Source organism: Mucilaginibacter sp. RCC_168, from assembly GCF_041355315.1.
GTDB lineage: Bacteria > Bacteroidota > Bacteroidia > Sphingobacteriales > Sphingobacteriaceae > Mucilaginibacter.
Genome location: NZ_JBFUPN010000017.1, coordinates 1 through 57671 on the forward strand (window position 1 = coordinate 1; position 57671 = coordinate 57671).

The 57671-nt window shown below is 44.6% G+C and carries 38 protein-coding genes (1 of these 38 running past the window's edge); 15 read left to right on the forward strand and 23 right to left on the reverse strand.

Going from position 1 to position 57671, the window contains the following annotated elements:
- From AB6735_RS16825 to AB6735_RS16835, 3 genes are all read left to right on the forward strand, one after another.
- Window positions 1-1051: hypothetical protein (locus tag AB6735_RS16825; RefSeq protein ID WP_370997012.1), on the forward strand; the 1051-nt coding region annotated here is incomplete at its 5' end.
- Window positions 1052-1190: 139 nt separating this feature from the next.
- A complete protein-coding gene (locus AB6735_RS16830) occupies window positions 1191-3578 on the forward strand; it encodes an AAA family ATPase (RefSeq protein ID WP_090463580.1) in 2388 nt (795 codons plus the stop codon).
- A gap of 242 nt (window positions 3579-3820) precedes the next feature.
- Window positions 3821-4633 (forward strand): hypothetical protein, encoded by an 813-nt coding sequence (locus tag AB6735_RS16835; protein WP_090463577.1) that lies wholly within the window; start codon window positions 3821-3823, stop codon window positions 4631-4633.
- Window positions 4634-4952: 319 nt separating this feature from the next.
- Here the strand turns inward: AB6735_RS16835 and AB6735_RS16840 are convergent, their stop codons facing one another.
- Window positions 4953-9260 carry an NACHT domain-containing NTPase gene (locus tag AB6735_RS16840; RefSeq protein ID WP_090463574.1) on the reverse strand — a complete coding sequence of 1436 codons (4308 nt, stop codon included), beginning with the start codon at window positions 9258-9260 and terminating at the stop codon, window positions 4953-4955.
- A 427-nt stretch (window positions 9261-9687) separates the two neighbouring features.
- On the opposite strand from AB6735_RS16840, the gene AB6735_RS16845 reads away from it, so the two are divergent.
- Window positions 9688-9948: a hypothetical protein gene (locus AB6735_RS16845; protein WP_090463570.1), complete on the forward strand. Its 261-nt coding sequence runs from the start codon at window positions 9688-9690 to the stop codon at window positions 9946-9948.
- Between the two features lie 99 nt (window positions 9949-10047).
- Here AB6735_RS16845 and AB6735_RS16850 read toward each other — a convergent pair whose 3' ends face one another.
- Window positions 10048-10281: a helix-turn-helix domain-containing protein gene (locus tag AB6735_RS16850; protein WP_090463567.1), complete on the reverse strand. Its 234-nt coding sequence runs from the start codon at window positions 10279-10281 to the stop codon at window positions 10048-10050.
- Window positions 10282-10620: 339 nt separating this feature from the next.
- Here AB6735_RS16850 and AB6735_RS16855 point away from each other — a divergent pair, with 339 nt between their 5' ends.
- The 4 genes from AB6735_RS16855 to AB6735_RS16870 all read left to right on the forward strand — a co-directional run bounded on the left by AB6735_RS16855 (window position 10621) and on the right by AB6735_RS16870 (window position 16700).
- The gene (locus AB6735_RS16855) at window positions 10621-10881 is read left to right on the forward strand and encodes a hypothetical protein (RefSeq protein ID WP_090463564.1); all 261 of its coding nucleotides are present in this window, start codon (window positions 10621-10623) and stop codon (window positions 10879-10881) included.
- Window positions 10882-11053: 172 nt separating this feature from the next.
- Entirely contained in the window at window positions 11054-14005 is a 2952-nt protein-coding gene (locus AB6735_RS16860; protein WP_090463562.1) for a SusC/RagA family TonB-linked outer membrane protein, read from the forward strand.
- Window positions 14002-15351 carry a RagB/SusD family nutrient uptake outer membrane protein gene (locus AB6735_RS16865; RefSeq protein ID WP_090463559.1) on the forward strand — a complete coding sequence of 450 codons (1350 nt, stop codon included), beginning with the start codon at window positions 14002-14004 and terminating at the stop codon, window positions 15349-15351. Before AB6735_RS16860 ends, AB6735_RS16865 begins: the two co-directional genes overlap by 4 nt.
- Window positions 15351-16700 carry a TlpA disulfide reductase family protein gene (locus AB6735_RS16870; protein WP_090463556.1) on the forward strand — a complete coding sequence of 450 codons (1350 nt, stop codon included), beginning with the start codon at window positions 15351-15353 and terminating at the stop codon, window positions 16698-16700. The genes AB6735_RS16865 and AB6735_RS16870 overlap by 1 nt, the downstream gene beginning before the upstream one ends.
- 42 nt (window positions 16701-16742) lie before the next feature.
- Here AB6735_RS16870 and AB6735_RS16875 read toward each other — a convergent pair whose 3' ends face one another.
- The 19 genes from AB6735_RS16875 to AB6735_RS16965 form a co-directional block, all read right to left on the reverse strand.
- Window positions 16743-17039 (reverse strand): hypothetical protein, encoded by a 297-nt coding sequence (locus tag AB6735_RS16875; protein WP_090463554.1) that lies wholly within the window; start codon window positions 17037-17039, stop codon window positions 16743-16745.
- A gap of 75 nt (window positions 17040-17114) precedes the next feature.
- The gene (locus AB6735_RS16880) at window positions 17115-17564 is read right to left on the reverse strand and encodes a MauE/DoxX family redox-associated membrane protein (protein ID WP_143013802.1); all 450 of its coding nucleotides are present in this window, start codon (window positions 17562-17564) and stop codon (window positions 17115-17117) included.
- Window positions 17565-17784: 220 nt separating this feature from the next.
- Window positions 17785-19713, reverse strand: a complete 1929-nt coding sequence (mobC, locus tag AB6735_RS16885) for a conjugal transfer protein MobC (RefSeq protein WP_090463548.1) — start codon at window positions 19711-19713, stop codon at window positions 17785-17787.
- Between the two features lie 10 nt (window positions 19714-19723).
- Window positions 19724-20974: a relaxase/mobilization nuclease domain-containing protein gene (locus AB6735_RS16890; RefSeq protein ID WP_090463545.1), complete on the reverse strand. Its 1251-nt coding sequence runs from the start codon at window positions 20972-20974 to the stop codon at window positions 19724-19726.
- Window positions 20941-21351 carry a hypothetical protein gene (locus AB6735_RS16895; RefSeq protein ID WP_090463542.1) on the reverse strand — a complete coding sequence of 137 codons (411 nt, stop codon included), beginning with the start codon at window positions 21349-21351 and terminating at the stop codon, window positions 20941-20943. Before AB6735_RS16895 ends, AB6735_RS16890 begins: the two co-directional genes overlap by 34 nt.
- Before the next feature lie 169 nt (window positions 21352-21520).
- A complete protein-coding gene (locus AB6735_RS16900) occupies window positions 21521-21781 on the reverse strand; it encodes a hypothetical protein (protein WP_143013801.1) in 261 nt (86 codons plus the stop codon).
- Between the two features lie 166 nt (window positions 21782-21947).
- Window positions 21948-22553 (reverse strand): ParA family protein, encoded by a 606-nt coding sequence (locus tag AB6735_RS16905; protein WP_090463536.1) that lies wholly within the window; start codon window positions 22551-22553, stop codon window positions 21948-21950.
- Window positions 22554-22984: 431 nt separating this feature from the next.
- Window positions 22985-25036, reverse strand: coding sequence for a RagB/SusD family nutrient uptake outer membrane protein (locus AB6735_RS16910; RefSeq protein ID WP_090463533.1), 2052 nt, complete (start codon window positions 25034-25036; stop codon window positions 22985-22987).
- Window positions 25037-25053: 17 nt separating this feature from the next.
- On the reverse strand, window positions 25054-28437 hold the full coding sequence (locus tag AB6735_RS16915) for a SusC/RagA family TonB-linked outer membrane protein (RefSeq protein WP_370997013.1): 3384 nt from the start codon (window positions 28435-28437) through the stop codon (window positions 25054-25056).
- A 532-nt stretch (window positions 28438-28969) separates the two neighbouring features.
- A complete protein-coding gene (locus AB6735_RS16920) occupies window positions 28970-33268 on the reverse strand; it encodes a two-component regulator propeller domain-containing protein (protein ID WP_370997014.1) in 4299 nt (1432 codons plus the stop codon).
- Window positions 33269-33476: 208 nt separating this feature from the next.
- A complete protein-coding gene (locus tag AB6735_RS16925; protein WP_370997015.1) occupies window positions 33477-35123 on the reverse strand; it encodes a glycoside hydrolase 43 family protein in 1647 nt (548 codons plus the stop codon).
- 2 nt (window positions 35124-35125) lie between these two features.
- Window positions 35126-36133 (reverse strand): pectinesterase family protein, encoded by a 1008-nt coding sequence (locus AB6735_RS16930; RefSeq protein WP_090463524.1) that lies wholly within the window; start codon window positions 36131-36133, stop codon window positions 35126-35128.
- A gap of 6 nt (window positions 36134-36139) precedes the next feature.
- Complete coding sequence (locus AB6735_RS16935; protein ID WP_090463521.1) at window positions 36140-37321, reverse strand: glycoside hydrolase family 105 protein; 1182 nt, start codon at window positions 37319-37321, stop codon at window positions 36140-36142.
- A 5-nt stretch (window positions 37322-37326) separates the two neighbouring features.
- On the reverse strand, window positions 37327-38313 hold the full coding sequence (locus AB6735_RS16940; protein ID WP_370997016.1) for an alpha/beta hydrolase fold domain-containing protein: 987 nt from the start codon (window positions 38311-38313) through the stop codon (window positions 37327-37329).
- A 4-nt stretch (window positions 38314-38317) separates the two neighbouring features.
- Window positions 38318-39103 (reverse strand): rhamnogalacturonan acetylesterase, encoded by a 786-nt coding sequence (locus AB6735_RS16945; protein ID WP_218128195.1) that lies wholly within the window; start codon window positions 39101-39103, stop codon window positions 38318-38320.
- Between the two features lie 13 nt (window positions 39104-39116).
- Entirely contained in the window at window positions 39117-40058 is a 942-nt protein-coding gene (locus AB6735_RS16950) for an alpha/beta hydrolase (protein WP_370997017.1), read from the reverse strand.
- Window positions 40059-40071: 13 nt separating this feature from the next.
- On the reverse strand, window positions 40072-41733 hold the full coding sequence (locus AB6735_RS16955) for a glycoside hydrolase family 28 protein (protein ID WP_090463512.1): 1662 nt from the start codon (window positions 41731-41733) through the stop codon (window positions 40072-40074).
- Window positions 41734-42012: 279 nt separating this feature from the next.
- Complete coding sequence (locus AB6735_RS16960; RefSeq protein WP_370997018.1) at window positions 42013-42207, reverse strand: hypothetical protein; 195 nt, start codon at window positions 42205-42207, stop codon at window positions 42013-42015.
- 80 nt (window positions 42208-42287) lie between these two features.
- A complete protein-coding gene (locus tag AB6735_RS16965) occupies window positions 42288-42428 on the reverse strand; it encodes a hypothetical protein (protein ID WP_176851916.1) in 141 nt (46 codons plus the stop codon).
- A gap of 417 nt (window positions 42429-42845) precedes the next feature.
- Here AB6735_RS16965 and AB6735_RS16970 point away from each other — a divergent pair, with 417 nt between their 5' ends.
- The 7 genes from AB6735_RS16970 to AB6735_RS17000 are packed head-to-tail and all read left to right on the forward strand — an operon-like array spanning window position 42846 to window position 52472.
- Entirely contained in the window at window positions 42846-44012 is a 1167-nt protein-coding gene (locus AB6735_RS16970; protein WP_370997019.1) for an iron-containing alcohol dehydrogenase, read from the forward strand.
- A gap of 9 nt (window positions 44013-44021) precedes the next feature.
- Window positions 44022-44954, forward strand: a complete 933-nt coding sequence (locus tag AB6735_RS16975; protein WP_090463505.1) for a dihydrodipicolinate synthase family protein — start codon at window positions 44022-44024, stop codon at window positions 44952-44954.
- Window positions 44951-45991, forward strand: a complete 1041-nt coding sequence (pdxA, locus tag AB6735_RS16980; protein WP_090463502.1) for a 4-hydroxythreonine-4-phosphate dehydrogenase PdxA — start codon at window positions 44951-44953, stop codon at window positions 45989-45991. The genes AB6735_RS16975 and pdxA overlap by 4 nt, the downstream gene beginning before the upstream one ends.
- A 4-nt stretch (window positions 45992-45995) precedes the next feature.
- Window positions 45996-47162, forward strand: a complete 1167-nt coding sequence (locus AB6735_RS16985; RefSeq protein WP_090463499.1) for a four-carbon acid sugar kinase family protein — start codon at window positions 45996-45998, stop codon at window positions 47160-47162.
- A complete protein-coding gene (locus AB6735_RS16990; protein ID WP_090463496.1) occupies window positions 47159-48724 on the forward strand; it encodes a sodium:solute symporter in 1566 nt (521 codons plus the stop codon). Before AB6735_RS16985 ends, AB6735_RS16990 begins: the two co-directional genes overlap by 4 nt.
- Window positions 48725-48733: 9 nt before the next feature.
- A complete protein-coding gene (locus tag AB6735_RS16995; RefSeq protein WP_090463493.1) occupies window positions 48734-50155 on the forward strand; it encodes a sialate O-acetylesterase in 1422 nt (473 codons plus the stop codon).
- Between the two features lies 1 nt (window position 50156).
- Window positions 50157-52472: a DUF5703 domain-containing protein gene (locus AB6735_RS17000; RefSeq protein WP_090463490.1), complete on the forward strand. Its 2316-nt coding sequence runs from the start codon at window positions 50157-50159 to the stop codon at window positions 52470-52472.
- Between the two features lie 165 nt (window positions 52473-52637).
- Here AB6735_RS17000 and AB6735_RS17005 read toward each other — a convergent pair whose 3' ends face one another.
- On the reverse strand, window positions 52638-54680 hold the full coding sequence (locus tag AB6735_RS17005) for a glycoside hydrolase family 127 protein (protein WP_090463487.1): 2043 nt from the start codon (window positions 54678-54680) through the stop codon (window positions 52638-52640).
- A gap of 91 nt (window positions 54681-54771) precedes the next feature.
- Window positions 54772-57671, reverse strand: the 3' portion of a protein-coding gene (locus AB6735_RS17010; RefSeq protein WP_090463484.1) for a glycosyl hydrolase. Its footprint extends 457 nt past the window's final position; only the last 2900 of its 3357 coding nucleotides appear in the window; the start codon falls outside the window, past its right edge; the stop codon is at window positions 54772-54774.

Here is a 57671-nt window from a genome sequence, read left to right on the forward strand (position 1 = left end):
ACGCCCTGGTCAAATATCGGCGGAACACATTGCAACATTGCCCCGGAATACATGGTCAATTTCAGCGGTATACCCACGCTTTCAGGCGTTACGGGAATTGTCGTATTTTTATAAAGCAGCGCCAGAATTGTACTGGTTTGTTATTGCTGAGCGAATGCGAAATGAGACAGACGGCGACTGTCTCCATGAAGTTATTCATGCGATGTATTACAAGGATGTCATTACTCAAAATACCGAAAAAGTAGTTGATTCGCTTTGGACGGTTAGTCCCAGAATCCATAACATCAAGGTAAAGAACGAACTTGAAAAAATGTACGTTTATTTATTGCTGGAAGTTATTTTGAACCATGAGAATTCATCAGCACTAGAATTAGTCAGGCACAATTCGGTCAATGAAGATTTTTGCAGGGAATTCATATGGCGCACCTTTGAAATCCTTGATTCTAAAAACAAAGAAAAGGAAGCACTATTAGGCAAAACAAGCGAGCGGGAGCTATATTCTCTGATCGAAGAATTTATACTTGGTCAGTTTGATTTGGTTAAGGGACTCGAACTCAATGATCCTGCCATAACCGCTCCGCTCCATACGATAGACTTATGTATTGATCAACTATTCTTTAAAGTTGATAAAGACGTGAAAAGTAAGTCGAAGCTAGCGATTTTGAAAGACAAAAAGGATTATCTTAAACAAGTAAAGCCATTGCTATCACTAATCCTGACCCAATCAAAAAATATAAAACAAGGTTTTATGGTCGCACATTCAGGTTATTACCTCATGCAGCTATTAAACTTTTTATTTCCTGCCGATCCTGTTTACATTCTTGAGTTAGCTTCGGATACTGTTGCCTGCGCTTCAGCGAATAGTTTTACCTACGACCAGACGACTATGCAGGAAACCATGAAACTGACGGAGAGAATACTTGCAGACCATAAAGGTATATTGAAAGATCAGGCAAACTTTAATCATTTACTTTCCATCCTGAACCACTTTGCAAACTCCGGATGGTTGGAGGCACTGGAGTTAATTTGGAAATTGAGGGAAATTTTTTAGCAACGAAATATTTAAACAGTTAAGGCATATCTGATATTTTGCATCGAGTTATTAGTAATCCGTTAGTATTTAAAATAAGATAATTAATACCTAAGTTTGATTGGTAACCTTTCAAACGACCTTTCACAAACCTCAGCAAATGATTACTAAAATTGATATAGGTCATTTTGGACTATTCAACAGTTATTCCTGGCAAACAGCAATAGGCCGTGATGATATATTCCAAAGATTAAATATTATTTACGGAAGGAACTACTCCGGTAAAACGACATTGGCTCGAATGTTTAAATGCATTGAAGACAACCTCATGCATAAGAACTACCTTGAGTGTAAGTTCCAAATTACGTTGGATAATGGCAAGGTTATATCCCAGGCAAATCTCCATGAGTTCGCTGCTCATCATAAGATCCGCGTTTATAATACCGATTTTGTAAGGGAAAACTTGGGGTGGTTGTACAATGATGACGGTACCATAGAACCATTTACCATACTCGGATCGAAAAATATAGAACTTGATAAAGAAATTACAGCAATTGATGAGGCTCTTGGAAAAGTTGATGATGGCAAAGGTCTTTTATTTGAAATAGACAAATTGCAAAAAGAGCTTGACCGGCTGGCGAAATTAAATGAGGACAGGACCAACACTCTGGATGAAAAATTGAAGAGGCGGGCCAGTGACAAAATCAAGATCGACAGTAATCTCTTCCTGGCCACTAATGCAAAAAAGGCTTATTCAATAACTGACATTAAGGCGGATATCACACTATTGGGAACAGATCTCAATAAACACTTCTTAAGCCCAGAGCAAACACAGGAAAAGGTCAAATTATTAAAGGAAGGTGCATTGGAAGATATTAACCCCTTGTCTGAATCCAAACCAAAATTCGCGGATTATTACAAAGACTGCAAGGAAATTCTTTTAAAGAAGATCAAGCCCAGTACACCAATAGCCGACTTGATCAGCGATAACCTTTTACAGGAATGGGTAAGGCAAGGGATAGATAAACACAAAGGCAAGCGTAAAACCTGCGGTTTCTGCGGCAATATCATCGACGATAAACTCTGGAGCAAATTGGATGAACACTTCAGCAAAGAGTCTGAGGATTTAAGAGCGTCAATAAAGAGCAAAATAGACCTTTTGGAGCAAGCAAAAAAAGGATTAAATGAGTTTTTAACCTTAAAAAAAGAAAGTTTTTACGTGACCCTACAACCCCAATTTGATGGTGCGCTAAAAACATGGAAATCCGCAAGCAAAACTTACAGCGAAAGTATAGATCAACTGATCACTGAGCTTCGGGCACGAGAAAAAGATATCTTTCGCGAGCGTGAACTCCCAGAGATTACTGATGTTTCAGAAAGCATTCTGAATGTATTCAGGCAATTTAATAATATCCTAACTGACCATAATAAAAAAACGAGTTCACTAGCTCTTGACCAATTACGGGCAAGGAAAGATTTACGATTTGCACACATCGCTGCCTATCTCATAGATATCGACTATCTGAAAGAATTGGAAACCATTGATACCAAAGATGCCGAACTACTTAAATTACACACCGACCTTACGCCTAAAAAAGCAGAAATCAAAAGGTTAGCTGAAGAAAAAAGAACTTTAGAAGCGCAGGCTAAAGATGAAAGCAAAGGTGCAGAACTTGTCAATCAGCACCTGACCCATTTTTTTGGGCATAACGAATTAAAGCTGGTCGCGGAAGGAGAATCGCCCAATATGAAATTTATTATCCAACGGGAAGGCATAAATGCTAACAATTTAAGTGAAGGAGAATGCAGCCTTATCTCCTTTTGTTATTTCATAGCAAAAATGGAGGATGAACTCAAAGATCAAGTCAATGGCCACAAACTGGTTATTTATATTGATGACCCAATATCGAGCCTGGATAGTAACCATATTTTTTTTATGTTCAGTCTGATCGAAAGTGTGATAGCTGGCCCAAAAAAATATGGACAACTGTTTATTTCGACCCACAACCTCGACTTCTTAAAATACCTAAAAAAACTAACAACGCCTTATTTTAAACCGCAGCCCGGCAGCAAAAACAAGGCAGATATCAAGCATTTTATCATTGAACGGAAAACAAAAGGTAACACTATCTTGAAACTGGCACCGGACTATCTCAAAAACTATATTACCGAATTTAATTATCTGTTCGATCAAATCTACCAGTGCTCTGTAGGTGACCGTGAAATCATCAACCATAATTATCAATATAGTTTTGGCAATAACATGCGCAAATTTCTGGAAGCTTACCTATTCTACAAGTACCCAAGTCATAAAATGACACCAGACGAGAAGCTGCGCAAATATTTTGCCGGGGATAGCATCACCATTAACCTCATCAATCGGGTTATAAATGAGTATTCTCATATCGGAGAGCATTTCGAAAGAGGCATGGAGCCTATAGATATGGACGAAATCCACCGGGTATCAAACGCAGTTATTAACCGGATAAAAACTACTGACGCAGATCAATATGAGGCACTCATGGACAGCATAAATCAATTGGCTTAGAGAAAAAGGAAAATGAGTAATGAGTACTTTCATTTTTTAGCACAGTTCTTCTAAAAATGGCTACCGAAGAGCGCTTAAATGGTTCACATAATTCTATGTTTTACGCATATTATCTGTTTGGATCAGACCAAATTGATTGCACTGTGTAGTTCGTATCGACTTACTGTATCCCAAATAACGATTGATCAAAGCATGTTGACTAAGAAGCAAAAAATAAATATTACCTTAACAAAAAATATTAAATGACACTTGTAGTTTCTTGGATCGGTATGGATTCCAGAAAAATTTCATCATTAAACATTGCAAGTGATAGCCGAATATCATGGGGAATAACCGCAACTTATGACTTTGGACGGAAAGTTTTTGGCTGTAAAAATCACCCTGTAATAATTGGTTATTGTGGAGACGTATTATTTCCGTCTATCGTAATTAACCAGTTGATTGATCTTTCTGATCAAGGCTTTTTATTCCCTGCTATTTCCACGAACGATGAAAAATTTGATGCCTTTTACCAAAAATTAAAAGAATTGTTCGCGGATTACCCATCACAGACAATCGGTATTGTCGACGACACTATTCAAATATTATTTGCTTGTAGGAGTGGAGAGATAGATTTCCTTTGTAAGAAAATAACCTGGAGGAAAGCTGGCGATTCATGGTCCGTTGGGAACCAAACATTTTCTGAACATTCGGATAAGCTATTTATTATTGGTTCCGGCAGAATTGAGTTTGAAGAACGGTTTAAGGAATTTCAAAAAAGCAATGAGGCCAAAACCAGCCGTGCCGTTTTCCAGTGCTTTTGCGAAACACTTGAGAATATTACCAATAACTATGTTGGAGGGCCTCCTCAGTTAGTTGGGCTTTATAATCGATTTAATGCTATGCAATTTGGCATTATTCATAAAAATAAGCGATATTTCCATGGAATTGAAGTTAATAATAGCGTTGACTATAACAGAGTCGAATGGCGAAATAAATTGTTCGAAATCTGTGATGGAGAAACAAAAAAAATTAGAATAAATGCGCAAAAGCAACCGCGCGCTAAACGGCATTAAAAAAGCGATTCCCTGGACGTCCACCATTATTAAAAGAAATTGGGCGTGCTAGTGCTGGGAATACCTGGTAGTTTCTGCTGGGTTTCCTACCGGGGTTTAATCCAGACGTTAAAATGTCCTTAATCTCCATTATTCAAGAAGAAAAGGAAAAAACTGGCAAGATATGAAAAACGATATCATGGAAACAGTTCTGAAAGGCTTATTAATCTATTTATTTCATTCAGTTTATAATAGGCCAATACCACCCTCTCCACATAATTATTGTACATAAACAAGGTTTAAACCGGACTAAAATTTATAGCGGCATACAATAAGGATCTCAATGCAGCATATCAATCATATTTAATACTTCCTGTTCATTTTCAAATGTTGTGGCCTTGATGTAATAATCGGTAACCAGGTCCTTTTCATACCATCGTAAATAAACTAGGTCGGGATTTTGCTTGGTGAGTTCCTCGATCATGGCTTCATAACACTGGAGAGAAAAAAGCATTAAATCGTAATGCTTTACAGCCAGTTGTCTGATTAATTGAGTGACGAACCGTTCGCTCAAATTTGGCCCATCTTGTCTATGTTTAAGCACCGATGGGCCAAGTATTTTGATACATCGCCTGATCATCTCTTTAGGATTGAAAGAACCTATGGCTTCGAAATCTTTGGCATCAATATCGGCGTAATCACTCCAGCTTTTATTACTGCTTAGGTATTTAAAGAAATTAGTTGCGGCTCTTGTTGACCCAAGTTTAAGAGATGCTTTAATTAAACGCCATTTCAAACGACTTTCGATCTGATGCTTATTAGCAGACCTCTCGGCAAGTTTGAGACAGGCGTGTTTATCCCATATATTTTTTCCGTTAAGGATTGCATTAAATACAGGTTTGAAAAGCCCCCATTGCCAATCCTCCGTAATAAACTTTACCTGCTTTAGTTCACTGGCTAATATTTCAGGACTGGCTCCGAGTGCCACCAAGGTTGTCACCAAGGAGTCTTTGACATCGTTAGGGGTGGATTTCTTTTGCAAATGATCAATCAGCAAAGGAATCGATTCAGTGATTTGCAAAACGATGCAGATACTACAATGGGTTTCCAGAACTCTGGTTTCAGGGAACCTTTTCGTTAGGTTCATCAATATCCTTTTTTTGAATAAACTGACGTCATCAACCTTTTCCAGGATCCTTTGGAAGAGGTATTCCCTATTAACCGGCATTGGGGTCAATTGTACAAAGCCGCTCGCATCGAATGAAACCATATCAAAAAGAACTACTTGCGGCAGCTGGATTAGACCTTGCATAAATAAGGAGCGAAGATGGCGTGCGCCGTAGGTGCCAACATACCTACCATCCGGCGTTTTTTTAAGCGACTTTTTAAAATCTACTTTCCTTAACATCACCTTGTTAACGTAAGACTGCAGCCAGTCTAGCCAATATTGGGGTAATTCTTTTTTCTGCTCAACACCGTAAGCTGTCATTTGTGTAAACACATAATAATCCCAGTTCCATTCGTTGATCCATTGCATAAACGTGTCAAACCCGTTCAGTTTTTGACTTTCGATCATTCGAAAAATGATATTATTAGTCACGATACTTTTGATCTCTGTTTTTTCGCTGCGTTCAAGCATAAACCAATCCTCGTCAAAATCATTTAACCGAGCTACTTCCTTATAAATTCTTTTCGCTTCATCAACGAATGTTTTCTTGCTTTTAAGGAGTTCGAAATCTCTTTCTGTGCGCTGTCGGTTTATTTCGACCCAATTAAACGCAGATTTGGTTACTGGCTGAAAGAAGTCAGGATAGGCTATCGCTATCTTTTCATCAAGATATTTAAAACAATCCCTTCGATCGAAATGATCAAGGAAAATACGTGTCATTCGCAGTGCATCCTTTTCAATCTGACCGCTCTGAACCTGCGCTATGAGTTGGTCAATTAGGTTATTGTCGACTAAATCTGCCCCAATTGAACTACGGTACAATACACTGTCTTCCCCCCGCAATAATGAAAACAAAGCGATTTCCCTGGTGTTCGTCTTAATGAAAAATAATGCTAGGTTACCCCACTTGTTGCCCTCTGAAAGATTAGCATGGATAGCAGCAATGAACGCCGTATATTCATTCAGGATCGTTTGATCTCCAGTCACTAAATATAGGTCGGCCAGCTTTTCATTAATTTTTTGAATAGTTTGGCGTTCTGACAGATCGTAAATGGAGTCCAAAATGATGCTCAGCTGTTCAATATTTTTTATTGCAAATTTCAGCCAAGTGACCGCTCTTTGGGGATTAATAAAAGCGAGAACAATTTCCAGAAAGTCATTTCCTAACACAGTTGAACTATTTGATTCCTTTGGAAATATTATCGAGGCACTCTCAAGGATATAGTTAAAATATTCTTCTGCCGCCGCAGTTTTGATCATCTTTAATGTGGCTTCCCGAACCATTTTATTATCTGCGTTTGGACATTTTCGTACGCAAAAACGGATATCGGCAAGATCCAAAAACAGATGCTTAGTCATGACATCAATTGCCATGTCGTGAATGGCCGGAGTTTCATCTGACTGTACGATATGCCGTAGCTCCTTCCGAAGTAGCTGCCGGTTACCGCCAGTTATGTTTTCGGTTTGAAAATTGAGTAAAATATCCAGTAAACATCTTTGATGAACAGGTGTGCAGTTAGCGTCCTGAAGTTCAGAGAACAGAAAGCTCAGAGCTTCAGGAGTGTGATCAACAAATGCCAAGAGATCCTGAACCTCGTAAGAACCACGCAAATAATATAACCCTTCTTTTTTTCCTTGAAAGATCAAATGTTTGAAAATTACTAGTCGGGTTTCTAACTCAATTTTATCTTTCTCAAACCTCAATAGTAATTCCGGATTATGCTCTTTAAGGGTATGAAAAAATCTTGAGTATTTGTCGTTCGTCTTTTCCATTATGGTGAAAAGGTAATTCGCAGTGTTCACCAGGCGCGGTTTTAGGATGAGAAATACAGGTTCATGAAACAGTAATCGCTGTAATCGGCCCCAATCGAGGCTATCCAGGTAACTGGCAGTCAAATATTCCTGGAAATTATTATGTTCAAAATAAATGGATAACGCCTTATCATTCTCTTCACAGCTTAATAGTGAGCAATAACGAATATCTCCTGCTCTCAGCATTGTTAATTCTTTGAGCTGTCCCTCGACGATTGAATTTCGGCCGGTGAGTGTCAGGTAAACCGCAAGCTTCTTCGCAAATAGCAGGTAGTCTGCTGTTGGCAACATAAATGGATATTTTATTTTGTCCTCCTCCAGCTTTAGTTCGATAATCTGACTGATGGCTTCTGCGCGGTCTTTCGGAAAAGATAACGAGGGATGTTCAAATAAATCCACCAGATTTTTTAGATAGAAAGGATTGTTCAGCAGATCCATCAACCGGGTCTTTTTACACAGATCGTCGAATTTTTTTATGCTGGCAACCGAAAGCCCCCGATCCTGATAATACTTGGCAATATCATATTGATCTAACGGTTTAAGGTATTGCGGTTTAAGACGGCTCATTTCATCTGCACCGTCTCCTATAGACTTTAATGAAAAGCTGCTTCGAGCAGTGGTAACGATATTGGCCGGAGCATAGTTTTGTAATAGAAAATTAAATTGTCCTATAAAATTCTCAAGGAGATTATTAGGAATTTCATCGAGACCATCGAATAACAGCAACAATCTTTGTTTGGGTACCTGTAGCCAAAATTCATAGAATGCGCTGATTAACTTGTCCAAGTCGCCTCGATATAATTTTAACCGGACAATAATAGGAAAAAGTCGGCTGGTCGTACTGTAATGAAAGGCTAGGTAATCCAGCTCTTTGCTCTTTCCCAACCCTGCATCCGAGCGAATAATTACTCTGGCGGGCCTATTTTCCGCATGACAATCACTGATGTGATCTGCTAATAGCTGTGAATCATAATAGGTATATCCATATTTTTTCGTTGGTCGTTCGGGATTAGTTAATTTTCTAGGAATATAGTCACGAACTTGGCCGTAAACTTTTTTTTCAGGCAATCTAATCAGGCTGGCGAAATATGGTTCATAAACTTCTCTTTTTACAAATGCTTTTACCCACAGCTCTCCAAAAAACTCATATATAATATCAACATCGTTTTTAATTTCCTCAGAAATCTCGTTGCTGCCTAATTTTGAAAGTTTTATTCCTTCTGCTTCCAGCAGTTTCCTTTGTTCTTCCAGCGTATCAACGAAGGAAGTATCAATGAGTTCATTAGAAGAAAACAAAACGAATTCGGCAGTCTTGGCAAACCATTTTTGCTGGCTTTTTACGTCGCTGAAAACGTTTATAGCTTTTATGAGGTCATCTCCTGTGAACTGTTCGACCCTTTTGCACTGATAAAGGATGTATTTTTCGTCATCGGTGCGCACCAAGATATCAAGCCCATACTGTTTTTGGCCAGGATATCCGTACAGAGTACATAGTTCCATTCCATAGTTTTTGTAACAATATTTTAAGCAAAGTTGTTCAAACCTGCGGGGAGACAGGTCACCAAAAGGTAAGCGATCAAAATTATATTTAGCGGGTGGCCTGATGCCAAAATCTTCGTAATCAGTTTGGTAATCTCTCTGGTTTAGTTCTTGATACTGATTTGGCATAATAATAAGGTTGAGTTCAATTACTTTAAACGACTAAGAATACGAGTAGGTAAGTCTCTCAGTAATAAAAGCTACAGATTAAAATAAATACTTAAAATAAGATTTTACATCCATATTAAATTTGAGATTATTCATTTACTAATAAGTTTAAAAATACGACCATAAATAATGCTATTATAAAACATTCAAGATTGAGTTGGTTATTGATCTAATCAAAGGTAGTAGAACAAACCCATCGAATAGGATTTCAAGCATGAGAAAGTTATAAATTCAGAGTCGATGCTATCTGATTTTTTTCACAATGCCTTAAATTTAATAAGCCTTTAACAACGAGTTAGGTATTGTAGTTAAGAGTTCACAAGCTTGTAATTCAAAAGCACAAACCAACAAATATTTATTTTGTTAAATATGCATATAACCTTTTGCCATGAAACAGCAACAAATCATCTCGTCAATTCTTGTTACAAACGCAGGTATGAAGGGTCTTGCCATATTTAAATATTGGATCGGCAGAAGAAGATTTTACAGGAGAAGCATTACAGGACTTGAAGGCTTTAAATCTTATGAGCAAATGAGACTCATCAGATTTATAGAATGGCTCGGGGTTATTTTTGCAAATCTCTTGATAATGGGTGGAATATTGCTGTTTCTGCTGTGCCTTATCCCTCCTTATGGCCACCATAAATAGCCTATATGACCATACTCGCGTTAAGGATTGCAGTAAAAAGCCCACAGCGAAGCGAGGACTTGTAACGAAAAGCCTGGGCCAAAGGCAACGCCAAAAAAATCAGGAAATTTTCTTAAAATTAAAAAGCTCCTGTACTTCGATGTCTAAACCAATAGCTATTTTTCTGAGCGTTTTAAGCCGTAAATCGACTCTTCCCTTTTCAATATTTATCAATTGGTGATGCTCGATTTCTGCAATTAACGCAAATTCACGAACGCCAAGATTCTTCGAAGACCTTAATTCTTCGATTTTCTCCCCTAAGCGTAATCGTAAATCATTTTCACTAATTGGCATCAGCGAAATATCATTCTACTTTGTAAAATAAATGGTACATAGTTATGTACCATTTGGAAAAAATTACTTACTTTAGTGTTTTAAGCATCGATTAGATGTGAATACTTTAATTATTTTTGCGATTCTTCATAGATAAATAGAAGCATTCGCACTTAAAACTCGCTCTGGGAAACTGGTAATTTAATGGAAACGAGTCGATAAGTGGAATGCCTACGCTATAGGCGTGGGCTCACTTATTTGTTTCCCGGTATACCAGTACCTCCAGAGCAATAAGTCGGGTTCCACGCCTTCTTTTGCTCCGGCAAAGCAGCAGAAACCCTTCTTTAACGATATACAGGGATGGACGCAAAACTCAAATCAATCAACCGGATCCAGTTACTCAGCGCTGAAGAAGCGTTAGAGCGGATCTTTGCCGGCATTGATTCTCCCGCGCTAAAAAGTGAGCTGTTCAAATGGTTTGCCTTCGGTACCACCGGCAGAGGCAAAGAACTGCACACCTTAACGCCGGAAGAGTTAGGCGACTTCATGGACAAGCTCCCCGACCTGGCCCTTGCCCTGTATAACTACCACAAAGAAATGCAGAAAGGAGCCGACAAATGACCACGATTCACATGAACCAATGGTTACTTGTCATTTGCCCGCCGGAATGACCAGTAACGATAACGGCAGTCCGATCAGTTAATAGTTAAGCTTCCGGCTGCCGTTATTGACCTATCCCATCCATGCCCGAACGGGCATTTCTTCCCGATTTTTTAAACAACCCCAAACACACATGAAAAAAACGATATTTTTTATGGTGCTGGCCACGCTTTGCCTTTTTTTTAAGCTGCCCGCACAGGAACTCAGCCCCCAGTTTTCCCAGACCCTGACCGGTAAAGTAACCGACGAACAGGGCAAGCCCCTGCCCGGCGCTACCGTGCTGCTACAGGGTACCCGGGTACCGGCCATTACCAGCGCCGATGGTACCTTTAAGCTGTTTGTAACCGTCAAGAGCGGAACACTTACTGTCAGTTTTATCGGCTTCCAAAAAGCCAGTATTCCCTTTGAGCATACCAGGACAGCACCCCTGTCCATACAACTGACACCAGACCTCAGCGCCCTCAATGAAGTGCAGGTCATCGGGTACGGAACAACCACGAAAAGATTCAATACGGGGAGCGTCGCGTCCATATCCGCCAAAGAGATCGAAAACCAGCCGGTCAGCAATCCATTAGCGGCATTACAAGGCCGTGCTTCCGGCGTCCTGGTACAAACGACGAACGGCTTGCCGGGAGGAGGCATCAAAGTACAAATCCGCGGCCAGGGCTCGCTGGCCTCCGGTACAGACCCGCTGTTCATCGTAGATGGTGTTCCATTCCTGTCAACCTCACCCTATGGAAGCGGAGCGCTGAATGGCGCTAACGGCATCATCAGCCCCCTAAGTATCATCAACCCCGACGATATCGAAAGCATCGATATTTTAAAAGACGCGGACGCTACGGCGATCTACGGATCAAGGGCCGCTAACGGCGTGGTGCTGATCACCACCAAAAAAGGAAAAAAAGGCGGGGACCGGGTCACGGTGGACCTCACCCATGGCATCAGCAAGATCAGCCGGATAAACCCTGTATTAGGATTGCCCTATTACCTGAAACTCCGGCGGGAGGCTTTTGCCAATGATGGCGTCATCCCAGATGTGAACACAGCGCCCGACCTGCTTAAATGGGATACGACGAAGTCAACCGACTGGCAGCGTTATTTTTATGGCAAAACCGCACAGGTTACCACGCTGCAGACCAGTATCGCCGGCGGTAACGAGAATAACCAATACCTGTTCAGCCTGAATTACCGGAATGAGGGGACCATCCTGCCCGGTGATGAAAACTATAAAAAGGGCGGCGGTTATTTCAATTTCAACCATAGCAGTAATGATCAGCGGTTCAACCTCACCCTGTCCGTCAACTATAATAAAGACAACAACCACACCCTTTATTCCGCCATCAACAGCGGCGCTTTTTCCATTCCCCCCAATTTCCTGGTCCGCAACCCGGACGGGAGCTATAACTGGGACATCAGTAACCCGGTAGCGGCGCTGGAACAAAAACAGCGCAGCAATACAGATTATATCAATGTCAGCACCTCGTTAGGCTACAAGCTGTTCCCGGGAATGGATGCCAAGATCAGCCTGGGTTATAACCGTTACGCATTAGACCAGGTGGCCACCCTGCCTCAGGATTCCCAGGACCCCTCCTTTGACCCCTTGCCTACCGCCTATTTCTCCAACAGTGTTTCCCAGCGTTATATCCTGGAACCACAACTCAATTACCGGAAAGAGATTTCCGGGGATGTGCTGACCGCCCTGATCGCCGGCACTTTCCAACATGTAGAGAATACCGGATACACCCTGGAGGGCGACGGGGTCAGCAACCCCGCCCTGCTGGGTAACCTCGGAGCCGCTAACACCATCGTCAACCAGATTAACACCTACTCCCTGTATAAATATGTTTCGGTCTTTGGGCGGGTAAATTATAACCGGAAAAAAAAATACCTGCTCGATCTCAACTTCCGGCGGGACGGCTCCAGCCGCTTTGGACCGGGTAAGCAATTCGGCAATTTTTACGCGATCGGTGGAGCCTGGATATTCACGGAAGAAAATGGGATCAAAAGAAGCCTCCCCTTTTTGAGCTACGGAAAACTCCGGGGCAGCTATGGTACGACCGGGAATGACCAGATCAGTGACTACCAGTATATATCCAGTTATAATGCCGGAACCGTTTACGGGGGCACGTCGACCCTGTCACCGGCCCGGGTCGCCAACCCGGATTACAGCTGGGAAACCACCCGCAAGCTCGAAGCAGCGCTGGAGCTGGGATTTATCCATGACCGGATCCTGTTCACTACGGCCTGGTACCGGCATAACAGCAGTAAACAGCTGATCGCTTATAAGATCCCCTATCTCGCAGGATTCGCGTCCTACCAGGCCAACTTCCCGGCAGTGATCCAAAATACCGGGTTGGAGCTCGACCTGAAAGTACAAGCCCTAAGCGGCAAGGGATTGAACTGGACCAGCACGATCAACCTGACCCTGCCCAAAAACAAGCTTCAAAGCTTTCCAAATATCGAAGGGTCCAGCTATGCCAACACCTATATCGTCGGCCAGGACCTGAGTGTCAAAAAAGGACTGAAGCTGTTAGGGGTCGATCCGCAAACCGGTATCGCGCAATTCGCCGACATTAATAACGACGGTAAGATCACCACACCCGCGGACCTCGTGGTATTAGGCAAGACCAGTCCGGATCTATTCGGTGGCTGGACCAATTCCTTTTCCTATAAAGGATTCGCGCTTGACGTAACCATGGAGTTCGTGAAAAGGCGTTACCTGGGTTATCAGCCACTGTTAGGAGCCTATCCCTATAACGACCCCTTGTTCGTGCTGAACAGGTGGCAAAAGCCCGGTGATGTCACCGATATCCCCCGCGCCTCCGTGAATATCGTTTCCTCCCAATACAACTCCACCCAGTTACCGGACGCCTCCTACGGCAGGCTAAAGAACCTGGCCATTTCCTATACACCCAAGGCCGCCCTGCTAAAACGCCTGGGCCTGAAAGACCTCCAATTATATATTAACGGCCAAAACCTCTGGGTGATCGCCAACAAACAGCGCTTTGATCCCGAGATCAGCGGAGGAAGCGGAGGCGTGGCTCCATTGAAAAGCATCATTTTCGGTCTAAAAACAACACTATGAAAAATATCCTGAAATACGGGCTGCTATTGCCCGCGCTGCTTATCTTCACCTGCACCGGGTGCAGGAAGATGGCCAGTACCGATCTTCCCCCTAACCAGCTGACGCCTGACAAAGTATTCGGCGACAGCAGTTCCGCGGTCGCGGCTACCGCCAACCTCTATACCCTGTTCGGTACGGTGGATGCCAACTTTATCCGGTATATCGGCACTTATACAGACGAATTGAAAACGACGACCGTCAGTTCCGTGTCCACCGAGTTTACCAATGGATCGCTAACCACCGGCAATACCGCGGTGCTGAGCATCTGGCAAAACCTGTATGCTACGATCTATAAAGCCAACGCTTTGCTTGAAGGCATTCAGCCGGTGAAAAGCCTGCCACCGACGCTGAAAAACACGTGCATGGGTGAGGCGAGATTTGTCCGGGCCTACTGTTATTACCAGCTGGTCAATATCTACGGGGATGTCCCGCTGGTACTGACCACCGCCGTCACCCAAAACGCCAAAGCCGCCCGGTCGCCCGCAAAAGCGGTGATGACCCGGGTCATCCTCGACCTGACCGAAGGTCAGCGATTATTGCCCGCCGCCTATCCTTTTGGCGGGGAAAAGATCCAGGCCAACCGATGGGCGGCCGCTGCCCTGCTGGCCAAGGCCTACCTGTTCAATAACGATTACGTCCATGCCGGAGCACAGGCGGACCAGGTCATTAGCTCGGGGCAATACAACCTGCTGAGCAACCTGAATCAGGTCTTCACCGCGAATAACGCCGAAGCTATTCTCCAATTATGGAATTCCACGGGAGCATCCACCTTAAACTCGGTCCCGTCATCGGGGATTCCCGTCTATCAGGTGTCGCCGCAGTTGCTGGCTTCCTTCGAAACAGGAGACAAACGCAGGACAAGCTGGGTCAATTCCGTAACCGTTTCCGGCCTACAGTATTATTATCCCTATACGTATAAACAACGTAACCCGACTACAGGCCCGCTGGCGGAATACAGCACCTATATCCGGCTGGCGGAGCTGTATTTGATCAGAGGAGAATCCAGGCTGCGACAACAGGACCTCTCCGGCGCCAGAGCAGACCTGAATACCATCCGGCAAAGAGCGGGTTTGCCCGCAACAACGGCGACTACCGCTGATGAGTTGCTGACCGCCATCCGGCAGGAACGGCAGGCCGAGCTTTTCAACGAAGGCGGCAACCGCTTCATTGACCTGAAAAGGTATCAAACCATCGATCAGGTCTTGTCACCAATTAAGCCCTTGTGGAAGCCATCATCGGCGCTCTTCCCTATACCGCAAGCCGAAATACTGAATGATCCAAATCTTACTCAAAATCCAGGATACTAATGAAAACCTTCTATTATTTAAAGATCACCCTGCTCTTGTTGTTAGCGGCAGGATCGTGCTCCGAAGTCCGGAGCCAGGAAAAAGGAACCCAGGAAATTCATATAGGGGAGCATGTACCCGACATTACCCTTCGCGGCTTTTACGGGGACACCCTGAAAAAAGTCAAGCTGAGCGAACTCTACCGGAACAAACTGTTGCTATTGGATTTCTGGGGCACCTGGTGTGCCGGCTGCCTGGAGGAAATGCCCCGGTTAATTGAGCTCAAAAAAGAGTTCGGGGACCAATTGCAGATCGTGGCCGTAGGTTATGAAAGTTACCAGAAGATCGACAGGCTATTCAAAAGACGACCCGACTTAAATTCCAAAGCTTACCTGACCCTGACCAGCGATTCGATCCTGACCCGGCGGCTGTTCCCGCACAAGCTTTTACCACATATCGTCTGGATCGACCAAACCGGGAAAGTGACCATGATCTCCGAGGGCACGGATGTCACCAGTTCCAATATCAGGAATGCGCTGAGTAACCGACCGATAGCGGCAAGTATCAAGCAGGACAAAATGAACCTGGGCACGTCCAGTATTACTGAACCATTCCATATCATGGACACCAGCTTCCAGAGCCGCTCCATATTTACCCGTGCAGTTAAAGGAATGCTATCTTTTGACGCTTTCCTGGGCAACGACGCGAAGGAACCCCGGAAATTTAACCGGATCTTTATGGGTAACCTGACGATCCGGGACCTTTACTGGAACGCTGTTATCGGTCACTGGTACAGCGCGCAAAATTACAGCCGGCTGATCTTCGAGGTTAAAGACTCTCTGAAATATATGCTCCCCCAGTTAGCTCCGATCAGTTTCCGAAACTCTTCCTATACGAGCTTCAGCGCCTGGGCTGATGCCAATTCTTATTGTTACGACCTGAAATTACCCTACCGGGTGGCAGACACCATTTTGCAAAAATACATGATAGCCGACCTCAACCGGTACCTGAATATAAACGGACGGTACGAGCGGCGAAACATGGACTGTTATGTACTTAAGCTGGCCAGGCAGCCAGCAAACCAAAGTTCACAAGGCCAGGCAAATACCTTACCTGACAACGCAAATAAATCAAGCAATTACCAGCCAATAAATATCCAGCAATTGACGGAGCTCTTAAATCACCGCATCGGCTACGGAACAATCATCAATGAGTCCGGGATATCTTTGAGCAAAATCTTCAACGTGAACGTCCAGATCAAAAAGGGACTTACACCAGAGCAGATCAACGCTGTGATTAATCCCCTTGGCTTTTCCCTGGAGGCAGGAAAACGGATTATTCCCGTTTTCGTGATATCAGAAAACGAATAACAAAAATTAAGGAAGCTGCGTCAGGCAGCTTCCTTTAGCACATTAATTATGCCTGATGTAAAGAGCCGATGGCGTAGGATCTACATCCTGAGCCGGAACCGTAGAGGCGCAGGTGGCAGCCAAACCGGCACACCCGTAATCAGCCTTGGCTTCGGCCAGTGAGCGGTTAGGGTCGTAAATACCTCCATCGGCTACCTTTACCTGGTTACCGCTGGCATCTACGGTCTGCCAGTTGAAGTTTACCAGTTTTCCTGCTTTCGCGTCCGAACTGTTCGCAAAAGCCGCAGCAACCCCAATGGTCAATGCGAGGGCGATTAAGCCCGATCTTACTTTTTTCATGGTTATTGTATTAAATCATTGATTACACCGTTAGTCACAGGCAACGGTACCACCTGCTTACGCGCGTGAAAGTTCTTATGACGTGGCCGTTCGTTTATTGTCTAAACGACCGGAGGATCTTCGAAGACAGGAAATAGCCATGAAACCGATCCCGATAAATACCGCGTTAAATACCAGGTGCTGGCCCCAGCTCATGCGGGATATGATGCCACCGCAGGTACAGGGCAATTCCAACCCGGACAATAACATCCCGGTAATATAGATCTCAAAACTGCACAACAGGATAACCGACGCATAAAGCGCCTTCAGCCGGTATACCGGGATCAGCAGTCCGAGCACGGTCAGGCTTTCCATGGCCGGCATTAGCCAGCCCAATACCGGGGCAAGGGATTTCATGAGCGGCAAGGGAGCCAGGCGCATCTGGAATACAAAACGATAATGATCTAAAAACTTACTGACCGCGGTATAGGTAAATAATAAGATCAGCAGGGCGACACCAATTTCTGACAAGACATCCTTTTTCATGGCTATGATTTGGTTATCCAAATTAACAACATAATCAAAGGGTAAAACAGGGAGAAAAGGGTTGTAACAAATCGGAAGTTAATTTTGGCTTAATACGGCTATTTCCTGTTCAACCAGATCTCGTTTAAACTGCGAAACACCCAAAAAGATGTAAAAAAACCTTATTTATATTACAACCCCTTATCCCCCCATGTTTTAAATTATTTACGCAAAACTACTTTCAGGACAGTTCCCGGCTGATGATCTGCTCAATATCTTTTTTGATCGCAAGGTAATTCGCGAAAATCATCTCGTTATCGATCCGTCTCACCCTGGGTAATGGTTTATAAGCTTTTTCCTCTTCCCTGATGGCCTCATGGTCGTTGATGATCTCGTTGTGAAAAACCTTCAAATTAATTTTATTGTCCGGGTCATCCGCTACCAACCCGACAAATTCCCCGGAAGACAGGGTCGCTATTTTCGATGCCGGCACCGCGAAATCCAATTGTGTTGATTTGCTGACGGAGGTATCCTGGCTATTAATCGTGACACTCTGACGTTCCTGCATGATTTTGCCAAAACGCTCACTGAGCTGCTTTGCCGTATCTCCTGTAACCTGTCCGGATATGATATTCCCTACAATGTTCATGATCACTTCCGCCTGTTCCCGGCCGTAGTCTTTTTTTAACTGGCTGTAATCCTGCAGGGCCAATGTGGTTGCCACTTTATTCGAACGGGCCGTAGCGATCACGCTGTCCATGTTATTAAAGTAAATCGTCGGAAACTCGTCCACGACCAGGTTGCATTTCAATTTGTTTTTTTGATTGACGACCTTAATGGTACGTGACATATACAAACTCAAAACCGCTCCGTACACCTGCTGCTTTAAGGGATTGTTACCCAAGCAAATAATTTTCGGATCATCGGGGTTATTCAGGTCCAGGGTAAAATCATTACCTGACAACACATAATACAGGGCCGGTGAGACTAACCGGGCCATGCTGATCTTCGCGCTGGCCACCTGGCCCTCCAACTGATCATAGGCCTCATTCTGCCAGGCGGAAATAAAGGGGTTGATCAGCACCTCTATTTCAGGCTCCATCTTTAATAGGGCAAAGAGATATTTATAATCCACCTGCGCCAGTTCTATCGCATGTGGCAAGGTGCAATACTTGCCATCCTGGTACTTTTTTAAAAACCAGATCAGCGCGGTCACAAAGTTGATCGGTGATTCCACAAAGAAATCTCCCTGTTTCCTGATCCATTCCCGGTTTAGCCCCAGCATAAATGTCCGCGAGGACTCCATCGCGTCGGTGATATCGCCCATGCTTGCAGGTTCCAGGGGATTACAGCGATGTTTGATATTGTCGAAATCGATAAACCAGATACTGGGTTTTACTTTATAATTACCCGCGTATTTTAACAGCGCATTATAAGCGATAACCGACAGGTCGTCGAACTTAAAATCATAGATCAGCATGCTGAATCCTTTTTTGATATGCTGCGTGATAATGTGACGGATAACAAAATAGGACTTGCCCGCGCCGGGGCTACCCATCACCAGGGTGCCCCGGAACGGATTGATGATATTGATCCAGCTGTTCCTGATTTTACCTTTAAAATTATACCGGGCCGGAAGATTGACAGCATATTCATTTTCGAGTTTTCGTTCCTCCTGCGGAAAAGTTTCATTTTCCCGATTGAAAATGTCCTCGTTCAAATTCACATGGAGTATCCGGAACAATATGCTTATGCCGGTTAAAAAAAGCAAAAATCCGGTTAGCGTCACCGAAATATAGAGCGCAGTTATCACTAAGTACGACACCCGGAGTTTAAATAAAATGCCGCTGGCATAGTACAAGGCCAAACCTAAGCCGGACCAGGTTAAGGCATTCAAAAGTTTAAAATTTTCCGCCTTCTTTCCTTTGGTGCCGATCAATGAAATGATCACAAAGCCGATGGCAACCGATTTAGCGAGCAGAGCGCTTTTAAAAACCGGCAAACGATAGAAGTGTGCCAATATCTGGTCGACAATAGGAAGCGATAGGTGTAATTCGTAAAACACGCCATAACAACTGAAATAGAAATGCAGGATCAATATCAGAATTCCGGTAAACCTGATCAGATCAATGATTTTTCTGAGCGCCTGTTCATTTTCTCCTGTTTGCATATGCGTAAGCTTAGAGATTTAATTTCCTGCGTTTTTTCTTCCTTTTTGTCAGCTCCAATTGATTCGGCTCCGATTGATTGGTTTCGTAGGGCATTAATAACTCATCCAGCAAACCCCGCCCGGCAGACCCGGTCCATATCGATGGATCGCCCGGCGATTCCATGTCAACCTTTTCGAAAACCCTGGCGGTAGCTACAAATCTGCTTTCAGCCGTTTTATAGGATAAAGCATTCATTACCCCCGCAGCGCTATAGGCCTTTCCAAGATCGCTCCCGTTAAATACCACTTTGTTCAACTGGTCGACATAGCTTAAGCCATATATCCTGCCCTCGCTGTTTTCCCTGATGACCAGGCTTATACCGGCCCTTTGGAGCTCACTTTCAAACTGCTTCAATGAGCTTGCGTGTGCTATCGCCTGATCAATCTTCGCCTTTAGTTTTTCTTTCAATGGCTTTCGTAAATATTCATTCAGCTTAAACCTGCCCTCCAATAATTTCAACGTGGGCTTTTGATAGATACTACTCGCTTTAATAGGTACGCCAACCTTTTTCCCCCTTGTATCGGTGATCCAGTAATTCAGTCCTCCATTTTTAAACATCACTGATTCTTTGGAACCCCTACCTGCAGTCACCTTATACAAATGCAGAATGGCGTTTAACTCGGACAAGCTGGTAAACCTATAAGACCTGACCACCTCATTCACGACGTTCGTGATCGATCGCTTCGTATCAGATTTACCATACTCCGCCGGCCTGACCGTTACATCACCCACGTGGTCAAGCACCCTTTTTTGATCACTTGCCTTAACTAAGCCAAACTCCATTTCAACCGCTTTCCTGGCCGGTTCAGATTTTAACAGCCCGATATTATTCAGATTGATGCGCTTGCCATCTGCCTGTATGTTGGTTGTCACCACATGTATGTGCGGGTGTCCCGCATCGTTATGTTTGTAGACCAGGTAAGGCTGGTATTCGAACCCGATCCGGGTCATATACGCATGAGCAATAGCCGCCAGCCTATCGTTTTCTATGCATTCGCCGGGATGGAAATTCAGGGACAGGTGCACCGTATTGGTTTTGGTCCGCAGGTTCCTGCCGGCCAGGTCGGTCAGCCTAAAGAGCTTGTCATGAAAGGATAGCGCATTGTCGATTTTGGTATAGCCGTTAGTCCCTATCAATTCCGCCTTACCCGCTCTGACTTTGTGCTCATTATAGTTTAAAGCGCCCGTCAGGCTTTTTCCGCTTTTAATTTTTGCGACCATAGATCGGTGTATTTATTCATTCCTTCTTTGATCTCCGTGATCGATGGCTCCAGCTTTCCCTTGATAAGTGTTAAGAGATCCATCCATAACCTGGTATCCGGAAACCCATGCACACTGTTGATATTCCTGACCGCCTGGTTTAAATTATTACCTACAAAATTCAGTTCCCGCCGGAGCAAAGCCAGCTCCTCCAGTACATCATCCATCGATCTGTCCCGGTGGATAACCGTCACCGGATCACCCAGCAGCAAAGCCCGGTGATATTCGCTCATGGTTTGAAATGATGTCTTGCTGAACTTTTTTTCTAAGCCTTTATATTCATCCAATTTTAAGCGGATGTTCAGCCACCTGACCCGATTTTCTTCCTGCTTATTCATGATTCTAATTTCTAATCAAACCGACTTTGAAGCGTTTGATCATGTCCCCGGACTGACTCCGGAAGGGAGGGCAAGATTAGTTTGTGACACAAACTTACATCTTGCTAACCGCAAAAAGACAGCGGTTTGATCCCATCATCCATTACCACAAGCACCATCTATCATATTATTAATTTTGTCCATTATTTTTAAGGAAATCCTGCAAAGCTCGTATCGTAATACCCTTTTGCGTTATATCGTGTTGAACTCCGTATGCTTTTATTTTCCTTTTAAGATCTCTCGGGATCCAATTATTGAAACGGACCTCTGCCAAATCCGTAGTAGATGCTAGCATAGGCTTTACAGGCAGTACTTGCTGAATAGGTGTTTGAGGTGTTTCTTTTTTTATCTTTTCCGCAAGAGACCCTAATTTTCTTTTATAATCATCCATGGGAGTTACAATTAATGAACATTTGTAAAATGCTATAAATGCAGAAATGAACATTTGAACACTTCTCCATTTGGAGACACCGACAAATGAACATTTAAACAAATCAACATCGCGACAATTGAAGGTTTATTCAAATGAACAATTGAACAAATATTAGAAATTAGATTTATACACTGATCAAATCGACGATTTCTTCTGCAAGGGCGGTGATTTCTTGGATGGCCTTTTCATCGGTACTTTTTAGAATGCCGGACGTCATTGATGACCGTGCCAAACTCACCCTATCAAAAACGCGTGCTTTTAATAGCGGAGTACCCAGCGTACTCAATAACCCGACCACTTCTGTAGTTATCCCGGATCGCGGCTTGATCATATTCAGGACGATGCCAGCTTTTAGCTTTTGATTCTGTGCCTGGGAAAATCTAACCAATGCCAAAGTAGATTTAATAGCCATGACATCAAAAAAACCAGCTTTGGTCGGAACCAGAACATAATCAGAATGGGTAAATAATTCGTTTAAACGATTGGATAAATAAGGCGGCGTGTCTACTACGATCAGATCATAGTCCAGCTTCGAAAGCTCGCTTATTTTTTCCGGAGCCAGAATATCCAGTTCCGGAAAATCTTCTTTGAGATGATAAATGCTTCCCTGCAAATCCGAATCAATCAGGGCCACACTTAATTGATCTTTGAAGCATAATGCTAGGTTCAGTGCCAGCGTACTTTTGCCGACTCCTCCTTTTTGATGTGCCAATGTGATGATCTTTGCCATAATCTTTCATTTTGCTGCAAATGCACATTTGTTCAAATGCAGTTGTGAATATTTGTTCGACAAAGATGAGAAACGACAAGGGGCAATCGCTCCGAGATTATCCGAGTCGGATACGTATTTTTGTGCAAGCAACAATTACCAGATCCGTCGTACTGAGCGTCAAAGAACCCGAAGATCTGCAATGTTTCATCGTTGCTTTTAGCCTAAAAACCAAAAGCGCTACACGGACTTTTAACCTCATATACTTCCTGGTCCATCGGGCGTTCTAAAAGGAATGAGCCCGGTAAAATACCGAGCTCACCTTATGAATAATTAAATTAAGTTCGTCTAACTTTTGGAGTGCACTTCATTTTTACACAGCCCGCTTTCTTTTACAGATACAGCTCAATGATTACATTATACAAAGACGTATCAATCGCCGAAACCGATAACTATTGCTGTGCTAATCCATAGCCATTGGTTACCTTACCTTTGGATTTGCTGATCGTTTCAGATGGAATGGGCCAATAAACTCGTGGTGGGTCACCGGCTGATGTTATGCCCGAAAGAATGTTTCTTTGGTACACGGTAACAGCCTTGGCCAAATCAACTCCCCAGTTAGTTTTGGCATAACCATCAGCCTGTAAAGCAGCCGCTTCTGTACCGGCAGGATCAATATAGCGGAACAAGCCCTGTATGGCTACGTTGTGGGTTGTACCAACTACCTTACTGGCAACAGTGGCATTTGCACTATAATTGTACTGCCCTCTCCACGCCGGATAGGCAGCCGGGTTAGTCAGGGTATCTGTTGCCGCGCAATCATAAGTTAGCGGATTAGTTAATGCAACCCTCTTGATCCATATATAAGCCGGAAAATCATTGCCATTGGCAAAGTGATGGTATCCAAGGGTTTTTATATCGTTAATGGTAGCTGCCATTTCCTGTTGAACTGCAATGGCCCTTTCGGCATAAGTACCCGAACGGATCAGGTCCCAGCGGCGCGTCCCTTCGCCAAGCAGCTCAAGTTTACGCTCCTCCAATATGGCATCTTTTAATGCCTGACCAGCAAGATTAATGTTGTGCTGCGCATTGCCAAAAGCCCGCTGCCTTATCTGGTTAACCAAGGTAACAGCATCATTTTCCCCCAATTCAGCTTTAACTTCGGCCAGCATTAATATAACGTCGGCCATTCTTAAAATAGGCCAGTTTATACCCGATGCCCGCTGAGAGGCTACATTTGGAGTAGCCATACGGTTATCGTCCCATTTATTGGTGGCTATACCTCCCAGGCTTTTACTGCCCGGCGTGAAGGCTATCATCTTTTCATTTCCGTCACCATTGCTTGCAGTAACCGTGGCGCTGGCATCCCTGCGGTGATCTGCATTTTCATACTCACCATAATAAACAGTAGGAATAATACGCAGTGCACCGAAAGTTTTTGTGGGTGCACCTACAGATGATCCCCCATCAGACGGACGGCCAAAAGCATATGGGTATTCGCTGGTGGTTGTCAGCGTACCGCCTTGTATGTTGCCTATTTCAAATATTGATTCGGGGCTCACCGTTAAATCATTAAAATATTGGAAGTGGCGCTGGAACGGGTTGTTGACGTTAGCGCCCCTGCTGTCGGTAGTGATCAAACCAGCTGTGCCTTTGTTGTCAATAGCTTTCTGCAGGTAGGTTTTTGCTGTTTGATAATAGGTGAGGTAATCAGTACGGCGGGCGTATACGCATTTGTTGGCCTCGGTGCCTTTTTTGGTAAAGGTAACGCTTCCGTACAGTCCGCTTACATCAGTACGTATGGTTTGATATCCACCGGCAAAAAGCGCTATCTGACCAATCAAAGCATCGCAAAATGTGCGCGACATACGCTCCTGGTTGATATTGCCCTGACCTATGCTGTACATCAGCGGCTCTGCCTTTTTGAGGCCATCAATCAAGCTATCGTAAATATCAAAGCGTGAGGTTAATGAATAATCACTGACACTTGTATTTTCATAACCGTACGGCACATCGCCAAAATGCAGTGTTAATTGAAAATAACAGAACGCTCTCATGGTTATCGCTTCACCATATAGTTGTGTCCAATCGGTGGTTTTACCGGCGGCAACATCAGCTTTGTAAGCGTCTTTGCCGGCTATAACGTTGGCTAACCTGCTGGCCAGGGCAAGCGTTTGATAAAGTGAGTTAAACCCGGTTGCAACCGCGTCAACCCCTAACTGATCGGAACGGCCAATGGCATTCAGATTATTTGTTGATCCGTCTTCAGGGTAATATTCCGCGTCCGATCCAACGGGATCATTCCAGCGGTAAACGCCCATAATACAATTTTGACGGTAGTTGGAATAGCACCAGGAAAGTGATTTGAATGTTTCAGAAGTTGTTGTGGTAACGAAATTATCATCCACAGTGGATGGCGATGTTACATCCAGATAACTTTTTTTACACTGGGTAAAAGATAGACACAAGGAAACTGCGGCTATATATTTTATATATGTTTTCATGTTTTGCGTTTAAGTTGTTAGAAATTAAGGTTTACTCCTACAACAAATGACCGTGCACGGGGATAGGACCCAAAATCGTAGCCAGTGGTTGGATAAGGCGAACTATTGGCATTGTCATTAACGCCTACTTCCGGGTCGAGCCCGCTGTACCCGGTAATGGTAAGCAGGTTATAAACGCTGCCGTATACACGCAGGCTTCCAATGCCAACTTTTTTCAGCGCTGATTTAGGGACAGTATACCCTAAAGTAAGCGTGTTAAGGCGAAGGAAGGAACCTTTTTCAATGCCCAGTGTTGAGGTAACTCCCGTTTCGCTGTTAGCCAAAGGCAAATCGGCATTTGCGTTTGCCGCATTAAACTCCTCAGGCGTTTGTAACCGAACAAGCTGTCCGTTTACAACATTGTAAATTTTGTAAGCGTTAGCCATGATAGCCAGTTTGTTTTCGTAAACGCCTCCTTCTTTAGGGCCATATAACGACGCCAGTTTATTGGCATTATAAATATCGTTACCGACGCTGTAATTGAAGTTTAGCCCCAGGTCGATATTTTTATACGCGACACTAATATTGAAGCCGCCTGTAAACTTCGGAGTGGTATTGCCAATAACAGAAAGGTCTTTATCGTCTATTTTGCCGTCGTTATTCAAGTCTTTATACTTAGGCAGGCCTGGATAAGCGATTTGGCCGGTCGGACGATCTGTTCCGGTGGCAAGTCCGTGGACTACGCCGCCCGAAACGCTTGTAAGATCGGGCACACCGGTTTTTAGCGTATACAAGCCATTGTTGTAGGTGAAATCATTTGGGGTGTAAAAGCCATCATAAGTTAAGCCGCGTACCAGACCAACAGGCCGGCCCACTACAAGCTGGTAATCAGATGCCGGGTAAGTTGCGCTGCCTGCCCAACTTGAACCGTAGAGCCCGGTCACGTTATCGGCAAGCTTGTCTACCTTGTTTTTATTGAAAGTAATGTTACCGCCTGCAGTAACCCTCCAATTTTGGTTTTTGAATACGGTACCTAAAAGCGACAGTTCTACGCCCCGGTTACTTATTTGCCCGATATTGGCATATGTGTAAGTAAAGCCCGTAACACCGGGTATGGTAGTTTGGGTAAGTACGTCTTTAGTGGTATTCCAATATACATCAACGGTACCCGATAACTTATCACCAAACAAACTAAAATCCGTTCCAATATCGCGGGTAATGGTAGTTTCCCATTTCAAATTTGGATTAGATAAAACGTTAGGGTTGCTTAATGAATACGCGGCAAGGGTAGTGTGGTTAATGTCGTACTGGTTTCTTGGATCAGTCACAGAACCCCATGATTGTGTGTTAAGTCCCGTAGGGATATTATTATTACCAACGGCACCGAAAGAAGCGCGAAGTTTCCAGTTATCCACCCAGTTAACATTTTTCATGAAGGGTTCCTGCGATATCCTCCATGCAAACGCGCCGCCCGGGAAATATCCCCAGCGGTTATTTCCCGCAAACCTGGAAGAACCGTCGGCACGGAATGTGAGTGTCAATAAATACTTGTCCATGAAGTTATACATGGCACGGGCAAAGTATGAATTAAGACGGTCGGGGGTATTTACGCTGGATGAAAATGCGAATGAGTTTTTTGTCCTGTCGTATTGGTTGATCTGGGCAAAAGCTGTTTGCTCGGTAAAGTTTGACGGAAAGTAATTTGCCTGTATAGAAATACCGGTACCTCCCGAATTGAAGAATTCCGTACCTGCCAATAAACTGATTTTATTATCCTTATTAATATTAAACTCATAGCCCAATGTGTTTGCCCAGCGCAGGCCCCAGCTGTCGTTTTTGCGATAGTCGGCATTACCGGCATACAATTTATTACCGGTTGCATCATCGATATAGCCATTATAAGTAGCGCCAGACCAGTATTTACGCTGTGTCCAGGTGCCGTTTCCGCTAAAATCGGTATGGTAGGTTAAGCCTTTAATGATCACCCAGTTCAATGACGCTATCCCCACAAAGTTTGAGGAAAGACTAAGTGGGTCGTAGTCACTGATACGTGCTACAGGACTATAGCTATCCCATAAAGCATTTTTACCGTATTGCGATATATTGTTGCTTGCTGTTAATGCAGACAAGCCGCCTAAAATATGGTTGGTGGCAATAGGGCGAAAGCGATAGGCAGAAGATAATATTGACCCGCTGCCGCTGGTAACACCTTCATCGCCAAGTGTTGGCGTATTGGCATAGCGGGTGTTAATGTCAAACGTAACATTATCAAATATTTTTTGGGTAAGTTTAAACGCTGCTGTTGCCCGGCGCTGATATGATTGCAGTTTCATACCCTCATCATCACTGTAAGTGGCGGAGAACAGTACTTTTGTTTTATCAGTGCCGCCTGTTATGGTAAGGGCATGGTTCCATGATACCGATTGTTTGTAAGCTTGTTTTTGGATATCATCTGTTGCAAGGTTCCGGTAACTCTCTATTCCACCGGAATTGCTGCCGGCATTTGCGCCCAGGCCGTATAATTGTTCAAAAGGTGTTTGATAAGCGCTTCCGTTTGCGGCCGCGTTAGCCCACACATATTGCAGGTAATCATAAGGGTTTAACGCCTGTAAATATTTGTTTGGCCTGTTAATTTTAACATAGCCATTATAGCTTACGTTGGTTTTGCCCGCTTTTGCCGATTTGGTTGTAACAAGTACTACGCCGTTAGCACCGCGTGAACCATAGATGGCTGCGGATGAGGCGTCTTTTAACACGTCAATACTTTCTACCTGGTCACCGGGGATATCATTTAAATTGCCGGGTACACCATCAATAAGTACCAGTGCCTGGTTACTTTGCGATATGGAGGTCCCGCCGCGTACACGGATGTTAACACCTGCACCCGGGCGGCCATCCTGCGAGGTAATGTTTACCCCCGGCAACTTACCCTGCATGGCCTGCGCTATGTTAGGAACCGGTGTGGCCGCGATGTCTTTTCCGCTAACCGAAGCCACCGCACCGGTTAAATCGCGCCTTTTAACCGTACCGTAGCCGATAACCACAATTTCATTCAGCTCTTTTTGGCTTCCGGCCAGCGATATGTTAATGGTTGTGCGGTTGTTGATGCTTTCTTCGATGGAGGCATAGCCGATAAAAGAAAAAATCAGTATGCCCTGGCCGGTTTTAACTTTTAAGTTGTAATGGCCATTCGCATCGGTAGTTGTGCCCGTTGGTGTACCTTTAAGGGTTATGTTTACACCGGGCAATGTCCGGTCATGTTCGTCTTTAACGGTACCGCTCACTGTTTTGTCTGTCTGGCCAAACAGCTGGCAAGTCATCGCCAGCAAAAAAAAGATGCTGAGCACTAAGCTTCGGTTAAGAAGCCTGATCTTTTGCCGCCCGTACCCGGCATTGGATAGTAATTGTTCAGGTAAATTCATTATTAATTGGTTTGATAATTTGGTTTATAAATTAGAAGGACTGAATTAAACAATGCAGGCAAAGCGAACAACAATCTGCCTGTTTTTTATCAGTAAAGAGGCGCCGGTTACCTTTGCAATATGTTTACGCTGCAACGGCTGTATTTCTCGGTCTGCATTTTTAGCGGAACCAGAGGTTAGGTGGGTGTTGTGATTGCACATGAATAAAACACCGCGCAATAATTGTTGGAAAAAAAAGTAAAATTTTTCTCATAGCAAAAAAGTTAAGGCGCCGGCTATTGGTTGTTGCCGGGAAGTTTAAAATTGGTTATAATTATTGATCAGCTTCGATGCCCTGATAAACCAGGTGATCGGTAGTGTTAAAAACAAACCTATATAAATACCTCCCGCAACAGGGTTGAAATTTGGCCAAAAAGGTTTAAAATTAGTTCAACAAGGGCGTGTTTGTGCTTAAAGGGCAATTGGGTGCGTTTTTAGCCCTTGGTTTTCGCGTGGGTTTCAGCATATCTGGAACTGACAGGATGCCGTGGGGCTATCGAATGATCTCTTGAGATGGCTTTGGCATTTTTTGATAATCGGAGGGAGAGATATTGAACTTTGCTTTAAAACAGGTAGCAAAGTATTTAGGGCTGTTAAACCCTACGGCATACGCTATTTGGGAGATGTTATCGCTACCGGCATCCAGTAATTGCTGCGCCCGCAAAAGCCTGTGATCGCGAACAAATTCAACAGGGCTGAGCTGGGTAAGACTTTTCAGTTTGCGATAAAAGGTTTGTCTTGACATGTTGATCACTTCGGCAACCGACTCGATATTAAAATCAGGGTTATCCATCCCTGCGTCAATCAATTCTAACACCTTTTTTAAAAATATTTCATCTTTTGATGTTACTATAATATCCCCCGGATTTAAACTCACTACTGCCTTACCGGTCATCAGTTCATTAACCAGCCTCCTCCGCCGTTCTATAATATTTTTAAGGGTAGTTAACAAAAAGCTGGTATCAAAAGGCTTTGTAATGTAGTAATCGGCACCGTAACTTAAACCCGCTATCTGGCTTTCAACAGCTGTTTTAGCGGTAAGTAATACTACCGGGATGTGGCTGGTAGCAGCGTCATTCCTTATTTTACCCAATAGCTCTAATCCATCCATCCGCGGCATCATTACATCACTTAAAATCACATCGGGCTGTAGTTTTAATATTTTTTCCCAACCTTCAACGCCATTGGCAGCAGTTTCTATACGGTACTTGCCGCTTAACTGCATCCTGATCAATTCGCGCATATCCTGGTTATCTTCTACCAAAATTAGTAAAGGCTCATTGTGTACGATTTGTTCATTTTTAAGGTCTGCATGGGGTGGCTGTAACAATGCGGGCCTTGGTTTGCCTTCAGGCACTGAAGCATCAACCGGGGCTATGGTTTTAACCGCATTTACCGGCAAGGTTACCCGTACCCAACAGCCTCCCGGCTCACCGTTCTGCGCGCTGATGGTTCCCTGGTGAAGTTCAACCAATTCTTTCGATAAGGCCAGCCCAATGCCCGTGCCCTTTAAATGGCCGGTATTAGGGTGTGAGCCTTCGGTATAAAGATCAAATAAGCTATCGATCTCAGATGGCAGTACTCCGCACCCTTCATCGGTAATATCAATTATCATATCGCCGGTGTCCTTCATCTGCAAGTGCACTGTGATTTTTTTTCTTTCGGGGGTAAACTTATAGGCGTTGGCGATCAGGTTATATAATACGGTCTCTATTTTTTCGGGGTCAAGCCAAACCATGGCCGTATCTACATCTGTTTTAAAGGCAAATTCAATATTTTTCAGTTGCCGCATCTCTTCAAAATAACCGGCTACATCTGCAATAAGCTCTACCATATTGATAGCCGAAAGATTTAATTTTGCCTTGCCGCTTTGCACCTTCCTGAACTCCAGTAACTGGTTTACAAAACGGACCATACGGTTTGCGTTGCGCTGAATAATTGTCAGGTATTGACGATCGTCCCTGCTAAGGTAAGATCGTTGAACAAGCTCATTGATGGGATTGATAATAAGCGTAAGCGGAGTACGCAGCTCGTGCGAAATATTGGTAAAAAAACTCAGCTTTAACTCGGTCATTTTCTGCTCAACGGCCACCTTTTGCTTTAACTTCAGCACAGTTAAAGCGTTTTGTCTGATAGCAGCCAGGATTGCGCAAATGATGATGGCATAAATAATATATGCCCACCAGCTTGCCCAGGGCGCGGCAAGCACCGTAATGGCCAGGCTTTTATAAGGAACGTTTATAAACCTGTCGGGATCATTGCATTTTATCTCGAAAGTATAATTACCCGCGGGGAGGTTGGTATAAGTAACCCGTTGTTGGTCGCTGTCCTCATGCCATTCATTGTCGAACCCTTTTAAACGATAAGCGATGGTTAGGTGGTTACCCGAGCGATAATCCAAAACAGCATAGTCCAGGCTGAAAATATTTTGATCATGCTTTAATCTGACACCATCAGCGTAGTTGATATCGCGATCAAGGATCCGGGTGCTATCTTTGATGGCCACATCCCGGTTGTTCACCAGCAGGTTGGTTAGCACTAAATTTACTTTAATCGCATCGTTCTTGACCTGGCCCGGATCGAAAATCATATAGCCTCTTACCGCGCCGAATACCAGTTTGCCATCTTTTGTTGCCTGGCATGAACTTTCAGAAAACCCCTTTTTAGGAATGCCATCATACGAATTGAAATTCTTAAACTTACGGGTATTCAGATCAAACATGGATAAACCGGCCTTGGTAGCCAGCCATAAATGATGATATCCATCGCCGATACAGCTCATGACATAGTCATTGGCCAAACCTTGTTTTGAAGTGTATGCTTTAAACTTTTGCAAACCGGTTTGCGGATCGCTAACAGCCAGGTTTAACCCGCCGCCAGACGTTACAAGCCACATTTGGTTTTTGCTATCGCGATAAATATGCTGAATATCGTTGTTACCCAGGCTTTGAGGGTTGCCGGGTGTTTTTTTGTAAGTTTCGTATAAAAGTTTACCGTTTTTATAATTCAGGATCACCAGCCCGCCTGTGGCTGCTATCCATAAGCGCCCGTTTGCATCCATTGCCAAATGCCTTATTTTAAGACAGGTTTGCGGGTACCCGGTTCCGTTGTCAGAAAGCCTGGTAAATGAAACATTCCCATTGTTCCTGCTGAGCAAACATAGCCCATTATCAAACGTACCTATCCAGATGTGGCCTTCCTTGTCTTCTTTTATCGAATAAATTTCGTCGCTGTTAATGGATGCCGGGTTGGAGGGATCATAGCGGTAGTTTATCAGCCGGTAATGAAGTTCTGAAGGATCGGTAGGTATGGCCTGATATAAGCCTTTGGTTTTAGTACCCATCCAAATAACCCCGTTACGGTCCTGGGTAATACAATACACCCCGCCAATATTCTGCTCTACAAAATTGGCGAAAGTAACCGGTAGCTGTTTCCCGTTTTTGTAAACTAAAACCTGCCCGTTTTTTAATCCAAACCATAACCTGTTTTGTCGGTCGGCACAAATTCCTCTCACCTCATTATCCGATTGGAAATCGGCATGCTCATTTAGTAAACTGGTTTGAAAAACACTTGGCGGGAAAATTATTTTTTCAATGCCATGTTCATCTGTATGCAGCCAGAAGATACCGGCAGGGTCATAATATACGGTAGTTACAAGGTTTGAAAAACGACGGTTATTTGAACCTGGTTCATTATAAAAGTAGTTAAACTGTTTTGAAACGTTATCATAATAGCCAAACCCACCATCTCTGAGCACACACCAAACAACACCGTTTTTATCTTCTATCACCTTAAAGTGATTCGCAAAATTGTTTTTTTTGGCATCGTTCTTTTGAACAAATGTTGTGAATTTTTGAGTCAGTAGATCAAAGCGAATAACTCCTTTTATGCGCGGTTCAATCCAAAGCGCGCCCGAATTGTCTTCAAAAATCGTATGTAATGACTCGCCTGCTTGATAAACCGTGCGCGATAACAGGCCAATTCCTATAGTAAATGATAGCAGTTCGCCGTTGCCTGTTGTTAAATAAGCTTTTTTATGGCTGCGGTTAACCAGTATCGCGTTTATATCGGCAGTACTTATTCTCTGTTTCGAGAACTGTTTTTCCTGTTTATCATATAGGTACAAGGTGCCGCTTCTTGTGCCAAAAAATAATTGCGATTTGCTTTCGGCAACACAGGTAAATGCTTCTTCAGCATGTTTATCTAAATCGGCTATTTCATAGCTACCGTTTTTTTGCCGCTTTTCAAGGCATAGAAGACCGTGTTCTGTGCCTATCCATTTCTTTCCTTCACTATCCCCGTAAAAAAATTTATACTTTTTTGAAGGCTGCTCCGGGGCTGTTGTGGCGCTTTGACCATAACTCCTGTAGCTTATCCCCGCGGTATTGATCCCGCTAACGCAAAAAATTCCGTTGTTTATTGTGCTAACCCACAGGGCGTCCTGATCCAGTGATAAGATCTTATCAAAAATGATCTTCTCTTTGAGGTTGAGGATAACAGCGAGTGAAAGAAAACGGCCGGTTTTTTTATCGAAACGATAGATCTGGGAATCATAAGCTTTGATCCAAAGATGATCGTAATTGTCTTCAGTAATCTGATCGATGCGGTTATTATTGATTTGCGATGAATCGCCGGCTAATGATTTGAAGACGGTAAATTTACGTCCATCAAAGCGGTTAAGGCCATCCCAGGTGCCAAACCACATATATCCCTGCTTGTCTTTAAATATTGATGTAATAACGTCATGAGATAAGCCGTCTTCGGTTGAGTAATGTTCTGTTATGCAATGCATTTGGCCAAAAGCAGATCCGGTTAATAACCAAAGCAAAAACATGCATAAAAAACACCTGAGCTTCATATGATTTCTACCTCAAAAAATATTCACTTACAATTAGGCTATACCGGCGGATTGCCGCAACACCGTTAAATCTATAAATTTTATTTTGCTTATTATATCTCCGGGTGTTCACTGAAACATCAAACAATTTATTACCCGATAATTATTTGTCAATAGGCGTAACCCTAAACCAGTCAAAATCAGCATACCCCGAATCGTTGATCTGTGTATCGCGCATGCAGAATATGCCAACCTTAGCGCCTATCCATCGCCCAACTTCGGCGTGAAACGTTTCGCCAACATTGATGAACGTTTGCCCATCTGTACTGTAGCTAAAATCGCACTTAGCCCCGGCGCTTACTTTTACACGCAGCCATACCGTAGGCTTATCCAGTTTAGCAATGGTCTTCTCTTCTTCGGCGTTACCTTTATCGGCATCTTTGCAATGATCAAACACCAGGTATACGCCATCTTTTTTATTTTTAACCGCTATGCCGGCATAGCTGAAACCCATGATGGCTAAGCCGGCTTTTTCTTCCAATTTAACATTGGGAGTAAAGGTCATTTTGGTTGTAGCCGCAAATTCGTCGGCCATAAACTTCTGTAGCAGCACATTTCCGGCGCCCCAAAGGTTTTTAGCGCCCTCTGGCATCTTACCCGAATAAAGCCTTAGCGCGCCTTTGCCCGGGTTCATATAATACCAGCTGGCCTGCGCGTTAGCCATCCACTGCCATTGCAAGCCGAGGGTGGTTCCGTTAAACTCATCGCTTTCAACCGGTGTTTCGATAGGGTAGGTTTTACCAACATTTGGCTTTTTGTAAACCAGTACGGGCTCGCCTTTACCATCGCCGTCTTTATCTGTACCTATTACCGGCCAGTTATTTTTCCAAACCATAGGCTGCAGGTGTACTACGCGGCCGTATTGTTCTTTATCCTGAAAGTGCAGGAACCAGTCTTCGCCGGTTTGGGTAGTTACCCAGGCACCCTGATGCGGGCCATTAACAGTTGTTTTACCCTGATCCATCACTACTTTACGCTCATAGGGGCCATAAATATTTTTTGACCTTAATACCAGCTGCCACCCGGCAGGCACCCCTCCAGCCGGTGCAAAAATGTAGTAATACCCATTCCGCTTGTAAAATTTAGGCCCCTCAATGGTTGGGTCGGTTTCGTGGCCATCATAAACTATTACGCCGGTATCAGTTACTTTGGTGCCATCCGCATTCAGCTTATTTACAGCGATAACACTTTTAATACCCGCACGGCTGCCGGCAAAGCCATGCACCAGGTACATCTGGCCGTCATCATCCATCAGCGGGCAGGGGTCAATCAAACCTTTGCCTGCGTAAACCATTACGGGGTTGCTCCAGGACCCGGCCGCGTTTTTGGCTTTTATAAGGTAAATGCCATAATCTGGATCTGGATAATACAGGTAAAACTCACCTTTGTAATAACGTAATGCGGGCGCCCAAACGCCATCCCCGTGACGCGGAATATCGAAATGATCAAACGGAGGCTGGCGTAACAGGGCGTGGCCAATGATACGCCAGTTTACCAGATCTTTTGAATACAATACGGGCAACCCCGGTATATCCTCAAAACTGGAAGAAACAAGATAAAAGTCATCGCCTACGCGTATCGCGTCCGGATCGGAATAATCGGCATTCAGCACCGGGTTTTTATAGGTGCCATTGCCCTGGTCGGCAACCCACACTTTAGATCTATAGTTACTTTTTGCAACAGGTTTTACCTGCGCGTTTGCAAAAGGTATAGCGGCGGCAAAAGCCAGTATGCAGATGGTGTTTTTCATAATTATTTAGCTTCCGGGTCCCAGTTATCACTGCCGCCAAGGATGTTTTTAATGGTATATTGTTTTGCCTCCCGGTCCGTTAGCTGGTGCGACCACTGTACCCGGCCTTTAGGGTTAGCGCCCGGTCCGGCATTTTTATATTCGGCATAATAGGCAGTCTTTTCCTTGTCAGGGAACATGCTGTCGCCTTTCCACGGGTCCCAGCCCTGGGGAACGATGTGTGCGCCCATTTCGGTATTCAGAAATACCGTTTTAGCGTATGATCTCCAGGGCCTGCCCAGGTATGCCTTATTTACCGATTCATCAGCGATCAGCTTACAGTTCATCAGCACATAACCATATTTTTGCAAAGAAGTGGTGGCCGCTGCCGTAATATAGGAGTTGACCAGGCTTTTAATAATGCAGCGCTGGAAAACAACGGTAGCTTCGCCAAACAGAAAATCTGTAGTGCCTTCAATATAACAATCCTGAAATAGCTCACGCGATGTAGCCGTAGCGGTATACAGCGTATCCTGGTTGCCCAGCAGCTTACAGTTATGCACAATGCAGCGGTCGCCTTCAATATGCAGCGCCACGGCTTGTCCTACCCGGCCGGCCGAATTGATGATGGTCAGGTTTTCTGCCATGAAATTATTGCCGGCAACCAGTACTGTGTAGGAGGTGTAAGTTGAAAATTTATCCCTGCCAAAGGCATCTTTACCGCCAGGTACGGGTTTGCCCGAATAGTCATCATTGGTGATAATGGTATTTTCCTTATTCTCACCAATAAGTGAGATATGTGTTTTCCACGATGGTATTACCAGCTTTTCGTGATAGATACCTTTTTTGATGTGGATAGGTACCTGTATAGCACCCAGATCACGAACAGCGTTTACCGCTTCCTGTATGGATTTAAAATCGCCGCTGCCATCCTGCGCCACAGTTATTTCTTTATAAACCTTAGTAACAGGCTGAGCATGGCAAACAGCAACTGCTGCCAGCAACAACAAGCCAAGTATGACCTTTTTCATATGATGTTATTTTGTCCCTTTCAACCATTCAATTTCTGTAGCGGCGAGTATAAAAGCGCCCACACCTTTGGCGTCATTGGTAATTACCTTTTCACTCAGGTAATAAGCGTAGCTGCCATCACGGTAAGGCTTTCCGCCCAGGCCACCCACCTGAACCGTGCCATCCAACGCCAAAAGGCCCTTGTCATCGGTACGGATAAATTTTTTAATAATACCTGCATACCCTTTTTGTGCTACAGGTATATAGTTTGCCGGCAGATATTTTTGACGCAGAGCCTTAGCCAGCGTATACACAAACATACATGATACAGACGCTTCCTGGTAATTACCTTTTTCAGTGCCTTTGTCCAGTACTTCGTACCAGAGCCCGGTAGGCTGATCCTGCCAGCGCTGCACTGCCGCGGCATAACGCTGCAAGATGGCCAGCAGTTCCTTACGCCTTGGATGATCAGCCGGAAATTGATCCAAAGCATCAACCAGCGCCATACCGTACCAGCCCATGGCCCGCCCCCAAAAGTTTGGCGAACGGCCGGTTTGCGGATCGGCCCAGCGCTCTTTCTTTGATGCGTCCCAGGCGTGGTACAGCAATCCTGTTTTTTCGTCCCGCGAATGTTTTTCCATTAATATAAACTGCCGGGCAATATCATTGAAAGCAGTATCCTCATGAAAAGTGGCCGCATATTCGGCGTAAAACGGCCCGGCCATATACAGCCCATCCAGCCACATTTGGTTCGGGTAACGTTTTTTATGCCAGAAACCACCATCAAATGTACGGGGCTGTGTACGCAATTGTTCGCGCAATATTTGTACCGCTTTCAGGTATTTATCCTCATGTGTTTGCCGGTAAAGCATCAGCACATTGCGGCCGCAAAGGATAAAATCGAGGTTATGATCGGCCAGGTTATAGGTACGGATACTGCCATCGGGCTGTACGAATTTATCCATACAGTGCTTTATAAAATCGAAATATTGCTTGTCGCCGGTTTGATGCCAGATATTTTCAAATCCCTTCAATATAACACCCTGGTCATAAGTCCACCTATTGCCTGTGGGCAGGCTGTCTTTCCAGATAGTCATCACCGTGTGGGCCATTTGCTGAGAATAGGGCCTGGCGGATTGTGCGCTGACCGCTTGAGCTGTTAACAATATAAAACCAAGTATTTGCAGGCGTAAAAAGCTTTTCATCATGGTGTTTATTTAAATATTTTAGTTAGAAACTGATCAATGTCGTTTACCATAGGGTTAAACCAGGGCTGATATAAACAGAAAGTATGCGGCGTATCTTTAAAATTATCAATCCGCACATATACGCCTTTTTTATCCATCATCTCTTTAAATACATCACGACCGGCATGCATTCTGTCAACCGCGCTATTCAGGAACAAAAAAGGCAGCTTATTACGTTCGGCATAAGTAAGCGGACTGGCCGCTGTCCAGATCTCAATGTTTTCGGTCCGTTTGTAGCCTATCCACATGGTTGAGGCTGCAACCGTTTGTTGATTTTGAGTTTCCCATGCATCAGGCGCCACAAATGTGAGCGTACCATCAATATCGATCACGGCCTGTACAGAACTTGAATAACCTTTATTTGAGTCCAGCACATCGAATTTATCTGAACCTGAAGTCATTCCTACCAATGCGGCCAATTGCCCGCCAGCCGAAAAGCCCAAAACGGCGATCTTATTTGTATTGATATTAAATCTTTTAGCATTAGCATGCAGCCATTGGATTGCCGATTTGATGTCATTCACCGCTGCCGGGTAAAGCGCTTCGGTAGACAGGCGATATTCTACCGTAAAGCTCGCATAACCCAGGGCTGCCAAATGCTGTGCCAGCGGAACATGCTGCGCACGGTTACCCGAACGCCAGCCACCGCCGTGTACGATAATTACCGCGGGGGTAGGCTTTTTCTTAGCTGCTGATGGCGTAAAGGCATCAATATGCAGCTCGCGGCTGCCTACTTTGCCATAAACCAGGTTTCGGGCTTCAGTTACTGCCGCTGAAGGGCTATCTGGGACGATCTTAATAAAGGGATATTTCTTTACATTGTTTTTAAAGTCGCGGGTGATGTTAAAGGAGGTATCCGGGGTAGCGGTTAGCCATTGTTGAGATTGTGCCGAAACTTTTGTAAATGCAAGCAGGCCTAAAGCTAAGCCCAATAGAAGGGTTTTGTTTTTCATGATGCTACCTGGTTAGTCCCCGATCAGATCCTATTACGCGGCTGTTAATTTCAGGCGACAGCCTGCGCAGGTCTGCCAATACAATCTCGGCCATTTTGCGGGCACCCAGTTCATTGAAATGGGTATCGTCTTTTTTCCCGTCAGGGTAATTGGGGTTTTCGCCGGGCTGCAGGTGATTGTACAGCAATTTAGACTGTTCAGGGCCAAAGCGTTGCACCAGCCCCGTACTTTCCTGGTCAAGATCTATCAATTGTACACGTTTTTCTGTGGCTACATCGCGTACAATCCGGGCGTAACGCGCATGGGTATCTGTTACTGTGCCTGTACTGTCAAAGCTGCGGCGTGTTACCGGGGTGATCAGTACAGGTATTGCGTTCCTGCTCCGCGTTTGATCAATATAAAAGATCAAGTTGTTTTTAAACTCCGTTTCTGTAGTAGCCGATTTTTTGGTAGGCACCTCATCGTTATGGCCAAATTGTATCAGCACATAATCTTCTGCATTCAAATTATCGGCAATCTGTTTCCAAAGGCCGTCGGTGATGAAAGTACGGGTGCTGCGGCCATTTTGGGCCTTGTTAACTACAACCACAGTTGAGTCGAAAAAATTCTTGAAACTCGTGCCCCAACCGGTTTCGGGATATGCACTTACCTTTTTATCAGCCATTGTTGAATCGCCTGCTAAAAAAATGGTTAACTTCTTTTTAGGCGGGATAAAGCTTAATGCTATGCCGCCCAGCATCATAATTGCCAGGCTAAACCGATAGATTTTACTTTGACGCGGTTTTTTCATGGTGATGTTATAGTTATTTGGTTGACAGTTTTTCGGGGATGATGTTCATTTCAATCAGCCACATTTCGCATAGTTTGGTCCACAACTCAGTCGACCCGGGATTATTGCGCAGCGCTATGGCATGTGCGCCTTGCGGAAATGCGTGAAAACTTACCGGCACGTTGTTTTGCAATAGTGCCTGGTAAAACATCAGACTGTTCATTGGGTTTACTGCTTTATCATTAACCGCATCGGCAATAAAGCATGGGGGAGTGGTGCTGCTTACGTTAAGCTGGGCCGAAAAATGCCGCTTCAGATCTTCAGTAGGGTTAGGCCCCAGTAAATTTTTAACACTACCCGCATGTGCATACGACGTACTGAGGTCGATCACCGGCGAAACCAGAATAGCAAAATTAGGACTGAATGAAACACGGTCAAGGCTATCCTTAATTGCACTTACGTCGGTGGTTTGGGTAGCTGTGTTAGCAGCAAGATGCCCACCTGACGATGTCCCCATGATGCCTATCTTATCTGGGTCGATGCCCCATTTTGCTGCATTGGCTCTGATGTGGCGAATGGCTCGCTGTGCATCCATCAACGGGCCGATTTCACGTTGCTTCAAGTCAGGAGAGTTAGGGAGGCGGTAATTAAGCACAAATGCCGAAACCCCCATGGTGTTGAACCATTTAGCCAGTTGCAACCCACTGATCACGTAGGCAAGCCGCTCATAGCCGCCGCCCGGACAAATAACCACTGCGGCGCCCTTGTTTTCCTGTTTCCCGGGAAAGAACGCGTACATTCCCGGCAGCATTACCCTATAGATGCGTTCATTTGCTACGCTGTCAGTAAGCCGCAGGTTTTTAGAGTTTGGGATATGACCATGCGGCCATATCTCCATAAAATTTTGGGCCTGTGTATGGGTTGAAAAGATCACTAATGCCAGTACCGTCAATTTGAAAAACAAATGGTTCATCATTTATCCTGTCGGCTTATTTTGTTGTTGTTAATGCAGATTTATCCGCGCCATATTTAAATTCTGCCACCTGGCTGGCCGAACTGGTGTCTGTATGCAATAAATCAACCTGCCCCATATGCTTGCCATTAATGCTCAACAGCAGATCAGGCTTTACTGCTGATGCAAGAGAGTCGACCCTGATTTTGTTACTGTTTTCTATATGAACCAACGGTCGGGTGGTTTTGCACTGCAGCGTTACTTTGGTCAGGCTAACGTCGCTGGCATCAATAATTTCGGCCCCCTGATCGGCCTTGATCGAAATATTTTCCAGGTGGATGCCCCTGATGCTCATTTCAGGCAGGCCACGGATGAGCATGGCCCGGTTGGCACCATCGCAAACTACATTATTAATATAAAAATTACGGAATTGAGGAGTTCCGGCGTCAACAGGCGGCTTTTCTTCGTCACCGCCGGTTTGGGCCAATGAAGGCGCCTTAGTAAAATAATACATATCAAACAGGATCGCATCGTGCACAATATCGCGCATGGAAATATTACGGATATAAATATTTTCAACCACGCCGCCACGTCCTCTTACAGTTTTAAAACGCAAGCCGTTGTCGGTGCCAAAAAAACTGCAGTCTGAAACAAAAATATCATGTGCGCCCCCAGACATTTCACTGCCGATCACGAAACCACCGTGCGCGCTGTATACCACATTGTTTTGGATCAAAATGTTTTGACAGGGTTTGCCAACTTTTCGGCCTTCTTCATCTTTTCCCGATTTAATACAGATCCCGTCATCTCCGGCGTCAATAGTGCAATTAACCACCCGCACATTTGAACAGGATTCAATATCCATACCGTCCCCGTTCTGCGCATTTGACGCATTGCGGACATGCACGCCATCAAATGTCAGGTCTTCACATTGCAGCGTATGAAGGCACCATGCTGCGGAGTTTTGAAAGGTTGTACCCTGCAGCAGCACCTTTTTACAATTACTGAATACGATGAGGTTAGGGCGGAAAAAGTCTTTTATCTCCTGGTAATCGTCCAGTTTTTTACCGGTTTGTATATAGCCTGCATTACGGGTGCGGGCACCTTTAGCATAGCTGGCCGATGGGTACCAGGTACGGCCGTCATCGCTAAGCTCACCGCCCGAAGCAATGAGTATTTTCCAATCGCGGTCGATAATATTGTCTTTACCCATCGCGCGCCAAACCTCGCCGTGCCCGTCAATAATACCCTCGCCAGTAATGGCGATGTTTTGCAGGTCCTTACCTGAGATCGGAGACTGATTGCGGATGGACTTGTGCCCTTCAAAGTTTCCTTCAATGAGCGCGAAACTGCTTTTATCAGATGTAAACTGTAGTACTGCCGCCCGGCTGATATGAAGATTAACATTATTTTTCATTACAACAGGGCCGGTTAACCAAAATCCGGAAGGGATGAGTACAACGCCGCCACCATGCTCGCTGCACGCGTTGATAGCAGCGTTGATGCGTTGCGTATTTAGTGTGAACCCGCCCGCTTTGGCACCAAATTTTTCAATGTTGAAGGTGTCGGTTTTAAAGGATGGCAATTCGGCGGTGGGCAGATGTTGCCAGGAATAAACGGATGTTTTTTTTTGCCCGTTTGCTTCTACGCATAAGCAAAATAGCAAAATTGCTAATAAGTTCAGTTTTTTAAGATGCATGTTATATTAGGTATAAGTTCATCCGCAAATAGCCGGTCCATAAAATATCGGATAGAAAAAATCCTTTTCAGAGAAACAGGTCTATAGTTGGTTGAAACAAACATATTAACAGAACTCTATACAGAGGTTTAAAAATTGGTCTAAAATGTTCAATAATTGAACCCTCTTTGCAGCAAATCCAGTTTATTTTGTATTTGTTTGATCTATCCTGGATGGTTCACACTAAATGGCCAGCACAATCGGCTTTTCTAAAGCTGGATGAGTTGCTTGGAGCCGATATTAAAAACAGTGTCTTTTAGCGCATTTATTATTTAACCTGGTAGATTCAGCGACGCCTGCCTGTTCAACAATAAAGGCCATCGGGTTACATTCGTATACCAATCTTAGTTTTCCGTTTGGATACTGTTGGGGTAGTTGGATAGGTTCATCATTTTCTTCAGATGCTACAACACAGCACTCGCTGCCGATGCGCAAGGCCGAAATGAATTGCTCATTAGTATATGCCGTTCACCATGGGAGTTCCCGAGTCGGTTTCGCCGATGATATCAAATAAGTCAAGCCTTGCTGATTTCGCGATTTACAATTTTAGCGGCAATGCCTATTTCACGTAAAAACCGTGACAGCTCGCCTTTGACAAAAGGAAAACCTGCCGGTTTCTCTATAATAAATTGTCCTACTGTTTTTACTACTTTCATGGGCGTGTGTATTTATTGAGTTAACAGAAAATATTAAAAGTACCGTATCTGACCGGGTGAGTTATAATTATGCTATGGTGATTTGATTGATTTCGAATAAGAGCGACAGTAGCTATTCAGACAGCTAAAAATTTACCCTATTATCTCAAAATCACCTTTTTGCTAAGTTACCGGGCCTTTGTTATCGAACTGTCATGAGCCGTCTCCCTGCATTTCAGAGATCATTTATCACCATTGCTATCCATAAAAGCCAATTACAGGCATATCATATCATAATGACTTACGGGCAGATATACCTTTTGATAATATCGTACAATAATTGGATAACGGTTGGATAAAAATGGGGGGTGGCATTATCCATCTTTGTTTTATATCAAAACCAATTAAAAAGGCCCGCCATTATAATATAATAAGTATATGCCGCAAACTGAACATCCTTATCGCGACATCACTATCCGGTTTCCGGGCCAGATAATTGTTGGCAAAAAATCGCTTTTAAAATTAACTGATGAGATTATTAACAGCGGGTATAAATCGGCTTTGATCATTACCATCAGCCCGTTGTCAGGAAAACTTGAACCTGTTTTAGTTCAGCTTAAAGAAGCCAGGATTGCTGTTCACGTTGATACCTCAATAGTGAAAGAGCCTTCATTTAAAGACTTTGAAGATCTGCTTGCATCAGTAAAGCACACCGCGGCTGATGTAATCATAGGTATTGGCGGCGGCAGCGTCCTTGACATAGCCAAGCTCATAGCAGCGCAAATTAACAACGACCAAACGCTGGCAGGGATAACAGGCAATGGTCTGCTTAAAACCCGTACTAAAAAACTGATCTGCGTACCTACGACAGCAGGTACCGGCAGCGAAGCATCGCCAAATGCGATATTGATAGATAATGTAGATGATCAGAAAAAAGGCATTATCAGCCCTTACCTGGTTCCGGATGTTGTGATCATTGATCCGGATTTGATGGTCAGTCTCCCGGCAGAGGTTACCGCCGCGACAGGTCTTGATGCGCTAACGCATTGCCTTGAGGCTTATACAAATTTGTATGCACATCCTTTTATTGACATGTATGCGATTGAAGGGATCCGGCTTATAGCCGGCAATTTGGTTAAAGCAGTAAATGATGGTACCGATGAAGATGCCCGCACACAATTGGCTATCGGCAGCTTGATGGGCGGCTTTTGTTTAGGTCCTGTTAATACGGCCGGTGTCCATGCCCTCTCTTATCCGCTGGGCAGTATGTACCATATTGCCCATGGCTTATCAAATGCTTTATTGCTTCCTTTTGTAATGGAGTATAACATTCCGGCAACCACGGAACGATATGCCGCTGTTGCCCGTGCATTGGGTTGCAATAGCGGTGTCAATGATTTTGAAACAGCTAAGGCCGGAGTAGAAAAGATCCGTCAGTTGATTAAAGACTGCGGCATCCCTGCAAGCTTAAAAGAAATAGACATAGATAAAAACACCATACCGCAAATGGCGGCCGACGCCATGAAAATTACGCGCTTGCTTAAAAACAACCCGCGACCGATAAACATAGATGACGCTGTTAACATTTACGAGGCTGCTTATTAAAACATACTAATGAAACTAAAAAAGAAATATAATGGCTTGGTAGTGCCATCAATTACACCACTTACTGACAATTATAAACTTGACCATGAAGCGGTTGAAAAGATATTCGATAATATTTTCAATTACGGCGGTGTACCTTTCATACTGGGTACCACCGGTGAATCTGCCTCATTGCCAAACGATGTTAAGCTCGATTTTATTAAACTGGCAACATCAGTAAGGCAGCCGGGGCGGTTGATTTATGCAGGTATTTCATCAAATTGCCTGGCCGATTCCATTGAACTGGCCAAGCGTTGTGCTGGTGAAGGGATTGATGTTGCGGTAGCGCACCTGCCTGCCTATTTCACACTAACTGAATATGAAATTAAAACATACTTTGAAACCCTAGCCAATGAAGTACCTATCCCCTTGATAGTTTACAACATCCCCGCCACCACCAATGTATCTATCAACTTAAACCTGCTCGATGAATTAAGCTATCATGATAATATCGTAGGCACCAAGGATTCGGAACGGAACTATGACCGCTTAAGAGATTCGCTCAAACTATGGATCGGCCGCGCCGATTTCAGTCATTTTTTGGGCTGGGGCGCACAATCTGCCCATGCATTATTTACCGGCAGCGATGGCCTGGTGCCAAGTACCGGAAACCTGTTCCCCGATATCTATTATAAAATGATTGTCGCGGCCGATAATGATGATGAGCCTGCTGCCCTGCAATTACAAAGGCATTCTAACTTAGTGGGTGATATCTACCAGGGCAAACGCCTGCTGGGCGAATCGCTGGCAGCACTGAAGTCCTTAATGCAAAGCGCCGGATTGTGTCGTCCGTACATGATGCCACCGCTATTGAAAGTTAGTGATGCCGAAGCTGCCGACCTGCAAAAGAAACTACAGAGCATGCTTAATATTGAAAATCTTAGCTTACCAATATACCAATGACAGCCGAGAAACCAATCATAGCGATAACCATGGGCGATCCGGCCAGTATTGGTCCCGAGATAGCGATTAAGGCCTTACTTACCGAAAGGCTGTTTGAGATTTGCCGCCCGGTAATTATTGGCGACACTGGCGTATTTTTTGACATCGTAAAAAGATTGAACTTAGATGCACATATCAACTCCATAAAAGATATCCGCAAAGCAAACTTTGAATTTGGAAAGCCTGATGTATTCGATCTCCATAATGTAGATCTGGAACAACTCAAGTTTGGGGAAATCTCGGCGATGGCTGGCAACGCCTCATTTGAAGCAGTAAAAAAAGCAATTGAACTGGCGCTTGACGGCGAAGTTGACGCTACTGTAACCGGGCCTATCAACAAAAAATCGATTAATGAGGCCGGGCACCATTTCGCAGGGCACACTGAGATATATGCCCATTACACCGGCACAAAAAAATATGCGATGCTTCTGGTAGAACATAATATGAAGGTGATCCATGTATCAACCCACGTGTCGTTAAGGCAGGCTTGCGATTTGGTAAAAAAAAACCGGATTGTTGAAGTTGTTGAACTTTTACAGGATGGCCTCATCTCTCTTGGAGAAAAAAACCTAAAGATCGGCATAGCCGGGCTTAACCCGCATGCCGGCGATTCGGGCTTGTTTGGTACCGAAGATGATTTGGAGATTCTGCCAGCTGTACAAGAGGCGCTAAAATTAGGTTATGATGTAGAAGGCCCGGTGCCTGCCGATACCTTGTTTTCCAAAGCATCAACCGGGTATTATGGTGGCGTAGTGGCCATGTACCACGACCAGGGACATATCCCCTTTAAACTCACCGGCTTTAAATGGAACGCCGAAAAACAGCAGATGGATAGTGTAAAAGGCGTTAACATTACTATGGGCTTGCCTATCATCCGTACTTCGGTTGATCACGGTACGGCTTTTGAAATTGCAGGTAAAGGCGTTGCCAGCAGTGATGCTATGATCCTGGCTATTGAGTCTGCCGTACAGTTGAGCAAAAACAGGATAAAAGTATAAGGATATGATCGCTGTAATTGCAGATGATTTAACAGGTGCGGCAGAGCTTGCCGGAATTGGCCTCAACCACGGGTTAAGAACTGAGGTTAGTACCATTGTTGATGAACGCTGCGATGCCGATCTGTTGATTATAGCTACTGACACCCGATCACTTCCTTTAGATAAGGCTAAGGCGATCATGCATGACCTTACGGTTCAACTGCTACAACTAAAGCCCCGGTTTATTTTCAAAAAAATAGACTCAGTTTTACGGGGGCACATTGTTGAGGAACTACAAAGCCAGCTGATAGCATCAGGATTAAAAAGGGCACTCATTGTGCCTGGCAATCCTTATCACTCAAAAAAACTCATTGGCGATACATTTTATTACAACGGTGTGCCTATCCATCTCAGTGATTTTGCCAACGATCCAACTTTCCCTGCCTTAAGCTCAAATATCATTGAATTATTGAGGGCTGATGAAAAGATTCGCCTTGTAAAAAAAGAAGAAAAACTGCCCCCAATGGGAATCCTTATGGGTGCAGCTAATGATGAGCAAGACCTTGGATATTGGATAAATAAAACAGATAGCGACACCCTGCTGGCAGGTTCGGCAAACTTGTTTACCTACCTACTTCAACACTTGCGTTCAGCTCAAAAGATTGAAACGCCTGATCCTGAAACCACCGGCAGGCGATTGTTTGTATTTGGCAGTACCTTTTACCAGGGCAAGCTAAACTTAAACAATGGCAAGCATAATAATATCCCGGTACATTACGTACCTGCGGCAACCATCTGTGCCGAAACCAGCGGCGATAATGTGCATGCCCTTTTTGCCAGCCACGTAGCTTCCAGTATCATCGCTGGTAATAATGCCATCATTGCTATAAACCCCGATTTTATTAAGAACATTAAAGTCGACCCGGTATTGCTGAGCCACAAAATGGCAGCTATTGTAAGACAGGTTATCGAGCACACCTCGCTTCATGAATTACTGATTGAGGGTGGCGCAACTGCCTGGGCTATACTTGAACGTTTAGACATCGAAAAATTATATCCCTCAAAACTAATAGCTCCCGGAGTTATTCATATGCGCGTAGCCGGCAATAACCAATTATGTTTAACTTTAAAACCAGGCAGCTACCCCTGGCCGGCTCCCGTTTGGGGAACCAATAACTATACCTGCATATGAAACATGAAACCCTGCACCTGGCAGACTATATCATCATAGCCCTGGCACTGGCCATTTCATTAACCATCGGTCTCAGATTTTCAAAAGGACAAAACTCCACTAAAAAATATTTCGTATCGCGCGGTTCAATCCCTGCATGGGCAATAGGTATGTCATTAATGGCTACGCTTATCAGCAGTGTAACCTTTCTGGCCTATCCCGGCGAAGGTTTTACATCCAACTGGATCTTGCTGGTGCAGGGCTTAATGGTACCCATAGTTTTGCTCCTGATGGTTTGGTTTATAGTGCCCCTTTATCGCGAGGTGATAGGCGTAAGTACTTATGAATACTTTGAAAAACGCTTTGGCTTATTTGCCCGGTTTTATAGTTCTGTAAGTTTCGTATTAACCCATTTTTCAAAAATGGGTACGGTATTTTTCCTGCTGGCGCTGGCGCTCGCTAACATGACCAACACCAATACATTTGTGATCATCTGGATAATTGGTGTTGTGATCATTGTAATTACGCTCATAGGGGGTATTGAGGCGGTGATCTGGGCTGATGTGGTACAGGGCTTTTTGCTGATAGCCGGCGGGATAGCATCATTCATTATCCTCATTTGCTCTATCAAAGGTGGCTTCCCCGAACTATGGCACATTGCCAGCGTGAACCATAAAAACAACTTCGGTCCTTATTCCTGGGATTTCAAAAAGCTCACCTTCATCGTAATGGCTATCAACGGTGTATTTTACGCCATTCAAAAATACGGCACCGATCAAACCATGGTTCAGCGTTATCTTACTGCCAAAACAGATAAAGCGGCCATCAGGGCATCCATATTAGGTATAACGCTTACCGTACCGCTTTGGGCACTATTTATGTTTATCGGTACGGCTTTGTTTGCCTTCTACCAGCAAAACCCTTTACCGGCAGGTATTAAGGCTGATGCTGTTTTCCCTTATTTTATCATGAGCAAACTACCTACAGGTGTTGTGGGATTAATATTGGCCGCATTGATCTCAGCGGCTATCTCCAGCCTGGGAGCCGATCTTAATTGCCTGTCGGCTATCGGTGTGGAGGATTATTATAAAAAATTCAAACCCAATAAATCAGATAAAGAATATTTGAAAGCCGGAAGATGGATAGTAATACTGGCAGGTTTAGGGGCAATGGGCATAGCTACCCTATACCTGCTTGCCGGTGATGAGGGCGCTTTAGGTATTGTGTTTACCCTGTACGCTATATTTTCGGGCGGCATAGCGGGCATTTTTTTACTGGGCTTATTCAACAACCGGGCTAACCGGCAGGGATTAAATATCGGGATCATAGCCTGTATCCTGTTTACGGCTTATGCCTTTTTAACCTCTACCAAAATAGGCTTGGATGCCGATAAACATATCCTGCTTGATCTGGGTAAATACAATTTTAATCAGCATAAGTACATGTTGGGCGTGTACAGCCATTTGGTGGTGATTATAATCGGATCCCTGGCCAGCCTGTTTTTCCCTAAACCCGACTTGAATAAAAACCTGCTTTTCAGCGGATGGCTTGAGACTAAGCGCGCGGGAAAGCTTACAAAATAATTTACTGCAATGAAAAAATTACTGGCATCAAGCCTGGGTTTATTCCTGTTTATATCCTCGCAGGCACAGGTAAAACTGGCATCCATTTTTACTGATAACATGGTGCTGCAACAGCAAAGCGAAGCCCCGATCTGGGGTTGGGACAAAGCCGCCTCAACCGTTATCATCAACGCCTCATGGAATAAGAAAAGCTATAAAGTCAAAGTAAATGCAAACGGCAAATGGCTAGCCAAAGTAAGCACCCCGGTTTACGGCGGCCCTTATACCGTAACCATCAGCGATGGTAATACCATCAAACTAAACAACGTAATGATTGGCGAAGTTTGGCTTTGCACCGGGCAATCAAACATGGAGATCCCTATGAAGGGTTATAAAAGCCAGCCGATAAACGGGTCCCTTGATGCGATACTAAAATCTGCTAATAACAACATCCATATTTATACTGTTCCCCGTTCATCAGTAACTGAAGTACAGGAAAATAGCAAACCTTCCGAATGGCATGTTGCTTCACCCGAATTTGTTGCCAACTTTAGTGCAACCGGTTATTATTTTGGCAGGTTGCTGAACGAAATGCTGCATGTGCCTATCGGCCTCATTAGCGATTGTTACGGTGGTTCGAGTGCAGAAGCATGGATGGATCCTGAGGGACTGAAAGACTTCCCGGAGATCAAGGTCCCGGCTAAAACAGATTCTATTAAAGCCGTATCACGCACACCTACTACTCTGTTCAATGGCATGCTGAACCCGGTGATTGACTACGGTATCAAAGGCTGTATCTGGTACCAGGGCGAATCAAATTATGACCGGCCCGGCCAATATGAAAAGCTTTTCCCGGCAATGGTGAAACGCTGGCGCGAGTTATGGCAACAAGGCGATTTTCCGTTTTATTATACGCAGATAGCACCTTATGATTATACCCAGCTACCACCATACAATGCTGGCGGCAAATACAATTCAGCTTACCTGCGCGACGCTCAGCGTAAATCGTTAAAAGTTATACCTAACAGTGGTATGGCCGTATTGCTTGATATTGGTGAGCAGGTGACTATTCACCCGCCAAGGAAAGAACCCGTAGGTACACGGTTGGCCTATCTCGCCTTAGCGCAAACTTATGGTATTAAAGGGTTCGATTATGCGAGCCCGCTGTATAAAGAAATGACGGTGGATGGCAACCGGGCTACCATCAGGTTTGAACATGCTGAGAACGGATTGACCTCCTTCAATAAACCAATCCAAAACTTTGAAATAGCGGGTAAGGACAAAATATTTTACCCGGCGCAAGCCATGATATCGGGCAGTGTAATTATTGTATCTTCAGCTTTGGTAAAAGAGCCTGTGGCTGTGCGTTACGCCTTCAGGGATTTTGTGGTGGGCGATCTGTTCGGCACTAACGGGCTCCCCGTTTCCTCATTCAGAACCGACGATTGGTAATATGAAAAAACTCTTGTTGCTGCTTTGCTTTCTGTACTGCAATATCGCGTTAGCCCAAAATAAAGGCATTGAACAATACAACGAAGTTTGGACAAGCCAGAGCCAAAACTCGGGCCAGTCCATGCCCTGCGGCGGCGGCGATATCGGGTTGAATGTATGGGTTGAAAAAGGCGAACTGCTCTTTTATATAGCCCGCAGCGGCACCTTTGATGAAAACAACGCCATGCTCAAACCCGGCCGCATAAGGATCAAACTATCGCCAAATCCTTTCGGTGGAAGTGATTTTAAACAGGAGCTAAAACTTCAAAATGGCTCTATTCTCATCCACGGAAAAAACGGCGATTTAAAAGCCGAAATAAAACTTTGGGTTGATGTTTACCGCCCGGTGATTCATGTTAATATCAGCAGCAATAAAGCCATTAAAACCGAAGCCACTTTTGAAAGCTGGCGCTACCGCGACAGGGAGGTTAAAGGCCTCGAAAAAAATGAAGGCTCCTGGAAATTTGCCCCTCGCAACGATATAAAAACGCTGAAGGATAATATTGCATTTAAAGGCGACGCCATCCAGTTCTACCATCACAACCTCGATTCTACCATATTTGACGTTACTGTAAAACAGCAGGGTATGGATGCGGTTAAAGATCAGATGTACAATCCGCTTAAGAACCTCACCTTCGGAGGGCTGATGCAAGGCAAAAATCTGAAACCTGCTGGTACTGTAAATGGGCAATATCTTAATACTGACTTTGAAGGCTGGAGGCTGGAGAGCATCAAACCCGCTGCCAAACAGGATCTTGAGATCTGCCTAAGCACTCAACAAACCACATCCATAAATGAATGGCAACAGGGATTACAGAAAGTAGTTAACGAAGCAGAATCCAACCACAAAACAGTATGGCAAAAAACAGCCGACTGGTGGAAGCAGTACTGGGGCCGGAGCTTTATCTATATCAATAACGATAAGCCTGCCAATGATACTTCAGCATGGCAAAACGGTAAAAATTACCAGTTATTCAGGTACATGCTGGGCTGTAATGCTTATGGACAAGCCCCCACTAAATTTAACGGTGGCCTTTTTACTTACGATCCCGTTTTTGTAAATCCGCAATATGCCTTTACACCCGATTTCCGTAATTGGGGCGGCGGTTTAATGACTGCCCAAAATCAACGGCTGGTATATTTTCCGATGTTGAAAAGCGGCGATATTGACATGATGAAACCGGAATTTGATTTCTATCTCCATTCCCTAAAAAACGCCGAGTTGCGCAGTCAGGTTTATTGGGGGCATAACGGGGCCTGCTTTACCGAACAAGTAGAGAATTTCGGTTTGCCGAATAGTGCCGAATATACCTGGAAACGCCCCGCCGATTTTGATAAGGGCATAGAATACAACGCCTGGCTTGAATATACCTGGGATACCGTTTTTGAGTTTTGCCTCATGATGCTGGAAACTGAGCGGTACAAAGGCGATGATATCCACCAATACATTCCTTTCATTGAAAGTTGCCTTACTTTCTTTGACGAGCATTACCAATACCTTTCCCACAAACGAAGCGCTAAAGCACTTAATGGGAATGGCCATTTGGTTTTATACCCCGGTTCATCCGCCGAAACTTTTAAGATGGCTTATAATTCCAACTCTACCATAGCAGCCCTGCAAACCATCACCAAACGAATGCTGGCCCTGCCAGATACCTATTTAACGGGCGACGAGCGCTTGAAATTGACCAGCTTACTGAAACGCATCCCCCCATTAACATTTGCAGAAATTGATGGTCGCAAAACCCTCACTCCTGCCAAATCATGGGAACGGGTTAGTAACGAAGAGAACACCCAGTTTTACCCGGTATTTCCATGGGGAATCTTCGGCTTAGGCAAACCGGGCTTAGATACCGCTTTGAACACATGGAAACTGGATACCCTCGTAGCCAAATTCAGGAGCGGCATAGGCTGGAAACAAGATAACATTTTTGCTGCCCGCTTAGGACTTACCAGTGAAGCTGCCAAACTGACCACCTTTAAACTCAAAAATTCAGGCAGGCGTTTCCCCGCATTCTGGGGACCGGGTTTCGACTGGGCACCCGACCATAATTGGGGTGGCTCGGGCATGATCGGTCTGCAGGAAATGCTGATGCAGGTGGATGATAAAAAGATCCTGCTTTTTCCTGCCTGGCCAAAGGATTGGGATGTGCATTTTTTACTTCACGCGCCTTACAACACCACTGTTGAAGCGAAGCTAAAGGATGGAAAAATAGTTGATATGAAAGTTTTTCCGGAAGAGAGAAGGAAAGATATTACAGTGATGCTAAGCCGATAAAACCCTCTTCTCAATTGTAACAAATCGGGTGTCCCAATTTTTTGATTCCGGAAAAAAACAATCGAAAAAGTCCCGGTATTCTTTTTTGTAAAAAGAGGGCCATTCCATTTTTTGAGCGTGAAAACGCGGAACACCTTAAAAACCTTTCGCCTTTAACCTTCCCTCTTAAAAATCCAGCGGCAACCAGGTTTCCATATCCACATGCCCACGGTTTCCCCATGCATAATATGGTATCAGCCTGATATCAGTAGCGTTTTGTTTTGGTGCGGATACTTCTTTATAAAGCCTGTTACTCCAATTGTTTTCATCCCGAACGTCGGCTTTTCCAACAAGGCTCATAATCTCGCTGTTATCTATCCTGATCATTTCCGGTTTGAGTACATTGCCAATTGACAGCGCTATATTGAAGATCTTTTGTCCCTCCGCCAGATCGGCCGATTCAAGGCAATACACCACCGGGCCACGTTTAACCGCTACCTGGTTGCGGGTTTCTTCAACCAGCGGATTAGCTTCCATCAGCGTTACCGGCATAGGCAGGTCAAGATCAATTGTCATTCCTTTTCGCCAAACGGCGTTCAACTGGGTATAAGCTCCCGGAGTGGCACCTAACTGTGGCACCGGCTGATCGGCCATTTTGATACTTGCACCTTTACACCAGCCCGGGATCCTCAAAAACACCGAGAAAGCTTTATTTCCCGGCACATCATCAAACCGGATGCGGACCTTTCCATCCCATGGATAGTTGGTAGTTTGGGTCATTTTTATTGGCGTTCCATCTTTCAGTTTAGCCGTTATGGTATTGCTGCCATACAAATTAAACCACAAACCTTTATCCGATACACTGTAAGCATAATCGCTCACCTCGGCAATGGTACGCACCACGTTTGGAGGACAGCAATTGGAGAGTTTGATATACCTAACCCTATCCTTCGACCAGCGCTGTTTAAACGGCAAACTATCTGAATAGGCCAGGGGATTAGTATATAAAAAATCGCGACCGCTTAAGCTGATGCCCGAAAGCACACTGTTATATAGTGCCAGTTCAATCACATCGGCATATTTTGCATCGCCTGTTATTTGCAGCATGCGCCAGTTCCATAAAACATTGCCAATATTGGCGCAGGTTTCATTATGAGCGGTAAAGCTGGGCAACTGGTAATCGCGCCCATAAGCCTGATGAATTTTTTGTACCTCGTTCGGATTATAGGAAGTCCCATCCGGCGAAACACCGTCATACAGCGATCCGCAGCCACCAGTGATATACATTTTACGGTTCACCACGTCGTTCCACATTAAATTTAAAGTATGCATCAGGGAGGTGTCGCCCGTTTCGGCAAACACATCGGCAGCACCGGCAAAAAGGTAATTGGCCCTCACTGCATGCCCCATGGCCTGAGTTTGCTGGCGGAAAGGCACCCTGTCCTGGTTATCATCAGTACCATCTTTCATCAGGCCGCGGATATCGATAAGATTTTTGGCCAGCTCCAGATATTTAGGATCGCGGGTGGTGCGGTACATCTCTACTACGCCCATATAATGCGAAGGGCAAATGGCATTCCGGGCCAACTCTGGCGAAGCGGTTTTATAAAATTTGTAAAGATAGTCGGTTGCCCTGATAGCTACTTTCAGCAAAGTTGGTTTACCCGTAACGCGATAATGCACGCAGGCGGCGGTCATCAGGTGACCAAGATTATACGTTTCAAAGTTGAGGCGGTCACTAAGGGCCTTTTCTTTAATGCTGTTCTTGCGCTCCTCAATAATGGTTGGCGTGTGGATATAGCCGTCGGCCCGTTGCGCTTTAGCAATAACGGCTATGGTTTTATCCATCAAGCGGTCAAGTGCCGGATCATGCGTGGCTGCGTACATGCTCGCTACTGCTTCAAACAGCTTATAAAAATCCCCATCATGAAAGGGCGGCCCCTCGTGTGAGCCTGTGTCCAATCCGGCGGCTATTTCAAAATTACGGTAAGCGTGGCTGATCTTTGGGTCGGTATAAACCCGCCACAGGTTGGGGATCATGGTATCACGGCAAACTTTAAACCTGTCGGCCCAGAAACCACCCGTCCACTGTACCGAGCCCATATCAAGGCTACTTAACTTGGCGTAATTGCTTTTGCTGGTGTTAACCAATGCTTTGTTTTGTGCCGAAATCCTGCCGCCGGCAATTACCAATAATGTGATGATAAGATATTTATACAATGTTTTCATTTTAGCTTTTCGAGAGGAGGAGGGAACCTCAGGGTCCTCTGCGAGAGACCCAGAGGGGACGGCGAGATACTTATATGATGTTTTCATACTATTAAGGGATATAAGTGAGCAACCTAACCGGGCTGAGTAATCCAGCCGGCAAAAGCGGGCGGCTTTCCAACCTGTAAGGTGCATTTGTCCATGTAATTCGTTTATTTTCCGGCAGCACATGATCGCCCATGAGGCGGTTGGCCCAGGTATTGGTTACTTTAATTATTAGCTTATTTTCTCCAAATTTAACCGCCTTGCTGATGTTTACACGATAAGGGAATGTCCATGCAGTGCCGCAGTTGATCCCGTTTACGTATACTTCAGCAAGGTTGGCAACATTGCCCAGATCAAGGTATAGTTTGCTGTCCGGTTTCCCGGTAAACTGAAAAGTGCGGTTGTAAACAGCCGTTCCGGAGTAGTACTTTATGCTGTCATTATTACTAAGCGACCAGTCATCCGGTTTATCAAACGTAATCGGCTTTTCAGGTCCTCCGGATTTAGGATCAAACTGTATCTGCCAGCTTGTAAAAGTTTGTACCGTTTTAAAATGTACCGCTTTATCCAACTCAAGTTTTGTATCCGGGTGGCTGTTTCTGAAAACAATAAAAGCGGAACCATTTGCAACAAGGTTAAGACTCAGGTTTGTACGAGCCGATTCACTGGTACTATGCAAACGTTTCATATCCCCGGTTAAAGGATCCCATAATTCAGGAACACGGCATGATACCCTCAGCGATAAATTGACAGTGCGGTTTAAAGCCTGCTGATTGGAGATGAAATAGATATCAAGATTATCAGCCCTGCGATGTGTCCATGCCAGATCTTTTGCGGATTGATTTACCGAATCCATAACGATCAGATCGCGAGAAATGCCGATTTCATCAAAAGTATCTTTCTGGTAAGGGCCGATCAGCAGTTTAGTTTCCGATGTCTGCTTGACGCCACTTAAAGTAGCTTTCATCCGTTCGTCGCCCAACAAAACCGTAGCCCCCTCGTTCACCAATTGTTGAAGTTTTTTAATAACCTCTGCCGATAACTGCCATGGTTGCGGTGACATTTGACTTATCCCCGGAACAACCAGTATGGCATAACTGGCCCCCCCAGGCAAAATGATCCGGCCATTTCTTACGGTAACTAAACGCAGCAATGCGTCTTTGTTGAAAGAATCATAAGCATAACCGCGCAGGGGGTCGATCCAATTCTCAGGTAAAGCCATATTGGCTGAGTGGTTCGCATCTTCAACCGAATTGATGACAGGCACATCTTTATTAGCCAAACGTTCAGCTTCCTGTTTGACCCGTTCAGCACCGAAGATCCCCGGCAGGGTACTCACCAACCTGTCGGGCAAAATAGCACGGCGTGGGGTTTCCTCGCCAGTAAAAACAGCGATATCGGTAACCGGGTGGCCTTGCTGTAACATGGCCTGGCAACGGCCGATATAATCAAACCAGGCTTTTCCTGGCTGCCACCAGGTTTGATCGCGCTGAAAAAACAGTCCGATCCCGTCAAGCGTCATCCCGGGCTTACGATCGAGCCAGGGGTTATGTACATTCACATGGAAAACATAACGGTTAATGCCAAGGGCAAAATTACGATCGGCAGCAGTTTTGAGCATACCGGGATGTTCATCCCACAAAAGCCTTAATTCCGTAAAAGCCTCGGCCTGGATAATATTTTTTCCGTAGATGTGGCCGCCGGATATCGCATCAAGCATGTCATTGGGTTTATCATGCGTATGGCTTCTGAACCAAAACTCTCCCATCGGGATATCGGCCTTTTGATAATGCAGCATGCCGTCGCTCATCATGGTTGGGGCAACGCTTTCAGCAGTAAATGTGCAGCCTTTTTCGTGTGCCAGCTTAGCCATTGTGCCATAGAAATTATCTACCAGTAACTCGGCTATAGTTTGCCGCACATCGGCCAATACCTTTTCGGATTTTTTGGCGCTCTCCATCGGCACACCGGCCATTAATGGAAGATATGGCAACAGATCATACCCTCGCCGTTTTTTAAATTCACCGGCAAAAATCGGCGACCAGTTTTGACTGCCACATTCCCAGCTATCTACATGAAAAATCTTCAAAACCCGTTTGGCCAGTTCAGCCCCCCCCTGTTTGATAGCCTCACCAAACCAGTTCTCAAACTGCGTTTTGGCAGCTTCAGGGTTAAACTTATCACATTCCAGACCGATGCCGCCACCGCCTGTAGCGTTGGTATGCCCGGTGGAAGTATGACCAATACGAATGATAGTCCAGTTGCCCGCAGGTGCAATCCAGTTGAGTTTACCATCCGCGCTTAATTTATTAGTAAGGTTAATAACCTTGCTTTTATCGACACAAAGATTAGCCGGTAACTGGATTTCTGTAGTACACTTGCTTAAGCGCCACACCTCACCGTTTTTACTTTCATATTGATGGATGCGCGGCTCGCTTAACAACTCAATCCCCGAAAGCTTTAATGTAGGCTTCCATTTGGCAAAATCAAGATCTTCCGCCCCTGGTTCTGATCCATTTTTATCATAAGTAAACCTGAAATATTTTGCAGTTGTTGGTTCAATAGCATTGGTAATTTCGGCATCCCCATCCTGCCAGCCATGGCGCGGTGGCTCAAGTCGGCCTAATGAGCGAAAATTTTTACCATCATCACTTACTTCAAGCAGTAGCCGCTCCGACTGGTAATTGTTCCCAGCCGTATGGATAATGAGAGAACGGCAGGTAAATGGCTTTTCAAATTCCAACTGTAGCCAGCAAGACTCATTACTGGTAAAGCTTTTGGTATTCCTTTTTTCAGCAAGATATTGTACATCGGTATTCGGCAGATTGGTAGTTACCTTTGAATGCTCATCATAACTACTCTGACCCTCGCCGGGAAGCGATGGATAAGCCAATATTTCGATATCCTTATAATAATTTTTATAGTGCAAAGGTACAGGCAAAGTATCATGATAAGCTTTGCCGCCCT

Coding starts and splice junctions, on each gene's coding strand:
- AB6735_RS16865 (WP_090463559.1), top strand. CDS start 14,002: ATGAAAAATATCCTGAAATACGGGCTGCTATTGCCCGCGCTGCTTATC.
- AB6735_RS16920 (WP_370997014.1), bottom strand. CDS start 33,268: ATGCATTGCATAACAGAACATTACTCAACCGAAGACGGCTTATCTCAT.
- pdxA (WP_090463502.1), top strand. CDS start 44,951: ATGACAGCCGAGAAACCAATCATAGCGATAACCATGGGCGATCCGGCC.
- mobC (WP_090463548.1), bottom strand. CDS start 19,713: ATGCAAACAGGAGAAAATGAACAGGCGCTCAGAAAAATCATTGATCTG.
- AB6735_RS16900 (WP_143013801.1), bottom strand. CDS start 21,781: ATGGATGATTATAAAAGAAAATTAGGGTCTCTTGCGGAAAAGATAAAA.
- AB6735_RS16835 (WP_090463577.1), top strand. CDS start 3,821: ATGACACTTGTAGTTTCTTGGATCGGTATGGATTCCAGAAAAATTTCA.
- AB6735_RS16990 (WP_090463496.1), top strand. CDS start 47,159: ATGAAACATGAAACCCTGCACCTGGCAGACTATATCATCATAGCCCTG.
- AB6735_RS16905 (WP_090463536.1), bottom strand. CDS start 22,553: ATGGCAAAGATCATCACATTGGCACATCAAAAAGGAGGAGTCGGCAAA.
- AB6735_RS16840 (WP_090463574.1), bottom strand. CDS start 9,260: ATGCCAAATCAGTATCAAGAACTAAACCAGAGAGATTACCAAACTGAT.
- AB6735_RS16995 (WP_090463493.1), top strand. CDS start 48,734: ATGAAAAAATTACTGGCATCAAGCCTGGGTTTATTCCTGTTTATATCC.
- AB6735_RS16950 (WP_370997017.1), bottom strand. CDS start 40,058: ATGATGAACCATTTGTTTTTCAAATTGACGGTACTGGCATTAGTGATC.
- AB6735_RS16955 (WP_090463512.1), bottom strand. CDS start 41,733: ATGCATCTTAAAAAACTGAACTTATTAGCAATTTTGCTATTTTGCTTA.
- AB6735_RS16890 (WP_090463545.1), bottom strand. CDS start 20,974: ATGGTCGCAAAAATTAAAAGCGGAAAAAGCCTGACGGGCGCTTTAAAC.
- AB6735_RS16945 (WP_218128195.1), bottom strand. CDS start 39,103: ATGAAAAAACCGCGTCAAAGTAAAATCTATCGGTTTAGCCTGGCAATT.
- AB6735_RS16895 (WP_090463542.1), bottom strand. CDS start 21,351: ATGAATAAGCAGGAAGAAAATCGGGTCAGGTGGCTGAACATCCGCTTA.
- AB6735_RS16875 (WP_090463554.1), bottom strand. CDS start 17,039: ATGAAAAAAGTAAGATCGGGCTTAATCGCCCTCGCATTGACCATTGGG.
- AB6735_RS16940 (WP_370997016.1), bottom strand. CDS start 38,313: ATGAAAAACAAAACCCTTCTATTGGGCTTAGCTTTAGGCCTGCTTGCA.
- AB6735_RS16970 (WP_370997019.1), top strand. CDS start 42,846: ATGCCGCAAACTGAACATCCTTATCGCGACATCACTATCCGGTTTCCG.
- AB6735_RS16975 (WP_090463505.1), top strand. CDS start 44,022: ATGAAACTAAAAAAGAAATATAATGGCTTGGTAGTGCCATCAATTACA.
- AB6735_RS16870 (WP_090463556.1), top strand. CDS start 15,351: ATGAAAACCTTCTATTATTTAAAGATCACCCTGCTCTTGTTGTTAGCG.
- AB6735_RS16830 (WP_090463580.1), top strand. CDS start 1,191: ATGATTACTAAAATTGATATAGGTCATTTTGGACTATTCAACAGTTAT.
- AB6735_RS16845 (WP_090463570.1), top strand. CDS start 9,688: ATGAAACAGCAACAAATCATCTCGTCAATTCTTGTTACAAACGCAGGT.
- AB6735_RS16930 (WP_090463524.1), bottom strand. CDS start 36,133: ATGAAAAAGGTCATACTTGGCTTGTTGTTGCTGGCAGCAGTTGCTGTT.
- AB6735_RS16935 (WP_090463521.1), bottom strand. CDS start 37,321: ATGATGAAAAGCTTTTTACGCCTGCAAATACTTGGTTTTATATTGTTA.
- AB6735_RS16860 (WP_090463562.1), top strand. CDS start 11,054: ATGAAAAAAACGATATTTTTTATGGTGCTGGCCACGCTTTGCCTTTTT.
- AB6735_RS17000 (WP_090463490.1), top strand. CDS start 50,157: ATGAAAAAACTCTTGTTGCTGCTTTGCTTTCTGTACTGCAATATCGCG.
- AB6735_RS16965 (WP_176851916.1), bottom strand. CDS start 42,428: ATGAAAGTAGTAAAAACAGTAGGACAATTTATTATAGAGAAACCGGCA.
- AB6735_RS16985 (WP_090463499.1), top strand. CDS start 45,996: ATGATCGCTGTAATTGCAGATGATTTAACAGGTGCGGCAGAGCTTGCC.
- AB6735_RS16910 (WP_090463533.1), bottom strand. CDS start 25,036: ATGAAAACATATATAAAATATATAGCCGCAGTTTCCTTGTGTCTATCT.
- AB6735_RS16850 (WP_090463567.1), bottom strand. CDS start 10,281: ATGCCAATTAGTGAAAATGATTTACGATTACGCTTAGGGGAGAAAATC.
- AB6735_RS16925 (WP_370997015.1), bottom strand. CDS start 35,123: ATGAAAAACACCATCTGCATACTGGCTTTTGCCGCCGCTATACCTTTT.
- AB6735_RS16855 (WP_090463564.1), top strand. CDS start 10,621: ATGGACGCAAAACTCAAATCAATCAACCGGATCCAGTTACTCAGCGCT.
- AB6735_RS17005 (WP_090463487.1), bottom strand. CDS start 54,680: ATGAAAACATTGTATAAATATCTTATCATCACATTATTGGTAATTGCC.
- AB6735_RS16880 (WP_143013802.1), bottom strand. CDS start 17,564: ATGAAAAAGGATGTCTTGTCAGAAATTGGTGTCGCCCTGCTGATCTTA.
- AB6735_RS16915 (WP_370997013.1), bottom strand. CDS start 28,437: ATGAATTTACCTGAACAATTACTATCCAATGCCGGGTACGGGCGGCAA.